This window comes from Pseudomonas sp. SIMBA_067, assembly GCF_046534675.1.
GTDB lineage: Bacteria > Pseudomonadota > Gammaproteobacteria > Pseudomonadales > Pseudomonadaceae > Aquipseudomonas > Aquipseudomonas putida.
Window position 1 is genome coordinate 684023 of record NZ_JAWRYH010000001.1, and the last position, 57421, is coordinate 741443.

The 57421-nt window shown below is 63.9% G+C and carries 50 protein-coding genes and 1 pseudogene (2 of these 51 cut by a window edge); 29 read left to right on the plus strand and 22 right to left on the minus strand.

The window, feature by feature from the left end; genetic code table 11:
- Together SB765_RS03200 and ctlX are read left to right on the plus strand one after the other, a co-directional pair.
- Nucleotides 1-405, plus strand: partial view of an ornithine cyclodeaminase gene (locus SB765_RS03200; RefSeq protein WP_410930923.1) — the final stretch only. The gene continues 648 nt to the left of window position 1, outside the view; only the last 405 of its 1053 coding nucleotides appear in the window; the start codon falls outside the window, past its left edge; it ends in the stop codon at nt 403-405.
- Between the two features lie 71 nt (nt 406-476).
- Nucleotides 477-1385: a citrulline utilization hydrolase CtlX gene (gene ctlX / locus SB765_RS03205; protein WP_341798685.1), complete on the plus strand. Its 909-nt coding sequence runs from the start codon at nt 477-479 to the stop codon at nt 1383-1385.
- A gap of 87 nt (nt 1386-1472) precedes the next feature.
- Here the strand turns inward: ctlX and SB765_RS03210 are convergent, their stop codons facing one another.
- A complete protein-coding gene (locus SB765_RS03210; protein ID WP_016487399.1) occupies nt 1473-2354 on the minus strand; it encodes a LysR substrate-binding domain-containing protein in 882 nt (293 codons plus the stop codon).
- 44 nt (nt 2355-2398) lie between these two features.
- Nucleotides 2399-4189, minus strand: coding sequence for a gamma-glutamyltransferase (gene ggt / locus SB765_RS03215; protein WP_410930924.1), 1791 nt, complete (start codon nt 4187-4189; stop codon nt 2399-2401).
- A 115-nt stretch (nt 4190-4304) separates the two neighbouring features.
- Here ggt and SB765_RS03220 point away from each other — a divergent pair, with 115 nt between their 5' ends.
- The gene (locus SB765_RS03220) at nt 4305-4955 is read left to right on the plus strand and encodes an ankyrin repeat domain-containing protein (protein ID WP_341798682.1); all 651 of its coding nucleotides are present in this window, start codon (nt 4305-4307) and stop codon (nt 4953-4955) included.
- A gap of 135 nt (nt 4956-5090) precedes the next feature.
- On the opposite strand, the gene pobA is transcribed toward SB765_RS03220, so the two are convergent.
- Nucleotides 5091-6278 (minus strand): 4-hydroxybenzoate 3-monooxygenase, encoded by a 1188-nt coding sequence (pobA, locus tag SB765_RS03225; protein ID WP_341798681.1) that lies wholly within the window; start codon nt 6276-6278, stop codon nt 5091-5093.
- A 172-nt stretch (nt 6279-6450) separates the two neighbouring features.
- Here pobA and SB765_RS03230 point away from each other — a divergent pair, with 172 nt between their 5' ends.
- The 3 genes from SB765_RS03230 (at nt 6451) to SB765_RS03240 (ending at nt 8748) form a co-directional block, all read left to right on the plus strand.
- A complete protein-coding gene (locus SB765_RS03230) occupies nt 6451-7329 on the plus strand; it encodes a helix-turn-helix domain-containing protein (RefSeq protein ID WP_341798680.1) in 879 nt (292 codons plus the stop codon).
- Nucleotides 7330-7430: 101 nt separating this feature from the next.
- Nucleotides 7431-7829 carry a MerR family transcriptional regulator gene (locus SB765_RS03235; protein WP_016487404.1) on the plus strand — a complete coding sequence of 133 codons (399 nt, stop codon included), beginning with the start codon at nt 7431-7433 and terminating at the stop codon, nt 7827-7829.
- A gap of 19 nt (nt 7830-7848) precedes the next feature.
- Entirely contained in the window at nt 7849-8748 is a 900-nt protein-coding gene (locus SB765_RS03240) for a hydroxymethylglutaryl-CoA lyase (RefSeq protein WP_341798679.1), read from the plus strand.
- A 529-nt stretch (nt 8749-9277) separates the two neighbouring features.
- On the opposite strand, the gene SB765_RS03245 is transcribed toward SB765_RS03240, so the two are convergent.
- Nucleotides 9278-9796 (minus strand): MgtC/SapB family protein, encoded by a 519-nt coding sequence (locus SB765_RS03245; RefSeq protein ID WP_410930925.1) that lies wholly within the window; start codon nt 9794-9796, stop codon nt 9278-9280.
- A gap of 153 nt (nt 9797-9949) precedes the next feature.
- On the opposite strand from SB765_RS03245, the gene SB765_RS03250 reads away from it, so the two are divergent.
- From SB765_RS03250 to SB765_RS03270, 5 genes are all read left to right on the plus strand, one after another.
- The gene (locus SB765_RS03250; protein WP_341798677.1) at nt 9950-10189 is read left to right on the plus strand and encodes a DUF3203 family protein; all 240 of its coding nucleotides are present in this window, start codon (nt 9950-9952) and stop codon (nt 10187-10189) included.
- A 121-nt stretch (nt 10190-10310) separates the two neighbouring features.
- Nucleotides 10311-11714, plus strand: a complete 1404-nt coding sequence (ccoG, locus tag SB765_RS03255; RefSeq protein ID WP_410930926.1) for a cytochrome c oxidase accessory protein CcoG — start codon at nt 10311-10313, stop codon at nt 11712-11714.
- Between the two features lie 50 nt (nt 11715-11764).
- A complete protein-coding gene (mapR, locus tag SB765_RS03260) occupies nt 11765-13174 on the plus strand; it encodes a GntR family transcriptional regulator MpaR (protein WP_016499368.1) in 1410 nt (469 codons plus the stop codon).
- Between the two features lie 57 nt (nt 13175-13231).
- Nucleotides 13232-14887, plus strand: a complete 1656-nt coding sequence (locus tag SB765_RS03265; RefSeq protein ID WP_341798676.1) for a PAS domain-containing sensor histidine kinase — start codon at nt 13232-13234, stop codon at nt 14885-14887.
- A 63-nt stretch (nt 14888-14950) separates the two neighbouring features.
- Nucleotides 14951-17017: a PAS domain-containing protein gene (locus tag SB765_RS03270; protein WP_410910332.1), complete on the plus strand. Its 2067-nt coding sequence runs from the start codon at nt 14951-14953 to the stop codon at nt 17015-17017.
- Between the two features lie 9 nt (nt 17018-17026).
- Here the strand turns inward: SB765_RS03270 and SB765_RS03275 are convergent, their stop codons facing one another.
- The 6 genes from SB765_RS03275 to SB765_RS03300 all read right to left on the minus strand — a co-directional run bounded on the left by SB765_RS03275 (nt 17027) and on the right by SB765_RS03300 (nt 23399).
- Nucleotides 17027-17773, minus strand: a complete 747-nt coding sequence (locus SB765_RS03275; protein WP_341798674.1) for an SDR family oxidoreductase — start codon at nt 17771-17773, stop codon at nt 17027-17029.
- 104 nt (nt 17774-17877) lie between these two features.
- Nucleotides 17878-19413 (minus strand): DHA2 family efflux MFS transporter permease subunit, encoded by a 1536-nt coding sequence (locus SB765_RS03280; protein ID WP_341798673.1) that lies wholly within the window; start codon nt 19411-19413, stop codon nt 17878-17880.
- On the minus strand, nt 19410-20603 hold the full coding sequence (locus tag SB765_RS03285) for an HlyD family efflux transporter periplasmic adaptor subunit (RefSeq protein ID WP_341798672.1): 1194 nt from the start codon (nt 20601-20603) through the stop codon (nt 19410-19412). Before SB765_RS03285 ends, SB765_RS03280 begins: the two co-directional genes overlap by 4 nt.
- A gap of 30 nt (nt 20604-20633) precedes the next feature.
- Nucleotides 20634-21107 (minus strand): MarR family winged helix-turn-helix transcriptional regulator, encoded by a 474-nt coding sequence (locus SB765_RS03290; RefSeq protein ID WP_016499362.1) that lies wholly within the window; start codon nt 21105-21107, stop codon nt 20634-20636.
- A gap of 244 nt (nt 21108-21351) precedes the next feature.
- Nucleotides 21352-21984 carry a response regulator transcription factor gene (locus SB765_RS03295; RefSeq protein WP_041168009.1) on the minus strand — a complete coding sequence of 211 codons (633 nt, stop codon included), beginning with the start codon at nt 21982-21984 and terminating at the stop codon, nt 21352-21354.
- 8 nt (nt 21985-21992) lie between these two features.
- On the minus strand, nt 21993-23399 hold the full coding sequence (locus tag SB765_RS03300) for a sensor histidine kinase (protein WP_410930927.1): 1407 nt from the start codon (nt 23397-23399) through the stop codon (nt 21993-21995).
- A 194-nt stretch (nt 23400-23593) separates the two neighbouring features.
- Between SB765_RS03300 and SB765_RS03305 the strand changes: the two genes are divergently transcribed.
- The 3 genes from SB765_RS03305 (at nt 23594) to SB765_RS03315 (ending at nt 28525) form a co-directional block, all read left to right on the plus strand.
- Nucleotides 23594-25216: an acyl-CoA synthetase gene (locus tag SB765_RS03305; protein ID WP_410930928.1), complete on the plus strand. Its 1623-nt coding sequence runs from the start codon at nt 23594-23596 to the stop codon at nt 25214-25216.
- Between the two features lie 167 nt (nt 25217-25383).
- Entirely contained in the window at nt 25384-27153 is a 1770-nt protein-coding gene (locus SB765_RS03310; protein ID WP_410930929.1) for an acyl-CoA dehydrogenase C-terminal domain-containing protein, read from the plus strand.
- Nucleotides 27154-27517: 364 nt separating this feature from the next.
- Nucleotides 27518-28525 carry a FecR family protein gene (locus SB765_RS03315; protein WP_410930930.1) on the plus strand — a complete coding sequence of 336 codons (1008 nt, stop codon included), beginning with the start codon at nt 27518-27520 and terminating at the stop codon, nt 28523-28525.
- A 12-nt stretch (nt 28526-28537) separates the two neighbouring features.
- Here the strand turns inward: SB765_RS03315 and SB765_RS03320 are convergent, their stop codons facing one another.
- Nucleotides 28538-29857, minus strand: a complete 1320-nt coding sequence (locus SB765_RS03320) for a Na+/H+ antiporter family protein (protein WP_341798667.1) — start codon at nt 29855-29857, stop codon at nt 28538-28540.
- Between the two features lie 541 nt (nt 29858-30398).
- On the opposite strand from SB765_RS03320, the pseudogene SB765_RS03325 reads away from it, so the two are divergent.
- From SB765_RS03325 to SB765_RS03360, 8 genes and pseudogenes are all read left to right on the plus strand, one after another.
- Nucleotides 30399-31364, plus strand: a pseudogene (locus SB765_RS03325) (HAMP domain-containing protein); the annotation flags it as partial.
- 102 nt (nt 31365-31466) lie between these two features.
- The gene (locus SB765_RS03330) at nt 31467-32222 is read left to right on the plus strand and encodes a methyl-accepting chemotaxis protein (RefSeq protein ID WP_410931056.1); all 756 of its coding nucleotides are present in this window, start codon (nt 31467-31469) and stop codon (nt 32220-32222) included.
- A 97-nt stretch (nt 32223-32319) separates the two neighbouring features.
- On the plus strand, nt 32320-33336 hold the full coding sequence (locus SB765_RS03335) for an ABC transporter substrate-binding protein (RefSeq protein ID WP_410910327.1): 1017 nt from the start codon (nt 32320-32322) through the stop codon (nt 33334-33336).
- Nucleotides 33333-34181 carry an ABC transporter permease gene (locus SB765_RS03340; protein ID WP_410930931.1) on the plus strand — a complete coding sequence of 283 codons (849 nt, stop codon included), beginning with the start codon at nt 33333-33335 and terminating at the stop codon, nt 34179-34181. Before SB765_RS03335 ends, SB765_RS03340 begins: the two co-directional genes overlap by 4 nt.
- A gap of 70 nt (nt 34182-34251) precedes the next feature.
- Nucleotides 34252-35115, plus strand: a complete 864-nt coding sequence (locus SB765_RS03345) for a LysR family transcriptional regulator (RefSeq protein WP_410910326.1) — start codon at nt 34252-34254, stop codon at nt 35113-35115.
- A gap of 178 nt (nt 35116-35293) precedes the next feature.
- Nucleotides 35294-36211: an AEC family transporter gene (locus tag SB765_RS03350; RefSeq protein ID WP_341798662.1), complete on the plus strand. Its 918-nt coding sequence runs from the start codon at nt 35294-35296 to the stop codon at nt 36209-36211.
- 33 nt (nt 36212-36244) lie between these two features.
- Nucleotides 36245-36856, plus strand: coding sequence for a cell wall hydrolase (locus SB765_RS03355; protein ID WP_341798661.1), 612 nt, complete (start codon nt 36245-36247; stop codon nt 36854-36856).
- 206 nt (nt 36857-37062) lie between these two features.
- Nucleotides 37063-37914, plus strand: a complete 852-nt coding sequence (locus SB765_RS03360; RefSeq protein WP_016499348.1) for a CAP domain-containing protein — start codon at nt 37063-37065, stop codon at nt 37912-37914.
- A 13-nt stretch (nt 37915-37927) separates the two neighbouring features.
- Here the strand turns inward: SB765_RS03360 and SB765_RS03365 are convergent, their stop codons facing one another.
- A complete protein-coding gene (locus SB765_RS03365; protein WP_410930932.1) occupies nt 37928-38902 on the minus strand; it encodes a GlxA family transcriptional regulator in 975 nt (324 codons plus the stop codon).
- 103 nt (nt 38903-39005) lie between these two features.
- Here SB765_RS03365 and SB765_RS03370 point away from each other — a divergent pair, with 103 nt between their 5' ends.
- Complete coding sequence (locus tag SB765_RS03370) at nt 39006-39617, plus strand: LysE family translocator (RefSeq protein WP_410930933.1); 612 nt, start codon at nt 39006-39008, stop codon at nt 39615-39617.
- 45 nt (nt 39618-39662) lie between these two features.
- Here the strand turns inward: SB765_RS03370 and SB765_RS03375 are convergent, their stop codons facing one another.
- The 3 genes from SB765_RS03375 to SB765_RS03385 all read right to left on the minus strand — a co-directional run bounded on the left by SB765_RS03375 (nt 39663) and on the right by SB765_RS03385 (nt 42355).
- A complete protein-coding gene (locus tag SB765_RS03375; RefSeq protein WP_341798658.1) occupies nt 39663-39833 on the minus strand; it encodes a hypothetical protein in 171 nt (56 codons plus the stop codon).
- A gap of 311 nt (nt 39834-40144) precedes the next feature.
- Nucleotides 40145-41344 (minus strand): MFS transporter, encoded by a 1200-nt coding sequence (locus SB765_RS03380; protein ID WP_410930934.1) that lies wholly within the window; start codon nt 41342-41344, stop codon nt 40145-40147.
- Nucleotides 41345-41449: 105 nt separating this feature from the next.
- Nucleotides 41450-42355: a LysR family transcriptional regulator gene (locus SB765_RS03385; protein ID WP_341798656.1), complete on the minus strand. Its 906-nt coding sequence runs from the start codon at nt 42353-42355 to the stop codon at nt 41450-41452.
- 116 nt (nt 42356-42471) lie between these two features.
- Here SB765_RS03385 and SB765_RS03390 point away from each other — a divergent pair, with 116 nt between their 5' ends.
- The 3 genes from SB765_RS03390 to SB765_RS03400 all read left to right on the plus strand — a co-directional run bounded on the left by SB765_RS03390 (nt 42472) and on the right by SB765_RS03400 (nt 46838).
- On the plus strand, nt 42472-42822 hold the full coding sequence (locus tag SB765_RS03390) for a hypothetical protein (RefSeq protein ID WP_016499343.1): 351 nt from the start codon (nt 42472-42474) through the stop codon (nt 42820-42822).
- Between the two features lie 220 nt (nt 42823-43042).
- A complete protein-coding gene (locus SB765_RS03395) occupies nt 43043-45460 on the plus strand; it encodes a glucose/quinate/shikimate family membrane-bound PQQ-dependent dehydrogenase (RefSeq protein ID WP_341798655.1) in 2418 nt (805 codons plus the stop codon).
- Nucleotides 45461-45569: 109 nt separating this feature from the next.
- Nucleotides 45570-46838: a carbohydrate porin gene (locus tag SB765_RS03400; protein ID WP_016499341.1), complete on the plus strand. Its 1269-nt coding sequence runs from the start codon at nt 45570-45572 to the stop codon at nt 46836-46838.
- Between the two features lie 66 nt (nt 46839-46904).
- Here SB765_RS03400 and argE read toward each other — a convergent pair whose 3' ends face one another.
- Nucleotides 46905-48071 carry an acetylornithine deacetylase gene (argE, locus tag SB765_RS03405; RefSeq protein WP_410930935.1) on the minus strand — a complete coding sequence of 389 codons (1167 nt, stop codon included), beginning with the start codon at nt 48069-48071 and terminating at the stop codon, nt 46905-46907.
- The gene (locus SB765_RS03410; RefSeq protein ID WP_341798653.1) at nt 48064-48741 is read right to left on the minus strand and encodes a DUF1028 domain-containing protein; all 678 of its coding nucleotides are present in this window, start codon (nt 48739-48741) and stop codon (nt 48064-48066) included. The genes argE and SB765_RS03410 overlap by 8 nt, the downstream gene beginning before the upstream one ends.
- A 341-nt stretch (nt 48742-49082) precedes the next feature.
- Here SB765_RS03410 and SB765_RS03415 point away from each other — a divergent pair, with 341 nt between their 5' ends.
- Both SB765_RS03415 and SB765_RS03420 read left to right on the plus strand, forming a co-directional pair.
- A complete protein-coding gene (locus SB765_RS03415; RefSeq protein WP_410930936.1) occupies nt 49083-50402 on the plus strand; it encodes a flavin-containing monooxygenase in 1320 nt (439 codons plus the stop codon).
- Nucleotides 50402-50818 carry a RidA family protein gene (locus SB765_RS03420; protein ID WP_341798651.1) on the plus strand — a complete coding sequence of 139 codons (417 nt, stop codon included), beginning with the start codon at nt 50402-50404 and terminating at the stop codon, nt 50816-50818. Before SB765_RS03415 ends, SB765_RS03420 begins: the two co-directional genes overlap by 1 nt.
- Here the strand turns inward: SB765_RS03420 and SB765_RS03425 are convergent.
- From SB765_RS03425 to SB765_RS03440, 4 genes are read right to left on the minus strand one after another with little or no spacing between them, the layout of a single operon-like run.
- Nucleotides 50809-51639, minus strand: coding sequence for a sugar phosphate isomerase/epimerase family protein (locus tag SB765_RS03425; protein WP_410930937.1), 831 nt, complete (start codon nt 51637-51639; stop codon nt 50809-50811). The genes SB765_RS03420 and SB765_RS03425 overlap by 10 nt on opposite strands.
- Nucleotides 51636-52376, minus strand: a complete 741-nt coding sequence (locus SB765_RS03430) for an SDR family NAD(P)-dependent oxidoreductase (RefSeq protein ID WP_341798649.1) — start codon at nt 52374-52376, stop codon at nt 51636-51638. Before SB765_RS03430 ends, SB765_RS03425 begins: the two co-directional genes overlap by 4 nt.
- Complete coding sequence (locus SB765_RS03435; protein ID WP_410930938.1) at nt 52373-53722, minus strand: MFS transporter; 1350 nt, start codon at nt 53720-53722, stop codon at nt 52373-52375. The genes SB765_RS03430 and SB765_RS03435 overlap by 4 nt, the downstream gene beginning before the upstream one ends.
- 40 nt (nt 53723-53762) lie before the next feature.
- Entirely contained in the window at nt 53763-54590 is an 828-nt protein-coding gene (locus SB765_RS03440) for an amidohydrolase family protein (RefSeq protein ID WP_410930939.1), read from the minus strand.
- A 146-nt stretch (nt 54591-54736) separates the two neighbouring features.
- Here SB765_RS03440 and SB765_RS03445 point away from each other — a divergent pair, with 146 nt between their 5' ends.
- Nucleotides 54737-55666, plus strand: coding sequence for a LysR family transcriptional regulator (locus tag SB765_RS03445; RefSeq protein ID WP_341798647.1), 930 nt, complete (start codon nt 54737-54739; stop codon nt 55664-55666).
- 42 nt (nt 55667-55708) lie between these two features.
- On the opposite strand, the gene SB765_RS03450 is transcribed toward SB765_RS03445, so the two are convergent.
- Nucleotides 55709-57421, minus strand: the 3' portion of a protein-coding gene (locus SB765_RS03450) for a TonB-dependent receptor (protein ID WP_341798646.1). The gene runs 693 nt beyond the window's last position; 1713 of the gene's 2406 nt are visible here — the last part of the coding sequence; its start codon lies off the right edge, out of view; its stop codon occupies nt 55709-55711.

The following is a 57421-nucleotide window of genomic DNA, read 5'->3' on the forward strand; positions in this document are numbered from 1 at the left end:
GAACCCGGCATGCACCTGAATGCCGTGGGGGGTGACTGCCCGGGCAAGACCGAACTGCACGCCGATGTGCTGCGCAACGCCCGGGTGTTCGTCGAGTACGAGCCGCAAACCCGTATCGAAGGTGACATCCAGCAGCTGCCCGCTGACTTCCCGGTGGTTGACCTGTGGCGTGTGCTGCGCGGCGAGACCGAGGGGCGCCAGAGCGACAACCAGGTCACCGTATTCGACTCGGTGGGCTTCGCCCTGGAGGACTACACCGTACTACGTTACGTACTACAGCAGGCCGAAAAGCGCGGCATGGGCACGAAGATCGACCTGGTGCCATGGGTGGAAGACGACCCGAAAGACCTGTTCAGCCACACCCGCGGCCGCGCTGCCAAAAGCCGCATCCGACGCGTTGCCTAACCCCGCTTCCTACCCGGTACTTCCAGATGGCATTCCCAGCGCGTTCGATTCAAGCACCTGCAGCAGTGGTCATGGTCAGGCCACATGCATTCACCCCCAACCCGGAAACCGCAGCCGACAACTCATTTCAGCGCAGCAACCCCAGCCTCGCCGCACAGGCGCTCGCAGAGGTTGCCCGTGATGAAGTCACCCAGGCCGTCGGCCGCCTCGAGGCCGAAGGCGTGCGCGTACACCTGTTCGACGATTTTGGCGAGCACAACACCCCGGACTCGGTGTTCCCCAACAACTGGTTCTCGACCCACCCCGGAGGACATATCGCGATCTACTCGATGTACTCGCGCAACCGCCGCCGCGAGCGGCGCGCCGATGTGATCGAGATGCTCAAGCATGAGTACCGCGTGCAGGATGTAATCGATTATTCAGGGCTGGAGCAGGACGAGCTGTTCCTCGAAGGGACCGGCGCCATGGTATTCGACCACCTGTCGCGGGTGGCTTACACCGCGCGCTCCAACCGTGCCGACCCGATTGCCCTGGAGCGCTTCAGCACGCACTTCAACTTCGAGCCGATGGTATTCGACACTGCCGACGAGCAAGGCACGCCGATCTACCACACCAACGTACTGATGTGCGTGGCGACCGAGTTTGCACTGGTGGGTTTTGGCACGTTCACCAACAAGGCGCGGGCCGAGGAAGTGCGCATGCGCCTGATCGAATCGGGCCGCGATGTGATTGACCTGAGCAACCAGCAGATCAGCCAGTTTGCCGGCAATGCCATCGAACTGTCCGGGCGTGACGGGCGTATTCTGGCGCTGTCACGCAAGGCCTTCGACAGCCTGACCAGCGAGCAACGCCGGCGCATCGAGCGTTCGGCGCGGCTGGTGCCACTGGACGTGCCGACCATTGAGATGGCCGGCGGCTCGGTGCGCTGCATGATTGCCGGCATTCACCTGTCGCCACGCCTGGCGGCGGCTTGCGCCTGACCATCCACCCTCGGCCGACTCGATCTCCTGTGAGAGCGGCCCTGCCGGGGCGCCCCCACAAAGACCGCGTCAGTTCGTAAGGCCGTGTCAGATCCCGCCGCCCGCCAGCAGTTGCGTCATGACCTCGGCCAACGCCTTGACCATCACATCCGCCGTCGGCCGGTGGACGATGACGATTTCATAGCTGTCGACCTCCGGTAGCCCCTGCCCGGCCCCCAGCACCCGGTGCTCACCCGTGGCCGCCCTTGGTGGCAGCAGGCTGATGCCCATGCCATCGGCAACTGCCGCCTGGATACCGCTGAGGCTGGAACTGGTGAAACTGATGCGCCAGCGCCGGCCCATGCTTTCGATAGCGTTGATCATGTCCTCGCGGTACAAGCCGCGCGGCGGGAAGGTAACCAGCGGGATCGGGTCCAGCTCAAAGGCGGGGGTGCGCGCACTGTCGATCCATTGCAGGCGCTCGGGCCAGCAAGCCACGCCCTCCCGGGTGTTGCGCCGCTGCTTGAGCAGCACCAGGTCGAGTTCACCGTTGTCGTAGGCCTGGCTGAGGTCGCGGCACAGGCCGCTGGTTACTTCCAGTTTCACTTGCGGGTGCAGCCGGCTGAACGCCGACAGCGCATTGGTGGTGCGCCCGCCAACGAAGTCCTCGGGCACGCCCAGGCGTACAGTGGTGCCAACCATCGCCCCGGCCAGGGCTTCGAGCATCTGGTCATTCAGCGCCAGCATGTGCCGCGCGTAGCCGAGCAAGGTCTGCCCGGCGTCGGTCGGTAGCACATCGCGGTTACCCCGCACCAACAGGCGATGGCCGACCATGTCTTCCAGGCGGCGTACCTTCTGGCTGATGGTCGACTGGGTCGAGTGCAGGCGCGCCGCCGCCGTGGTGAAGCTACCGCAATCGGCCACCACCACAATGGCGCGTAGCAGGTCGAGGTCGAACAGGGCTCTATTCGATTTCACGCTGATGGACATCTTGGTATTCAACTACTGAATGGCAAGACTGCGTTCTATCACGGCTAGTCGCCAAGGGCCACACCTTCACGCCGAGGGTCGGCGCCACCGGACCAGCCATCGCCGCTGCGCTGGATGATCTGCATGCCACTGGTCATGGTCATCGGCGTGACCTCATGGCCCCAGGCTGCCAATTGGCGGATCAGCGACGGGCTGGCCAGCCCGGCTTCCACTTCGGTGCCGGCATTGCGGCTGCCGAAGTTGGGCAGGCCGGCCGCCTGCTGCGGGTCGAGCTGCCAATCCAGCAAGCCGATCAGCGCCTTGTTCACGTAGCCAATGATCTGCGAGCCCCCTGGCGAACCAAGGCTGGCCACAAACTCGCCAGAGGCTCGCGAAAACACCAGCGTCGGCGCCATCGCTGACAGTGGCCGCTTGCCCGGCTGCACCCGATTGGCCACAGGCTTGCCGTGCTCCCGGGGGATGAACGAGAAGTCCGTCAGATGGTTGTTGAGCAGGAAGCCCTTGACCATCAGGTGCGAACCGAACGCGGCCTCCACCGAGGTGGTCATGGCCAGTGCCTGACCATTGTCATCCACTGCGCTGAGGTGCGAAGTGGAAATGCGCAAAGGCGAGCGATCGGGTGCCAGGGCCAGGTCGGCGCCTTGCGGCTGGCCAGGGCGAGCGCGCTTCATGCTGTGCTCGCCGATCTGCGCTGCTCGGCGGGCCAGGTAGGCGGGGTCGGTCAGGGCCTTGACCGGGACCGGCACGTAATCGCTGTCGGCCAGGTACTGCGCGCGGTCGGCGTAGGCCAGGCGCTCGGCCTCGGCGATCAGGTGCACGGCCAGCGGCGGTGCCTCCAGGCCTGCCAGGGATGCGCTCGCCAGCGGCCGCAGCGCCGCCAGGTCGCGTTGTGGCGTGGCGCGCTGCACGGCTTCAAGCATGCCCAGCGTCTGCAATACCGTCACCCCACCCGACGATGGCGGCGGCATGCCGCAGATACGCCAGGCTTTGTAGGTGCCGCACACCGGCTCGCGCTCTTTGGCGGTGTACTGCTCAAGGTCCTGCAACGACAGGTAACCGGCATTGGTATGGCTGCGCACCTTGGCCACGATGGCCCCGGCGATTTCACCGGTGTAGAACGCCTGGGGCCCGTGCGCGGCAATCTGCTCGAACGTTTGCGCAAGTTCGGGGTTGCGCAACCTCGTGCCCACGGGCAGCGGCTTGCCGTTTTTATCCAGGAAGTAGCGCGCCATGGCTGGTGACCGGGCGATATACGGGTCGCCCGCCACCAGGGTGTGGAGGCGTTCGGAAACGGGGAAACCGTTACGTGCCAACGCGATGGCCGGGGCAAAGAGTTGCTGCCAAGGCAGCTTGCCGTGCTGCTCGTGAGCCAGTTTCAGCGCGCGCAGTACCCCCGGCACACCCACTGAGCGCCCGCCGATCTGCGCCGACCTGAACGGCATCGGTGATCCATTGGCTTGCAAGAACAGTTGTTCCGTTACCTGCGCCGGGGCTGCCTCGCGGCCGTCGAAAGCCTGAACACGTTTGCCGTCCCAGTAGAGGATAAAAGCCCCACCACCGATGCCGCTGGATTGCGGCTCTACCAAGGTCAGCACCATTTGCATGGCGATGGCCGCGTCGATGGCGCTGCCACCGTCACGCAGCATCGCCCGCCCCGCTTCGGTGGCCAGCGGGTTGGCAGCGGCGGCCATATGCCGGCTGGCGTGCACCGGCTGCAGGCCAGAGCGGTAACCGGAGGCCAGTTCGGGTGGCGCGGGCAACACTTGCTCGGCACAGGCCCACCCACTCGCGATCCCCAGGCACAGCGCGCTCATCAGCGGTGTGGAGAACTTCATCGTTTTGCTTCCTGCTTTGTCTATTCAGCAGACCACTGTCGGTCATGCGCAAACTTAACTTCAAGACTTTGTGCGTTTTTTCTAGGATGCAGGCAGGTCAATCAGGAGCCACCCCATGTGTAGATCACTCACAACCATGCTGTTCGCCCTGCTCACCAGCCTTGCCGCCCACGCCGAGAACACCACCATGGACAACCGCCTGCACAACGCCGCCCGCCAGGACGACGTGCGCACCCTGCAACAGTTGCTGGCAGAAGGGGCCCGGCTGGAAAGCCGTGATGAGCAAGGGCGCACTGCCCTGCTGGTGGCCACCCACGGCAACCAGGTGGCGGCGGCGCAAGCACTGATCCAGGCCGGTGCCGACGTGAACGCCAAAGACAATATCGATGACAGCCCTTATCTGTATGCCGGCGCCCGAGGCCTGAACGATATCCTGCGGCTGACCCTGAGCCACGGTGCCAACCTCAGGAGCACCAACCGCTACGGGGGGACTGCGTTGATCCCGGCGGCCGAGCGTGGGCATGTCGAGACCGTGCAGATGCTGATCGATGCCGGGGTGGACGTGAACCACCTGAACCGCCTGCACTGGACCGCGCTTATGGAGGCAGTGATCCTGGGGGATGGCGGACCGCGGCATGTGGAGATTGTGCGCCGGCTGCTGGCGGCGGGGGCGGACCGGCAGATTGCCGACAAGGATGGGGTCACCGCGCTGGAGCACGCGCGCCAGCGAGGGTATCGGGAGATGGAGGCGTTGCTGGCCCAGTAGGCAAGGTTTGCATGACACGGGCTTCGCCCGTGATCGCCGGCAAGCCACACATTGGCCGCATCGTATTCAAGTCATGTGCAGTGCCTGTGGGACCTGGCTTGCCGGCGATGGGGCCAGGCCAGGCAGCACAGAACCTCAGCCCACTTCTTCGTACGGCAGCCCCACATAGTTCTCGGCAATGTTCAGCAAGCCCGCCGGGGAGTTCAGGAAGTACTCGCGGTCAGCCTCCTGCATCTTCTGGTCCCAGGCATCCTTATGGCTACCGAAGTCATGCAGCAGCTGGGTCATGAACCAGCTGAAACGCTCGCCTTTCCATACCCGGCGCAGGGCCAGCGGCGAATATTGCTGAAGCAGGTCGGTACGACCTTCGCGGTACACCTTGACCAGAATGCGGTAGAGATAGTTGACGTCCGAGGCTGCCAGGTTCAGGCCTTTGGCACCGGTGGGTGGGACGATGTGCGCAGCGTCACCCACCAGGAACAGGTGGCCATACTGCATGGGTTCGACCACCAGGCTGCGCAGCGGCGCAATGCTTTTTTCCAGCGCTGGGCCAGTCACCAGATCGGCCGCTACTTCAGCGGGCAAGCGGGCTTTGAGTTCGTCCCAGAAACGCTCGTCAGACCACGCCTCGACGCGGTCCTGCAAAGGTACCTGCAGGTAGTAGCGGCTGCGTGTCTGCGAACGTTGGCTGCACAACGCGAAGCCTCGTTCGTGGTGGGCATAGATCAGCTCGTGATTGACCGGCGGTGTGTCCGACAGCAGGCCCAGCCAGCCAAATGGATAAACCCGCTCGTACTGCTTCAGCACGCCCTCGGGGATGCTCTGTCGCGAAACGCCATGGAAGCCGTCACAGCCAGCGATATAGTCGCAGTCCACCCGGTGCACGCGGCCATCTTTTTCGAAGGTCAGATACGGCTTCTCGCCCTTAAGCTCATGCGGCTGGACATTGCCGGCGGAATAGATGATCGGTGCACCTGTGGCTTCACGGGCCTGCATCAGGTCACGGGTGACTTCGGTCTGGCCGTACACCATCACCGTCTTGCCACCCGTCAGGGCTTTGAGATCCAGGCGTTGACGGCGCCCGCCAACCAGCAGCTCGACACCTTCGTGCACAAGGCCTTCACGATCCATACGCTCGGCTACACCTGCTTCGCGCAGCAGATCGACCGTGCCTTGCTCCAGCACACCGGCGCGGATGCGGCCAAGTACATACTCGGGCGTCTGGCGCTCTACGATGACGTTATCGATACCGGCCTTGTGCAGCAGTTGGCCCAGCAGCAGGCCAGATGGGCCTGCGCCAATAATTGCAACCTGAGTTTTCATTGTTGTTGTCTCTGTTCGGACGATGCCGGCCCTGGACTGGCAGTGGGGCGGCATCTGCTGTTAGGGTTTGCCCCTGCATTTTTACTGGCAAAAAATGCCCATTAAGTGTGCTATTCCATGAATAACCTGCACTTTTACAAAAATCGTTCGATTAACGGACAGGCTTGCCCGCATGAAATCCACCCTCCCCGGCGTCCCGTTGTTCAAGCTGTATGGTGAAAACACGGCCTGGCCCGGCACCGACCTGCTGCACTGCGAGTCCATCCCGGCGCGTAGCCGTTTGCACCACTGGGAAATCAAGCCGCATCAGCATGCCGAACTGTTCCAGCTCCTTTACGTACAGCGCGGCCAGGCCCAGGTTGAGGTCGAAGGCGTGCGCAGTGCCCTCGGCGAGGCGGCGATCCAGGTGGTGCCGCCGATGACCGTGCATGGCTTTCGCTTCAGTGCCGATATCCAGGGGTATGTGCTGACCTTTGGCACCGCACTGGTGGCGAACCTGGAACAGCGCCTGGGCGCGCCCCTGACGGTGCTTGCGAAACCGGCGTGTTACCCGCTGGGCCAGGACCGCGTGCACCTGCGCAGCCTGATCAGCACCTTGCAGCAGGAATACCAGGGCAATGCCCCCGCGCGGGCGGCCATGCTCGAAGCGCTGGTGACCGCGCTGATGGTGTGGATCACCCGCCGCCAGCAGCTGGGGCAAGCGCCGCGAAATCGGGATGAGCGTGACCGCCAGTTGTTGGGGCAGTACCTGCGACTGGTCGAAGCGCATTACCGCGAGCACCTGTCGATGGAGGACTTCGCCGCGCGGCTGAATATTCCGAGCCTGCAACTGAACCAGTTGTGCCGGGCGCTGAGTGGGCAGACTGCGCTGCAGGTGCTGCACCAGCGTTTGTTGCTGGAGGCGCGGCGCAACCTGATTTACACGCGGATGAGTATCGGGCAGCTGTCGGACAGCCTGGGGTTCACCGACCCGACGTACTTTGCCCGGTGGTTCAAGCGCTTGAGTGGGCAGACGCCCAATGGCTATCGTCGGGCGGTGCAGCCGGAATGAAATGTGGTTACCTGCACCGGCAACACGCATCTTCAGCCCCTGCTTGACGTATACGTCAACCTGCAGTCAGGATAACCGCATACCCCACGCCGAGCCCCAGCATGAGCACCCAGACCTACAGCATCTCCGACCTGTCCCGCGAGCTGGACATCACCACCCGTGCCATCCGTTTCTATGAGGAGCAGGGCCTGCTGAGCCCCGAACGCCGAGGCCTGGAACGTATCTACACGGCGCGCGACAAGGTCAGCCTGAAGCTCATCCTGCGCGGCAAGCGCATCGGCTTTTCGCTGGCCGAGTGCCGCGAGCTTATCGAGCTGTACGACCCCACCAGCGGCAACCTCAAACAGCTCAACAGCATGCTGGCGAAAATCGCCGAACGGCGCGCCCAGCTGGAACAGCAGATGCTCGACATCCACCAGATGCAGCTGGAACTGGACACCGCCCAGGAGCGCTGTGAACAAGCCCTGGCCGCCACCCTGAACAACAAAGACAACCGCTGAACGCCACAGGAAACCCGCCATGCCCTTGCCCAAAGAAGTCCGTCTGGTCGAAGTAGGCCCCCGCGACGGTTTGCAGAACGAAGCCCAGCCCATCAGCGTTGCCGACAAAGTGCGCCTGGTAGACGACCTCACCGCAGCGGGCCTGGCCTACATCGAGGTGGGGAGTTTCGTCTCGCCCAAGTGGGTGCCACAGATGGCCGGTTCCGCCGAGGTGTTCGCCGGTATCCAGCAGCGCCCCGGTGTGACGTATGCGGCGCTGGCGCCAAACCTGCGCGGCTTCGAGGACGCGCTGGCTGCAGGGGTGAAGGAAGTGGCGGTGTTCGCAGCTGCCTCTGAAGCGTTCTCGCAGCGCAACATCAACTGCTCGATCAGCGACAGCCTCAAGCGCTTCGAACCGATCATGAATGCCGCGCGCAGCCATGGCGTACGCGTGCGCGGCTATGTGTCGTGCGTACTCGGCTGCCCCTATGAAGGCAAGGTCAGCGCCGAACAGGTGGCCCCGGTGGCCCGCGCCCTGCATGACATGGGCTGTTACGAGGTCTCGCTGGGCGACACCATTGGTACAGGTACCGCCGGCGATACCCGGCGCCTCTTCGAGGTGGTTTCGGCCCTGGTACCGCGCGAGCAACTGGCCGGGCACTTCCATGATACCTATGGCCAGGCATTGGCCAACGTCTATGCCAGCCTCCTCGAAGGTATCAATGTGTTCGACAGCTCGGTGGCCGGGCTGGGTGGCTGCCCTTATGCCAAAGGCGCTACCGGCAACATCGCCACGGAAGATGTGGTGTACCTGCTCCAGGGGCTGGGCATTGCTACCGGTATCGACCTGGACCGGCTGATTGCCGCCGGCCAACGCATCAGCGATGTGCTCGGCCGCGGCAATGGGTCGCGGGTAGCGCGGGCGCGCAACGCGCAGTAAGTCATACGGGTGTCACATACGTGTGGGTGAAGTGTTACCGGCCCCACGTTTCACAGCAAAAAATCGGGTAACAGGGAAACAAATCGACAGAATCTCAGGCTGGCTGGCTGGGACCAAAATCGTTAAGCGCCTGTTTTTAAAGGATTTTAAAAAGTTGGCACGCACCCTGCTATATCTTTCGTACAAGAACAAAAAAAATGTGACACCCAATAAAAACAACAGGTAACGGCTCTGACATAACAAGAACAACACGGCAGAGGCGTAGCAAGCAGATCTTTTTGGAGTCGACACGCTTTTCAGGGGTACGCCCCGCGGTCTGGCACAGAACAATAAAACTACCTCAAGGTAGCTACAGCCAGGTTCGGATCAATGATGAAAGCAGGTCAGCGCTCAAAAAAATACGTTTGCTCTTGACCCCGCATGGGGGTCGCTCGCAACACCAAGGCAGGCTGACAAAAACAACAAAAAGCCGGTCTCAATAATAAGAAAAGAGCAAGCAGCAACGCTTTGGGGGGAGCTTAGGCTCCCCTTAGTGCTTCCTGCCCTCCTCCTCTTCCTGCTTTTCCTCACTCTGACCTTCGACCTTCTCTACCAGCAACGGCATCGTCCCCAGCACCAGCAGGGCCAGTACCGTGCTGATCAGCGCCGTGGCTTCGCGGCCCATCCCGGCAGCCGTGCCGATAGCAGCAGTCATCCATAGCCCTGCAGCGGTCGTCAGGCCTTTCACATGGCTGGGGTCCTTGCCGTTACCTTTGAGGATGGTACCCGCACCCAGAAAGCCGATACCGGCAACGATACCCTGGATTACCCTGCTTAGCGCCTGTTCGTCAGCCCCGGCCGTGCTAGGCGCCAGCACAAACAGGGCCGCACCCAGCGAGACCAGCATGTGGGTGCGCACCCCGGCAGACTTGCCTTTGTGTTCACGTTCAAAGCCCAACACAGCGCCAAGTACGGCTGCCATCAGCAGGCGCACGAGAATGCGCGTGACTTCGCGCTCATCGGTAACATCGGCGAATTCAGCCTGGATTGCTTGCCAGATGACGTCCATTACAGTTGCCCCCTGCTGAGCTTTGTTTGGCCAGCGCCGGCCTATGCAAGGGTTGACCGCTGTACACAGGGCAAAGTGCCGCTCAGCCTGTTGATGCAGCAACCAGCCCCTCACTGTGGTCCACCCTGTAACCACCAGCAGGAGCACCACACCATGCCCATTGAAATCGACGAAGCCACCCAGCGCTGCACCTTGATCGGCGAAGACCTGCGCATCGAGGGTGATGGCCCCGATGTCGAAATCATCACCGACGAACAACTGCACATGTCGGTGGCCTTGCTCGCAGGCCAACGCGTGCCCATCACCGAAGCCGAGGCCGATGCACTGACCGTGGTGGGTGCGGTGGATAGCCGCAGGCACCTGAAGGCCAGTGTGCCAGGCTCGGTGATCTAAGGCCTGGCGGGGCCAACCGGGTAATCTGATACGGTTTTTATCGCAAAATCTGAGCCTGTGCTGATAACAGCCTCAGGGCCATAGTGCTCATGCCTGATCGAGGCCTGATGAGCACCGAACCATGAATAACAGAATCCCTTTTACAGAGATCGCCGCCGCCCCAGCCAGCCAACAACCGCGACGCATCGACAGCGGCATTCACACCCGCAGCTTTGCCGGGCTGTACCGTAGCCTGCGCATTGGTTTTGCCGGGGCCCTGTTCGTGCTGTTTTTTGGCACCGCCTGGCTGAACTGGAACGGCCGCCAAGCCGTGCTGTGGGACTTGGGTGAAAGCAAATTCCACATCTTTGGCGCCACCTTCTGGCCACAGGATTTCATCCTGCTGTCGGCGCTGCTGATCATTTGCGCCTTCGGCCTGTTTGCCATCACCGTGTACGCCGGCCGCGTGTGGTGCGGCTACAGCTGCCCACAAAGCACCTGGACCTGGCTGTTCATGTGGTGCGAAAAGGTCATAGAAGGTGACCGCAACCAGCGCATCAAGCTTGCCGCCGCGCCCTGGAGCCTGAACAAACTGGCGCGCCGCACCCTGAAACACAGCCTGTGGCTGGCCATCGGTGTAGTCACCGGGCTGACCTTTGTCGGCTACTTCACGCCAATCCGCCCACTGGCCGCAGAGCTGTTCACGTTGCAACTGGGCGGCGTGGCGCTGTTCTGGGTACTGTTCTTCACCGCTGCCACCTACATAAACGCAGGCCTGCTGCGCGAAGCGGTGTGCCTGCACATGTGCCCGTATGCGCGCTTCCAGGCTGTGATGTTCGACAAGGACACCCTGGCGGTTGCCTATGACCCGCGCCGTGGTGAAGCCCGTGGCCCGCGCAAGAAAGGCAGTGACGTTGGCGCGCAAGGCCTGGGCGACTGCATCGACTGCACGCTATGCGTGCAAGTGTGCCCTACCGGCATCGATATCCGCGATGGTTTGCAAATGGCCTGTATCGGATGCGCGGCGTGCATCGACGCCTGCGACGGGGTGATGGACAAGATGGGTTACGCCCGCGGCTTGATCGGTTACAAGTCCGAACACAGTTTGCAGGGCGGCGCCACCCACTGGCTGCGCCCGCGCCTGCTGGGCTACGTCGCTGCGCTCGGGGTGATGATCGCAGCACTGGTGGTGGCCTTGCAGATGCGCCCGATGGTTTCGCTGGATGTGATCAAGGACCGCGGCCTGTTCCGGGAAAACGCCCAGGGCCAGATCGAGAACATCTACCTGCTCAAGGTCATCAACAAGACCGAGCGCACCCAGCACTATGCGCTGCGCCTGCTGGACGCTGACGGTTTCACCTTGCAGGGCACCACCGCATTGGTGATCCCGGCCGGCGAAATGAGCGAACTGCCGGTATCGGTCGCGATGCTGGCCGAGCGCCCGGCCAGCAGCTCGCAAACGCTGAGCTTCGAAATCAGCGAGCGCGACGACCCAGCCATTCGCAGCGTGGCCCAAAGCCGCTTCGTCGCACCGATGAACCGCTGATCCCTTACACTGACTCCACCTTGCCTGCCAGGCTTCGACAGAAGGCCAGAATGAAACGCTACGAACGCTTCGCCGACGACATTGCCGAACTGATCCGCTCCGGGGTCCTGGGCCCCGGCCAACGCGTGCCTTCGGTACGCTACGCCAGCCAGACCCACGGGGTCAGCCCGTCCACCGTGTTCCAGGCCTACTACCTGCTGGAGCGGCGCGGGCTGATCCGTGCCCGGCCGCGCTCGGGTTATTTCGTCAACGCCCACGCCCCGCGCCAGTTCAGCGAGCCGCAGGCATTGCAGCCGGTCAGTGAGTCGACGGACGTGGACGTCAGCGGCCTGGTGTTCTCGATCCTCGACTCGATCAAGGACCCCAACACCATACCGTTCGGCTCAGCCTTCCCCAGCCCCGAACTGTTTCCGCTGCAGCGCCTGTCGCGCTCGCTGGCCAGCGCCAGCCGCAGCATGGACCCACGCATGGTGGTGACCGACCTGTCGCCCGGCAACCCGCAGCTGCGCCGGCAGATTGCCCTGCGCTACATGGTCGGTGGGCTGATGCTGCCGATGGAAGAGCTGCTGATCACCAACGGTGCACTGGAAGCCTTGAACCTGTGCCTGCAGGCAGTTACCCAACCGGGCGACCTGGTGGCCATCGAGGCCCCCGCCTTCTATGCCTGCCTGCAAGTGCTGGAGCGGCTCAAGCTCAAGGCTGTGGAAATCCCCGTGCACCCGCGCGAAGGTATGGACCTGGGGGTACTGGCACAGACGCTGGAAAAGCACCCGGTAAAGGCCGTGTGGTGCATGACCAATTTCCAGAACCCGGTAGGCGCCAGCATGCCGGAGGCCAAGAAGCAGGCGCTGGTGGAACTGCTGGCGCGTCACCAGGTGCCGTTGATCGAAGACGACGTGTACGCCGAGCTGTACTACTCGCAGCAGGCGCCCAAACCGGCCAAGGCCTTCGACACCCAAGGCCTGGTCATGCACTGCGGCTCGTTCGCCAAAAGCCTGGCACCCGGTTACCGCATCGGCTGGGTGGCGGCCGGGCGCTTTGCGCAGAAGATCGAGCGGCTGAAACTGATGACTTCGCTGTGTGCCTCGATGCCGGCCCAGGCAGCGATAGCCGACTACCTGCAACACGGTGGCTATGACCGCCACCTGCGCAAACTACGCTACGCCCTTGAAGGCCAGCAGGCCAACATGCTGGCCGCCATCGCCCGCCACTTCCCGGCGCAGACACGGGTCAGCCAGCCCTCGGGTGGCTACTTCCTGTGGTTGGAACTGCCCGAGCAGATGGATGCCCTCAAGCTGTTCCACATGGCCCTGGCCCAGGGCATCAGCATCGCCCCGGGGCCGATCTTTTCGCCCACCCGCCGCTTCGGCAACTGCATCCGCCTCAACTACGGCAGCCCCTGGCATGACGGTGCCGAACGGGCCATGGAGACGCTCGGGCGAATCATTCGCTCGTTCTGATCGCTACAAGCCTGAAGGGCGACTATAGTTGCCCGATCCGTTCATGGGGCTTGGGTCATGCAGCCAGATTCGCGTCCATCGATCACCCAACTGCAGGCGCGCGTCGCAGAACTTGAAGCATGCCTGGCAGAACGCGAAGACAGCGCCCATGCACACAACAAGCTGCTCGGTGAACTGCTCGACAACAGCCTCGCCAACGTGTTTGCCGCCGACCGCAAGATGCGTCTGGTGGCCATCAACCGAACGGCTCGCGAAACCTTCCAGCGCCACCGCGGCTTCTTGCCGCAGATCGGCGATTACGTCCCGCAGTTCCTGACCAATCAGCCCGATATCATGAACCGGTTGGCCCCGGTTTGGCCGCGTGTGCTGGCCGGCGAAGCGTTCGTCGATACCGTCACCTTCGGTCCGCCTGATGCGCCGCGCCATTACGAAATCCGCTACCACCCGTTGCGCGATGCGCAGCAGCGGATCCAGGGCGGATACATGTTTGCCTATGACATCACCGAGCGCATCGCCGAACAGCAACGCCTGCACCAGGCCGAGGAGGCTCTGCGCCAGTCGCAGAAAATGGAAGCGGTCGGTCAGTTGACCGGCGGCATCGCCCACGACTTCAACAACCTGCTGGGCAGCCTGCTCGGCGCAGTGGAAATGGCCGAACAGCGCCTGGACCAACAACGCCATGCCGACACCGCCCGCATGCTCGAACTCTGCCGCAGTACTGCCTTGCGCGCCGCTGCGCTGGTAAAGCGCCTGCTGGCCTTCTCGCGCCAGCAGACGCTGTTGCCGCAACCGGTTGACGTGCAATGCCTGGTAGCGGGCATGCAAGACCTGATCGTCAGCTCTATAGGCCAGCACATTGACTTTCACGACCGAACACTGGCCGGGCAATGGTCAATTCACGTCGACCCGCAGCAGCTGGAAAATGCTCTGCTGAACCTGTGCATCAATGCCCGCGATGCCATGCCCCTGGGCGGTACGCTCAGCATCGCTTGTGCAAACAGCGACCTCGCCGTAGCTGAGGCCGGTCACTTGGGCCTGCCTGCGGGGCGGTACTTGCACATTCGCGTTGCCGATACCGGCATGGGTATGTCCAGCACGGTGCGCCAGCGCGCCCTGGACCCTTTCTTCACCACCAAGCCACTCGGTCAAGGTACCGGCTTGGGGTTATCCATGGTCTATGGCTTTGTCCGCCAGTCCGGCGGGCAGTTGCAGATCGAAAGCGTGCCCGGGCAAGGCACCTGCGTTCACCTGTACTTCCCTCTCGAGGAAAGCATCGCTGCCTGCAGCCAGCCTGTGCCACTCACCACCGGCGTCGAGCTTTCTGCCCCCCGCGTGCAGCGAATCATGCTGGTGGAAGACCAGCCAGCCATGCGCCTTGTGCTTGTCGAAGTACTGACTGAACTGGGCCATGAAGTACAGGCTTTCGACCGTGGCCGCCCGGCGCTTGAGGCTATGCATGCGGGCGTACCTCCGGACTTGCTGATCACGAATGTCGGCCTGCCCGGTGGAATCGACGGATATCAGCTGGCAGAAGCGTTTCAAACGCTTGTGGCCAAAGCGCCCGTTCTGCTGCTTACCGGCTATGACACTGCCGACATCCCGATCAGTGGCCGCCCGGACAGGCGCACCGAGGTGCTGTGCAAACCGTTCAACCTGCAGAGCCTTGGCCAGCGAATTGACCGCCTGCTGGGGATTGCCCCGCCGCAACGTTGACCGCCTATCCGCCTGCGGGTGAACACGTTAAAGTCTGCGCATCCTTTTTCGTCGGACGTCGGCATGCCATTCCGCGACCCGCTCACACTGCGTCAACAAGTCGAAGCCCTGCAACGGCGCAATGCGCTGCTGGAAGCACAGCTCGCCAGCTATCAAGACCAGGATCAGGACTTTTACCGGTCGTTGTTCGACACCATGGACGAAGGCTTTTGCATCATCGAGTTCTTTGACGGCCCACATGGCCCGCTGAGTGACTATGTGCATGTGCTAGCCAATGCGGCCTATGCCAAGCACGCCGGCATCCCCGACGTGGCCGGGCAGAAACTGCGCGAAATGGTGCCTGATGAGGCCGATGACTGGGTGGCCCGCTATGGCGCTGTGCTTCGCACAGGGGAACCGCTGCACTTCGAGCAGGAGCTGGTCGCCACCGGCCATGTGCTGTCGGTGACCACGTTTCGCGTAGAGCCTGCAGAGAAACGCCAGGTAGCCGTGCTGTTCAAGGATGTCACCGAACGCCGGCGTGCAGAGCAGGCCCTGCAGCGCCTCAACGAAGAACTGGAACAACGGGTAAATGCCGCACTGGCGGAGCGACGCTTGTTTGCCGAATTGGTCGATCACAGCGTGGTCAATGTGCATGTGGTGGACAAGGGCCTGCGCTGGCTGGCTGTGAACCGCCAGGCCAAGCATGACTTCCACCTGCTGTACGGAAGGACACCGGAAATCGGCGACTACCTGCCCGGGCTGTTTGAAGACGGAGGCGCTGGCCAGACACCTATTCTGCCAATGTGGCAGCGCGCCCTGGCTGGCGAGCAGTTCATCGAAACTGGCACCTTCGGCAAGCCTCCCATGCTGCGCCATTACGAATTGCGCTTCAACGCCTTGCGCGACTCAAAAGGCGAGATACAAGGCGCGTTTCTGTTTGCTTATGACATCAGTGAACGGGTGCAAGAGCAGGAACGCCTGACCAAGGCCGAAGAAGCGCTGCGTCAGGCACAGAAGATGGAGGCCGTAGGCCAGCTCAGTGGCGGCATTGCCCACGACTTCAATAATCTGCTGGGCGTCATCCTTGGCGCCCAGGAACTGATGCGGCAACGCCTGGACCAGTCTCGCTTCGACGCCCTGGAACCCTTGCTGGAGCTGTCCAGCGGCTCGGCGCAGCGGGCCTCTTCGCTGGTGCACCGGCTGCTGGCGTTCTCTCGCCAGCAAACTCTGCAACCCTGCTCCACACAAGTGGCCACGTTGGTTGCCGGCATGGAGGACCTTCTGCGGCGCACCATCGGCCCTGCCATTAGCCTGAGCAGCCGTTTCGCCAGCCAGCTGTGGCCGACCTTCATCGACCCGCCTCAACTGGAAAGCGCCCTGCTCAACATCTGCATCAACGCCCGCGATGCCATGCCTGCGGATGGTGTGATCGAGATCATTGGCGATAACCTGGTGCTTGACGACGAGCAGGCCCTGGCAGGGGGGCTGCCAGGCGGCGAGTATGTGCGGCTGAGTATCGTCGACAACGGCAAGGGCATGTCGGCTGAAGTGGCCGAGCGCGCAGTCGACCCTTTCTTCACCACCAAACCGATGGGCCAGGGAACCGGGCTGGGTCTGTCCATGACCTACGGCTTCGTGCGTCAGTCGGGTGGGCAATTACGCGTGCTGTCGGTGCTTGGCGAAGGCACCCGCATCGAGCTGCTGCTGCCCCGCCACGACGAGCAACCCAAGGCCCCTGCCGGTAAACCGCAGCGCACGCCTTTGCAAAGAAGCAGCACGGCTGCGAAGCGCATTCTGTTGATCGAAGACCAGACCGCCTTGCGCCTGGTGGTGGGCGAAGTGCTGGAAGAGCTGGGCTATCGGGTGGACGCCTTCGAGAATGGCCCGACCGCCCTCGCCCACCTGCAAAGCGGCGAGCGGCCAGACCTGCTGCTGAGCGATATCGGGCTGCCGGGTGGCCTAAATGGCCGCCAGGTGGCCGAGCGCTGCCGTGTGCGCTACCCAGACCTCAAGGTGCTGTTCATCACCGGTTACGATGAGAGCGCGGCGCTCAGCGACGGCCAGCTGTTGCAGGGTAGCTCGGTGCTGACCAAGCCGTTTGAACTGGACACACTCGCCGAGCGGGTACGTGAGCTGCTGGGGGATTGACGGGCGCGCTCAGCGCCCGCCGCTCAGGTCAATGAAACTGCCGGTGGAATAGGACGCTTTGTCCGAGAGCAGCCAGAGAATGGCTTCGGCCACTTCCTCGGGGCGCCCGCCGCGCCCCATGGGCAAACCGGGCTCAAGCTTGCTGACCCGGTCGGGGTCGCCGGACAAGGCATGGAACCCTGTGTGGATGTAGCCCGGGCGTACGCCATTGACCCGCACGCCCTCGCCTGCCACTTCTTTTGCCAGGCCGATGGTGAAGGTGTCGAGCGCGCCCTTGGAGGCGGCATAGTCGACATATTCGTTGGGCGAGCCCAGGCGCGCAGCCATCGATGACACGTTGACAATGGCCCCGCCGTGCCCACCATGCCGATGCGCCATGCGCAACAAGGCGTGCCTGGCGCAGAGCATGGGGCCGACGACATTGGTTTTCATGATCTTCAGCAGGCGGAACTCGGACATTTCCTCGACACGGCTCTGCTGGCCGATGGTGCCGGCGTTGTTGACCAGTGCGGTGACCGGGCCGAGCTCTTCGTCGACGCGCCGAAACAGGTGGATGATCTCATCCTCGACGCTGACGTCGGCGCGCACGGCGATAGCCTCGGCGCCCAGGGCGCGGACCTGGCCGAGGAGGGTTTCGGCGGCCTGGTCGTCGGCGTGGTAGTTGATGCAGATGCGGTAGCCCTCGCGGGCCGCCAACAGCGCCGTGGCGGCACCGATACCGCGGCTGCCGCCGGTGATGACGATGACGTTCTCCATGATTATGCCAATCGCTTGGGAAAGGGAGGATCGACAATAGGCGAAAAGGCTACAGATGGGAATGACCGAGGTCAGCTCACACAACCGTGACCGTGTGATTTAGCTCAATGCCCCGCCGATGCCGGCCCGGCCTTGGCAGTGAACGGTGGCTTGGCGAACCACACCAGCAGGATCAACCCGGCAAACACCCAGGTCATCAGGGTGAAGTAGTCCACTGTCGACATCATGTAAGCCTGCCCGTTGAGTATCTGCTCCAGCTGCGCATAACTCTGCGGGCTGGCCCCGCCCAACTGCTCAAGCGTATGCCGCGTCGCCGGGTCGAACTGGCTGATGTTTTCGCTGAGATAAGCATGATGCTGGTCCGCCCGGCGAATCCAGATCCACGTCGTCAACGACGCCGCAAAACTCCCGCCCAAGGTACGCAGGAAGGTCGCAAGCCCCGAACCGTCGGCAATCTGGTGCGGCGGCAGGTCGGACAGCAGGATGCTCAAGGTCGGCATGAAGAACAACGCCACGCCAATGCCCATGAACAGCTGCACCAAGGCCACATGCTGGAAGTCCACCTCGCTGGTGAACCCGGCACGCATGTAGCAACTGGTGCCGATCGCCAGGAACGCCAGGCCCGCCAGCACACGCAGATCGAAGCGGTGCGCGTACTTGCCCACGAACGGCGACATGATCACCGGCAGCAAGCCAATCGGCGCCACCGCCAAGCCCGCCCAGGTGGCGGTGTAGCCCATCTGCGTCTGCAACCATTGCGGCAGGATCAGGTTGATACCGAAGAACCCCGCATAACCGCCGACCAGCACGATGGTGCCGACGCGGAAGTTGCGGTGCACGAACAGGCGCAGGTTGACCACCGGGTGGCGGTCGGTCAGTTCCCAGATCACGAACACCGCCAGGAACACCACCGAAATCAGGCTACCGATAATGATGAACGACGACTCGAACCAGTCCAGGTCGTTGCCTTTGTCGAGCACGACCTGCAACGCCCCGACACCGACAATCAGCGTCAGCAAGCCGATGTAGTCCATCGGCTGGCGGCTGGTGACCACAGGCCGGGTACGCATCTGCTGGCGCACCACAGCGGCGGCAAACAGGCCAATGGGCACGTTGATGAAGAAGATCCACGGCCAACTGTAACTGTCGGTGATCCAGCCCCCCAGGATCGGCCCGGCAATGGGCGCCACCACCGTGACCATCGCCAGCAGCGCCAGGGCCATCCCCCGCTTGGCCGGGGGATAGACGGCAATCAGCAAGGTCTGGGTCATCGGGTACAACGGCCCGGCGACCACGCCCTGCAATATGCGGAAACCTACCAGTTCGGGCATCGACTGGGCGATACCGCACAGGAACGACGCCAGCACGAACAACAACGTGGCCCAGATGAACAGTTTCACTTCGCCAAACCGCCGGCTGAGCCAGCCAGTCAACGGCAAGGCGATGGCATTGCTCACCGCGAACGAGGTAATGACCCAGGTGCCCTGCTCGTAACTCACCCCCAGGTTGCCGGAAATGGTCGGCAATGCCACGTTGGCGATGGTGGTGTCGAGCACCTGCATGAACGTCGCCAGCGACAGCCCGATGGTGGTCAGCAGCAGGCTCGGCGGCGTGAACTGGGCAGCGGCGTTGTCGCTCATCGCTGGGCCGTCTTGCCGGTTGCGCTGTTGTCGTGGATCAACCGGGCGATCAGGTTGTCGGCCTCGACCAACTGACGGTCATACACCTGGGTGGTGTAGCTGGCCTGCTGTGGGGGCTGCTGGGCCAGGGCCGGGCCGCTCTGGTCATGCAGGTCGACTTCTACTACGGTGGACAGGCCAATACGCAGTGGGTGGTCCTTGAGCTGATCGGGGCTCAGGTGAATACGCACGGGGACGCGCTGGACGATCTTGATCCAGTTGCCGGTGGCATTCTGTGCCGGCAACAGGGCGAAGGCACTGCCGGTACCAGCACCAAGGCTGTCGACCGTGCCGCTGTACTTGACCTCGCTGCCGTAGAGGTCGGCGCTGATCTGCACCGGCTGGCCGATGCGCATCTCACGCAGCTGGGTTTCCTTGAAGTTGGCGTCGATCCACACCTGGTCCAACGGGATCACCGCCATGGTCGCGGTGCCTGGCTGCAGGCGCTGGCCCAGTTGCACAGTACGTTTGGCAACGTAACCGGTAACCGGTGCCACCAAGGTGGTGCGAGCGTGGTCGAGGTAAGCCTGGCGCAGGTCGGCGGCGGCGGCCATGACCTCGGGGTGCGAGGAAACCACGGTGTCGTCGACCAGCGCGCTGCTGGTACTGAGCTGCTGACGTGCGCTGTTGACAGCGGCCTGGGCGACACTCAGGTCATCGCGGGCGTGGGACAGCTCTTCTGCAGCAATCGCCCCGCTATCGGCCAGCACCTTGCGCCGGTTGAAGTCCTGCTGGGCTTTGCGCAGTTCGGCCTGGCGGGTTTCCAGCTGGGCCTTGAGCGAGTCGACATTGCTGTACAGCCCGCGCACCTGACGCACGCTGCGTGCCAGCTTGGCTTCGGCAGACTGCAAGGCCACCTCGCTGTCGGCCGGGTCGAATTGCAGCAACACCTGGCCGGCATGGACCAGGTCGCCGTCATCGGCACCGATGCTGGTGACGGTGCCGGTCACTAGCGGGGTGATCTCCACCACGTTGCCGTTGACGTAGGCATCGTCGGTGCTTTCGTGCCAGCGCCCCACCAGGCTGTACCAGGCCCAGGTGCATGCACCGGCAAGTACCAGCAACAGCAGCAGGCCAAGCAGCCAGGCCTTGCGCTTGCGCGACGGCTCGGGCGCGGCGGAGGGAGTCGGGGTATCTGCGGAGGTAGCCATGACAATACCTTGGATAATTCGTGACAGGGTTCAACGGTCGCCAAAGCGGCGGATCGTCAACGGGTCGCCAGCACCGAGCAGGACCTTGGCCAGCAGGCCTTCCAGGGCCTTGAGCTCATCAGGCGCCAGCACGCCGCACAACTCGTTCATGGCGGCAGCGCCAATTTCCGGGAGGCGGTCGGCCAGGCGCTGGCCATCGGCGGTGAGCGCCAGGCGCACCAGGCGGCGGTCGTCGGCGCAGCGGTTGCGCACAATCAGCTCCTTCTGCTCTAGCCGGTCCAGCATGCGGGTCATCGAACCGCTGTCCAGGCCCAGGTAGCGGCACAGCTCGGCCGGGGTATCCACCTGGTACTGGGTGACGATGATCAGCACCTTGAACTGCGCGGCGGTGACGCCCTCTGATTCGAGGTGCCAGTCGAGAATGCGGTCCTTCAGGATCGCCGCACGGCCAAGGAGCATGCCGATGGCGCAGGTCTGGAAGTTTTCGGGGGAGAAGTGGGCCATCGGAGGCTGCTCGGGCAATTGTGTGAAAATATTACTGCCTAGGCAGTGAATGTCAAAGCTTTGATTAGCTAGCTATGGAAAATTTCATGCTTTATGCCTGAAATGCGGCCCTTTGTAGGAGTGGCCTTGTGCCGCGATGGGGCGCGAAGCGGCCCCAGTTTTGTGCCAGGGCAGCAATTTTTGGGGCCGCCTTGCGGCCCATCGCGGCACAAGGCCGCTCCTACAAGGGCCTGCGTCAGGGCGGTTATTGCGCCCGCAGGCCCAGCGCCTCAACCGCCCCGCAGGCAATCGCCATGCCCACCAGCTCTGCCAGGCTGCCCGCCTGCAGCCGCTTCATCACCCGGCCGCGGTAAAGGTCGACGGTCTTCACACTGATGCCCAGTTGCTCAGCAATCTCGCGGTTGCTCAACCCTTGGGCCAACGGCACGAAAACGTCGCGCTCACGCGGCGTCAGGCCGTCGATACGCACTTGCACCAAGGCCAGCGCCTGGTCGCCCTGCCGCGCCCGCCCGGCGTGCTCCAGCGCCGCCTGCACGCTGTCGAGCAGCAACTGGTCGTTGTAGGGCTTTTCGATGAAATCACAGGCGCCAGCCTTGAATGCCCGCACCACGATCGGCACATCGGCATGGCCGCTGACGAAGATCACCGGCAGCGCCAGGCCGCGCTCGCGCATCGCCTGCTGCACGGCCAACCCGCCCAGCCCCGGCATACGCACATCCAGCAGCACACAGGCGGGCCCATCGTCGACGCATGCATCGAGAAACGCTTGCCCGCTGGCGAACGGCAAGGCTTGCAGGCCCACCGACTGTAACAGCCAGACTGTCGAGTCGCGCATACCCTGGTCGTCATCAACCACATACACTTTTGCTTGCACCACCGCCCCCTTTACGCCCTGCTGACTGCCAGCCGGCAGCACAGTACCAAACCGCCGTTATCACCCGCGCGCGCCCACAGGCTGCCGCCAAAGCCTTCGATCAGGCTGCGGCTCATGCTTAAACCCAGGCCCAGGCCATCGGCCTTGCTGGTGGTGAACGGTGTGAAGATTTCATCCAGGCGCTCGGGCGCTACACCCGGGCCCTGGTCGGCCACCTCGACCAGCACACCATCGCCGTCCCGCGCGGCGCCGAGCAGGATACGTGACGGCTGGTCGCCGTGCAGCTCACGGTTGGCATCGATGGCATTGCGCAGCAGGTTAAGCAGCACCTGTTCCAGCAATACCCGGTCGGCATACACCGAAGGCAGCTGCGCACTGACGCGCAGCTCGACCAGCACCTGGTCGCGCGCGGCCTCCCAGGCGCACAGCCGCATGGCTTCGCCGGCCACTTCGGCCACGTCCAGCGCCTGCAGGCGCCGTGGCCCTTTGCGCAGGAAGGCGCGCAGGCGGCGGATCACTTCAGCGGCGTGGGTGGCCTGCTCGCGGATACGCAGCAGGCCCTGCCCTACCCGCTCGCGGGCCTGGGGATCACCCTCCAGGCCCTGCAGGTAACGCTGACTGGCGTTGGCGTAGTTGACCACCGCCGCCAGCGGCTGGTTGATCTCGTGGGCAATGCCTGAAGCCAGCTCGCCGAGGGTGGCCAACCGTGCACTGTGCGCCAGGCTTTCCTGGGCTTCGATGCGCAAGGTGATGTCGCGGGACACGCTGACCACCTCCACCACCGAGCCGGTGTAGGTCTCGCGGATGGCCCGGCTGGCAATTTCAAACCAGCGATAGCCGCCACAGGCCTGGCGCACCCGGCAGGTCATGGTGTGATAGCCATCCTGGTCCAGGGCAGCGGCCGCCTGGCGCAGCACCTGGCGGCGCTCACGCGGGTGCAGCAAAGTATGCACGGCTATGCCACGCAATTGCTCGGGCCACAGGCCGAGCAGGCGGAACGCTGCCGGCGAGGCATCCAGGAAACGGCCATCCGGGCTGTGCCGGGAGATCAGGTCGGTGGTGTTTTCAATGATCAGCCGGTACAGGCGCCGGGCGCGGCTGGCCTCGCGTGCACCACGGCGCTCTTCGCTGGCGTCACGACAGCGCCCGAGCACCTGTTGGCCCTGGTCATCCGGAATGAAAGACCACAGCACGGTGCGCTCCCCCACTTGCACCTCGACGTCGGCAATCGCCCGATGCTGGCGCAGGCACGCACGCACCAGCGCGGCGCAGTTGGCCGGCAGCCAGCTGGTCAGCGCCGGGCCTTCGTCAATCCACGCTTGCAGGGCCGCGTTGAGTGCCAGTGGCTTGGCGTCGGCTGCCAGCAAAAGGCTGGGTTGTGGGTCTTTGGCAAGCAAGGGGTAAGCAGTCTGGTCCACGGTAGGCGGCTCGTTGTTATAGTAGTTTTACTATATTGCTATAGTCGATATTCCTACTACCATAGCGACTCGCGTAAAACTGCGACAGAGGGAGCGGCCCACCGTCCGCGCCCCTGCACCCTGAACAGAGCTAACAATCAGCCATCGGGGGCCAAGCGCACAAGCTGCGCCTGCCTCCCTTACAGGATTACCGCATGTCGATCTATGCCCAGGGCCTGATGCCCGCTGCCGTCAACCATGTCGCCCTCACCCCGCTAAGTTTCATCGAACGCACCGCCGCCGTGTACGGCAACTACCCGGCGGTGATCCACGGTGCCATCCGCCGCAACTGGCAAGAAACCTACCAACGCTGCAGGCGCCTGGCCAGCGCCCTTGCGGGCCGTGGCATAGGGCGTGGCGACACGGTGGCGGTGATGCTGCCCAACACCCCGGCGATGCTCGAAGCGCACTTCGGTGTGCCCATGACCGGCGCCGTGCTCAACACCCTTAACGTGCGCCTGGACGCCGAGGCCATCGCCTTCATGCTGCAGCATGGTGAAGCCAAGGTGCTGATTACCGACCGCGAGTTCCATGCGGTGATCGAGGCCGCCCTGGCGTTGCTCGAACACCCGCCCCTGGTGGTGGATGTGGATGACCCGGAGTACGGCGAAGGCCGTGCGGTCAGCGCGCTGGACTATGAAGCCCTGCTCGCCGAAGGCGACCCGGAATTTGCCTGGGAATGGCCGGATGACGAGTGGCAGGCCATTTCGCTCAACTACACCTCCGGCACCACCGGCAACCCCAAGGGCGTGGTCTACCACCACCGCGGCGCCTACCTTAACGCCCTGGGCAACCAGATGACCTGGGCCATGGGCCACCGCCCGGTGTACCTGTGGACCTTGCCCATGTTCCACTGCAACGGCTGGTGCTACCCCTGGACCATCACCGCCCTGGCCGGCACGCACGTGTTCCTGCGCCGGGTCGACCCGCAGAAGATCCTGAACCTGATCCGCGAACACCGGGTCACCCACCTGTGCGGCGCCCCGATTGTGCTCAACGCCCTGGTCAACATGCCCGAGGCAGCCAAAGCCGCCATCGAGCACCCGGTACAGGCCATGGTCGCCGGCGCCGCGCCACCGGCCAAGGTCATTGGCGCCGTGGAAGAGATGGGCATCCACGTCACCCACACCTACGGCCTGACCGAAGTCTATGGCCCGGTGACCGTGTGTGCCTGGCATGACGAGTGGAACGAACTGTCGCTGGAAGAGCGTGCGCGAATCAAGTCACGTCAGGGCGTGCGCTACCCGACCCTGGACGGGTTGATGGTGGCCGACCCGCAGACACTCGAGCCGGTGGCACGCGATGGCAACACGCTGGGCGAGATCTTCATGCGCGGCAACACCGTGATGAAGGGCTACCTGAAAAACCCCGAAGCCACCGCCGAAGCGTTCCGTGGCGGCTGGTTCCACACCGGTGACCTGGCCGTGTGGCATGCCGACGGCTATGTCGAGATCAAGGACCGCCTCAAGGACATCATCATTTCCGGTGGCGAGAACATCTCCACCATTGAAGTCGAGGACGCCCTGTATAAACACCCGGCAGTACTTGAAGCCGCCGTGGTGGCGCGCCCGGATGAAAAGTGGGGAGAAACCCCGTGCGCGTTCGTTGCCCTGAAGCCAGGCCGGGAGGACACCCGCGAAGCCGACATCACCGGCTGGTGCCGCGAGCACCTGGCCGGGTTCAAGGTGCCGAAGACGGTGGTGTTTGGCGAGTTGCCCAAGACCTCCACCGGCAAGATCCAGAAGTACGTCCTGCGCGACCGGGCCAAGGCCCTCTGAAGCCGTAACGGCCTCGACGTTTCTCTGTAGGAGCAGCCTTGTGCTGCGAAGAGGCCCTCACCGGCGAAGACTACCTTCAGCCCTGCCGGCCCTTCGCAGCACAAGGCTGCTCCTACACGGGTACGGCGCAACCTTCACAGATATCCTCTTCACTTCAAGAGCCCCTGATGACCACTTACTCCGCCCCCCTGCGCGACATGCGCTTCGTCCTGCATGACGTGTTCAACGCCCCGGCCCTGTGGGCCCGCCTGCCCGCCCTGGCCGAGCGCATCGATGCCGACACCGCCGACGCGATCCTGGAAGAAGCAGCCAAAATCACTAGCCAGCTGATCGCCCCGCTCAGCCGTAACGGCGACGAGCAAGGTGTGCGCTTCGACGCCGGCCAGGTCACCACGCCAGACGGTTTTCGCGAAGCCTGGCAGACCTACCGCGAAGGCGGCTGGGTCGGCCTGGGCGGCAACCCGGCATTCGGCGGCATGGGCATGCCGAAAATGCTAGGGGTGTTGTTCGAAGAAATGCTCTACGCCGCCGACTGCAGCTTCAGCCTGTATTCGGCGTTGAGCGCCGGCAGTTGCCTGGCAATCGATGCCCACGCCAGCGAAACGCTCAAGGCAACTTACTTGCCGCCTCTGTACGAAGGCCGCTGGGCCGGCACCATGTGCCTGACCGAGCCACACGCCGGCACCGACCTGGGGCTGATCCGCAGCCGCGCCGAACCCCAGGCCGACGGCAGCTATCGCATCAGCGGCAGCAAGATTTTCATCACCGGCGGCGAGCAGGACCTGACCGAGAACATCATCCACCTGGTGCTGGCCAAGCTGCCGGATGCGCCCGCCGGCGCCAAAGGCATCTCGCTGTTCCTTGTGCCCAAATACCGGGTCGAGGCCGATGGCAGACTGGGCGCGCGCAATGCCGCCCACTGCGGCTCGATCGAGCACAAGATGGGCATCAAGGCTTCGGCCACCTGCGTGATGAACTTCGACGATGCCGAGGGTTACCTGGTGGGCGAGCCGAACAAGGGCCTGGCGGCCATGTTCACCATGATGAACTACGAGCGCCTGTCCATCGGCATCCAGGGCATCGGTTGTGCCGAGGCGTCCTACCAGAGCGCCGCCCGGTACGCCAACGAGCGTCTGCAGAGCCGCGCCGCCACTGGCCCACAGGCGCAGGACAAGGCTGCCGACCCGATCATCCACCACGGTGATGTACGGCGCATGCTGCTGACCATGCGCACCCTCACCGAAGGTGGCCGGGCGTTTGCCGCCTATGTCGGCCAGCAACTGGACCTGACGCGTTACGCCGAAGACGCCGGTGAACGTGAGCACGCCCAGCGCTTGGTGGCACTATTGACCCCAGTGGCCAAGGCCTTCTTCACCGACAACGGCCTGGAAAGCTGCGTGCTCGGCCAGCAGGTATACGGTGGCCATGGTTACATCCGCGAATGGGGGCAGGAGCAGCGGGTGCGCGATGTGCGCATTGCGCAAATCTATGAAGGTACCAACGGTATCCAGGCGCTCGACCTGCTGGGGCGCAAGGTACTGGGGGACGGTGGCCAGGCACTGGCCAGCTTCGCCGCCGAAGTACGTGCTTTCAGTGTGGATGCACCGCTGCACCGCGAGGCCTTGCAGGCGAGCCTGGCGCGGCTGGAGGCTACCAGCGCCTGGCTGCGGGCACGGGCAGGCGAGGATGCCAACCTGGTCAGTGCGGTGGCGGTGGAGTACCTGCAGCTGTTCGGGCTGACGGCGTATGCCTACATGTGGGCGCGGATGGCGGCGGTGGCCTTGGCCAGGCGTGAGGAAGATGACGCGTTTCATGGGGCCAAGCTTGCATGTGCGGCGTTCTTCTTCCAGCGTATGCTGCCGCGTGGTCTGGGGCTGGAAGCCAGTATCAGGGCAGGCAGCGGCAGCCTTTATGGGCTGGAGGCGGCGCAGTTCTGAAGCCTGCGCATTACCGGTGGGAGCGGGCATGCCCGCGAAGCAGACCACGCGGTGCATGGCACGGGCTTCGCCCGTGTTCGCGGGGCAAGCCCGCTCCCACAGTGATCGCGCAAGCTTTGTGATTTCGTACAAGACAGCTGCCCCACAAGAGGTACGCGATTACCTGTGGAGCGGCCTTGTGTCACGATGGGCTGCAAGGCAGCGCCAGGGATTTCAGCCTCCCTTGCCGCCCGCGAAGGGTTCTCAAACGCTGAAAAACCGTGCAAATCTGACGAAAAACAGCCACAACTGATAGTCATTCGCCATTACATCGGTTCTCGGGAGCCCTCCAGCAAGGGTAGAATACGCAAAATCCGGAGCCGCAATGAATCACGACCGCCTCAACACCAGCCCTGACGATGCCATCACCGACGCCGCCGCGCACTGGTGCATGCGCCTGCACGCCGATGATTGCACGGCGTCCGAGCGCGAGGCGTTTGCCCGCTGGCTGGCGGCGGACCCGCGGCATGCCGAGGAATACCAGGCAATGCTGGAGATCTGGCAAACCGCCGACCTGTTGCCACGCAACGCCATCGTCGTAGACTTCAACCCGGCCACCCGTCAATCTGCCCGCCCTCGCAACTGGCGCGCGCTGGCATATGCCGCCGCCATCGCCCTGGCCGTGCTGCCGCTGGCCGGCTGGCTGGGCTGGGAACAAGGCTGGCTGCCCAACCACTACCAGCATTTCGAAGCCGGCGACCGCATGCAGACCGTGGAGTTGAGCGACGGCAGCACGGTACAGCTCAACCTCCACACAGAGCTGACCTACCTCAACTACAAGGACCAGCGCCAGGTCACGCTCAAGCGCGGCGAGGCGTTCTTCAAGGTGCAGCACGACAGCAGCCACCCGTTCATCGTGCATGCAGGCCGTGGCCAGACCCGAGTCACTGGCACCCAATTCAACGTGTGGAAATACCAGGACCAGGTCAAGGTTACGCTGGTGGAAGGCTCGGTGCTGGTGTCCAGCGACGGCACCACCGGTGGCTACCGTCTGGGCCCTGGGATGCAGGCCAGTTATCACAAGGGCGACTTCGAGCCGCAGCTTGAACAGAGCGATGACTACGGCAACAGCCTGGCCTGGCGCAGCGGCAAGCTGGTGCTCGACAACCTGAGCCTGGAGCAGGCGCTGCCGGTGATCAACCGCTACCTCGATGCGCCGCTGCAACTGGCAGATGCCGGCACCGGCCGCATTCGCATCAGTGGTATCTACAACACCCGTGAGGTCGCGCGCCTGGTCAACAACCTGCCCAAGGTGCTGCCGATCTACCTCACCCGCAGCAAGGACGGCAGCACCGTGCTCAACCGCATCTCGCCGCCGCCCGACAAGGGCTGACCCCCTCGCCCCTTACAGCGTCATCGCCGCCACCCACCCAAACGCCAGCAATGGCAGGTTGTAGTGGATGAAGGTCGGTACCACGGTGTCCCAGATATGGTGGTGCTGGCCATCCACGTTCAGGCCCGAGGTCGGCCCCAGGGTCGAGTCCGAGGCCGGCGAGCCTGCGTCACCCAAGGCACCGGCAGTACCGACGATGCAAACGGTGGCCAGCGGGTCGAAGCCCAGCTGCACGCACAGTGGCACAAAAATCGCGGCCAGGATCGGCACGGTGGAGAACGACGAGCCGATGCCCATGGTCACCAGCAAACCCACCAGCAGCATCAGCAAGGCACCGATGCCCTTGCTGTGCTCGATCCACTGGGCCGAGGTTTCCACCAGGCTCTTCACCTCACCGGTCGCCTTCATCACGTCGGCAAAGCCCGAGGCGGCAATCATGATGAAGCCGATCATCGCCATCATCTTCATGCCCTCGGTGAACAGGCCGTCGGTGTCCTTCCACTTGACGATCCCTGACAGCGAGAAAATCAGGAAACCGACCATGGCGCCGATGATCATCGAGTCCAGCAACAACTGGACGATGAACGCTGCGGCAATTGCCAGCCCCGCCACCAGCAGCGTCAGCGGGTTGTACTGCACGCTCACCTGCTCCACCTGCTCGATGCGCGCCAGGTCGTAGTCACGCTTCTTGCGGTAGCTGATGAACACTGCCAGCAGCAAGCCGACCAACATGCCCGCAGCCGGTATGGCCATGGCGTGGGTGACGTTGACACCGCTCACTTCGACACCGGCACGGGCAACGTTGGCCAGCAGGATTTCGTTGAGGAAAATGTTGCCGAAGCCCACCGGCAGGAACATGTACGGGGTGATCAGGCCGAAGGTGATCACGCAGGCGATCAGCCGGCGGTCGATGCGCAGGCGGGTCAATACATACAGCAACGGCGGGACCAGAAGCGGAATGAAGGCAATGTGGATGGGCAGGATGTTCTGCGACGACACCGCCACCACCAGCATCAGGCCGATCATCAGCCATTTGACCTTGCCGCCATTGGCGTGGCCCTGGCGATCGATCATGGCCAATGCACGGTCAGCCAAGGCATGGGCCAGGCCGGACTTGGCAATGGCCACCGCAAAAGCGCCCAGCAGCGCATAGGACAAGGCAACCGTGGCGCCACCGCCCAGGCCACCGTTGAACGCCTTGAGCGTGCCTTCGATGCCCAGGCCGCCCACCAGCCCACCCACCAAGGCACCAATGATCAGGGCGATGACCACGTGCACGCGGGACAGGCTGAGTATCAGCATGATGCCGACCGCGGCGATCACTGCATTCATGGTTGGCTTACCTCATTACGACAGAAAAAAGCGCGCACTCTGAAGCAGTGCGCGGCAGATGTCAAAAGCGCCATGTTGCGGCGGATTTCACAGAAGGCCGGATTTAAATTGAATGTTTGAATAAAGAAAAAATTGACTGGGCCGATAAGCTGTTGGGCTCCCCGCCCAACCCAGCCCCAAAGCCATAACCCTTAGTGCCCAAAAAAAGGGATCCGCCCCCATGCCTTTGCGCCAACTTTCCATCCAGTGGAAGATCACCCTGCTCGCCGGCCTTTGCCTGGCTGGCATCGTCACCTTGCTCGTCGGCCTGTCGTTGTACCGGATGGACCATAGCTCGGACCTGGTCAAGGCCAGCAGCATGCAGATGCTGACCGAGGCGGCGCAATCACGCATCGAGTCGCAGGGTGAAGTGCAAGCGCTGAACATCCGTCGCCAGTTCATGGATGCTTACCAGTACGGCGCCGGCTTCGCCCGCCAGGTGCTATTCCTGCGCGAACAGGCAGAAAAGCGCTACCTCGACGCGTTTGACCTGCGTGAAGACATGACCCGCCAGGTGCGCACCGCCCTGCAGGCCAACCCCGACCTGCTCGGCCTGTCGCTGGTGTTCGAGCCCAACGCGCTGGACGCCAAGGACAGCCTGTTCGCCGGCAAGGCAGAGTTGGGCAGCAACGAAACCGGGCGCTTTGCCCTGTACTGGTCGCAGCCGCGCGCCGGCCAGCTGACCGCCATGGCGCTGCCTGAACACGACATGGCCAACACCGAGATCGGCCCCAGCGGCCAGCCGGCCAACACCTGGTGGGTGTGCCCGCGTACGACCGGCAAGGTGTGCGTGGTAGAGCCCTACTTCTATGACATCGATGGCCAGCAGGTGCTGATGACCAGCATCGTCTTCCCGCTGGCGGTCAACGGCAAGATCATTGCCACCCTGTCCATCGATATTAACCTCAACAGCCTGCAGGCCCTGAGCCAAGAGGCCAGCCGCAGCCTGTACGAGGGCCGCACCACGGTCGGTATCCTCAGCCCGGTCGGCCTGCTGGCCGGCTACAGCGCCGATGCCAGCAAGCTGGCCCAGCGCTTCGACCAGGTGGACTCGGCCAAGGGCGCCGAACTGGTAAGCAAGCTGGCCGATGGCAAGATGACCATCCTGCACGACCAGCAGCGTCTGAAGGTGCTGGCCGCGTTCCGGCCGATCCCCGACGCGCAACCCTGGGGCGTGCTGCTGGATGTGCCGGAAAATGCCCTGACCGGGCCTGCCGAAACACTGAAGCAGGAACTGGACGCGCTGAACACCAGTGGTACCCTCCTGGAGCTGGGCCTGGGCCTGGCGGCAGCCATTGCCGGCCTGCTGATGGTGTGGCTGATGGCCCGCGGCGTTACCCGGCCGATCCTCGGCGTGGCCGCCATGCTCAAGGACATTGCCAGCGGCGAAGGCGACCTGACCCGCCGCCTGACCTACCAGAAGCAGGACGAGCTGGGCGAGCTGGCCGGCTGGTTCAACCGCTTCCTCGACAAGTTGCAGCCGACCATCGCCGAGGTCAAACGCTCGGTGCAGGCTGCACGAGGCACCGCCGACCAGTCCTCGGCAATTGCCACGCAAACCAGCGCCGGCATGGAGCAGCAATACCGCCAGGTCGACCAGGTGGCCACGGCCTCGCACGAAATGAGCGCTACGGCCCAGGACGTGGCGCGCAGTGCTTCGCAGGCCGCCCAGGCCGCCCGTGATGCCGACCAGGCCACCCGCGAAGGCCTGGCAGTCATCGACCGCACCACCCAAAGCATCGATGCCCTGGCCGCCGACATGAGCAACGCCATGGCCGAAGTCGAAGGCCTGGCGCAGAACAGCGAAAAGATCGGTTCGGTGCTGGAAGTGATCCGCTCGATTGCCGAACAGACCAACCTGTTGGCGCTGAACGCCGCCATCGAGGCAGCCCGCGCGGGTGAAGCCGGCCGTGGCTTTGCCGTGGTTGCCGATGAAGTGCGCAACCTGGCCCGACGCACCCAGGAGTCGGTAGAAGAAACCCGCCAGGTGATCGAGGCCTTGCAGGACGGCACCCGCGAAGTGGTCGGTGCCATGGACAACAGCCACCGTCAGGCCCAGGGCGGTGTCGAACAGGTTGGCCAGGCCGTGACTGCGTTGCAGCGTATCGGCCAGGCGGTGACGGTGATCACCGACATGAACCTGCAGATCGCCTCGGCCGCCGAAGAGCAAAGCGCGGTGGCCGAAGAGATCAACAGCAACGTGGCAACCATCCGCGATGTCACCGAATCGCTGTCGGGGCAGGCCAACGAGTCGGCGCGAGTCAGCCAGTCCCTGAACAGCCTGGCCAACCAGCAGCAGGCGCTGATGGACCAGTTCCTCGTCTGAGGCAACCGGGGCCGCCCCGCGCGGCCCTGAGCCCCGCCAACACCTCGTCGTCTACACTTGCCCCCACCCCCAAGGCGCGGCAAACGACGAGGTCTGGATGAACAAGTTTTCAACGCTGCTGGCCGGCCTGATGCTAGCCGTAGGCCTGGCCAACACCCACAACGCTGTATCGGCAGAGCAACGCCCACCGATCCATTTCGGTGCCATCGGCTGGGAAAGCGGTGCCCTCACCACCGAAATCCTGCGGCTGATCGTGGAGCGCGGGTATGGCTACACCACCGATACCCTCCCCGGCAGCACCGTCAGTATGGAAGTGGCCCTGGCCCGCAACGACCTCCAGGTGATCGCCGAAGAGTGGGCCGGACGCAGCCCTGCCTGGGTCAAGGCCGAGCAGGCAGGCCAGGTATTCGCACTGGGCGACACGGTCAAGCATGCAGAAGAAGGCTGGTGGGTACCCGCGTACGTGATCGAAGGCGACGCTGCTCGCAAGTTGAAGCCTTTGGCGCCCGAACTGCGCAGCGTCGACGACCTCAAGCGCTACCCGCAGGTATTTCGCGACCCCGAGTCACCCGACAAGGGCCGTTTTCTGAACAGCCCCAGCGGCTGGACATCGGAAACGGTCAACAGCCAGAAACTCAAGGCGTATGGCCTGGATGAGCTGTACACCAACTTCCGCAGTGGCTCCGGTGCAGCGATGGATGCGGAAATCGGCTCGGCCATCCGCCGTGGCCAGCCGGTGCTGTTCTATTACTGGAACCCGACACCGTTGATGGGGCGATACAAACTCATCCGCCTGCAAGAGCCAGCGTTCGATGCCGAGGCGTGGGCCACGCTGACCGATGCCGGAAACCCCAGCCCGAAGGGTAGCCGCTCACTGCCCGCGAAGCTGTCGATTGGTGTATCGAAGGCCTTCCGTGATGGCTACCCGGACCTCGTCGCGGTGTTCGAGCAGGTCGACCTGCCGATCGATCGGCTCAACAAGGCGCTGGCCGTCATGAGCGAAAAGCGCACGCCACCGCGCGAGGCCGCCCTCACCTTCCTGCGTGACAACCCAGAGGTGTGGAAAGCCTGGCTGCCTGCCGAGGTTGCCACCAAGGTCGAGGGCAGCCTGTGAGCAACGGCTTTCCCCAAGCCCTGCAGTTTTCTTTCGCTGACAGCGTAAACAGGCTGGTCGACTGGCTGGTGCTGAATTACGGCGATCACTTGCGCGCGGTCTCTGACCAGCTGCTGCAACTACTGGTCGGCCTGGAGAACCTGCTGCGCCTGCTGCCCTGGTGGTTGCTGTTGCTACTGGTTGGCCTGCTTGCCTGGCACGCCAGCCGCAGCCTGCTGCGCAGCGCGGTGCTGGTAGCGCTGCTGGCCTTGATCGGGATGCTCGGGCTGTGGGACAAGCTGCTGCAAACCTTGGCCTTGGTGCTGGTGAGTACCGGCCTGTGCGTGCTGGTGGGCGTGCCGCTGGGCATACTACTGGCTTCCCGGCCACTGGCGAGGCGGCTGCTGTCACCGGTACTGGATGTGATGCAGACGCTGCCGGCCTTCGTTTACCTGATCCCGGTGCTGATGCTGTTCGGCCTGGGCAAGGTCCCCGCCGTGTTCGCCACGCTGATCTACGCCCTGCCGCCACTGGTGCGGTTGACCGAACTGGGCCTGAGCCAGATCGACCCTTCGTTGCTGCAGGCCGCACACGGCCTGGGGGCAACCCGCTGGCAGCGGCTGCGGCGCATTGCCCTGCCGCTGGCGCTGCCAAGCATCATGGCCGGGCTCAACCAGTCGGTAATGATGGCCTTGTCGATGGTGGTGGTTGCATCGATGATCGGTGCCCGCGGGTTGGGTGAGGATGTGCTGGCGGGGATCCAGACCTTGAATGTCGGCCAGGGTGTGGAGGCCGGGCTGGCGATCGTCGCCCTGGCCATGGTGATCGACCGGATCAGCCAGGCGTATGGGCGTAATGTGCGCTGAGCAGCCTTGTGCTGCGAAAGGACCGGGCCTGACAATGCAGCACTGACCGTTCAACCCTGGACCTGCCCGCGTGTCTCTCAAAGCCTTGCGTACCCTGGTAACCATCGCCCGCCACGGCACCTTTGCCCGCGCCGCCGATCTGCTCAGCCTCACCCCTTCGGCGGTGAGCCTGCACATCAAGACCCTTGAAGACGAGTTGCAGGCACCCCTGTTCGACCGCAGCCGCAGGCAGGTGGTGCTGACCGAAGCAGGCCAGTTGGCGGTGGCCCGCGCGGAGAGCATCCTGGCTGCCTACGACGAACTGGCCGACGCTGTGGCCAGCGGCCCGAGCCTGCGCGGCCGCCTGCGCCTGGGGGCGATCCATACCGTGCTGGCGCGGCGCTTGCCCAAGGCGCTGGTATGGATCAAGGCCAACCACCCACAGTTGCACATCAGCGTGGCCTCGGGCATGTCGGCGGAGCTGGCACGCCGCGTGGAGGACGGTGAGCTGGACGCGGCAATCACCACTGAGCCGGTCAGCCCATACCCACAAAGCCTGGATTTCACACCGCTGTTCGAGGACCGCTTCTGGGCCATCGCCAGCCCCGAACTGGCCGGGTACAGCGTACCGGAGCTGCTCGCCAGTCAACCGTTCCTGCGCTTCGACAAGCGTGCCTGGGCCGGGCGGCAGATCGAGCAGGAACTGCGCCGCCAGCATTTGCAAGTGAGCGAACAGATGGAACTGGACAGCCAGGAAGCGTTGGCAAGCATGGCCGTCATGGGCCTGGGTGTGGCGATCATCCCCATGGCAGACGACGACCTGAAACGCCTGCCGCCGGCCACCTGCCTGCCGTTTGGCGAACCGCAACTGACCCGCCGTGTGGTGTTGCTGGAGCATGAGAAAAGCCAACGGCGGCATTTGAGCGCGGTGTTGAAGACTGCGCTTGAGGCGTAGTTGCAATTACTGACTGTCCTGGCGGGATCTCTGTGGGAGCGGGCGCGCCCGCTCCCACAGAGACCGCCTAATGCCTAAACCATGCATTTTTTCTCAACAGTCAGTGCAGAAAACAACGTTTTTACAGATCAGTCCTCAGCAGTAGTCTTTGCGCGTACCCGACCACGGAACGTCGACCATGCTTCACTTGCTGCTGACCACCCTGCTACCGATCATCCTGCTGATTACCCTGGGTACTTTCCTGCGCCTGCGCGGCTTTCTGGCCGAGAGTTTCTGGCCCGGCGCCGAGCGCCTGAGCTACTACGTACTGCTACCTTCGCTGTTCTTGCACGGCCTGGCCACGGCCAACCTCGATGGCGTACCGGTGATGGGCATGGTCGGCGTGCTGATGCTCTCCACCCTGGCCGGCGCCGTGCTGCTGGTGCTGTACCAGGGCGCAATCAACCACGACGGCGCGGACTTCACCTCGGTCTTCCAGGGCGGTATCCGCTTCAACAACTACATCGGCGCTACCCTGGCCGCCGGCCTCTACGGCAGCGCCGGGATTGCCCTTGCAGCAGTGGCCAATGCCGCCATCGTGCCCTTGGTCAACCTGCTCTGCGTGCTGGTGTTCGCGCGTTTCACCGCCCGCCACAGCTCACCGGCCACGGTGCTGCGGGCAATCTTCGCCAACCCGTTGATCGTCGGCTGTGCCGGCGGCCTGCTGCTGCGGGTAACGGGGCTGGGCTTACCGCCGGGCATCGAACCCACGGTCAAGGCGCTGGGCCAGGCCGCCCTGCCAATGGGCCTGCTATGTGTGGGCGCAGCGCTGGGTGGGGCCAGCCTGGGCCAGCAGGTGCGCCCACTGATGGCGGCGTCGGCGTTCAAGTTCCTGGTCATGCCCCTGACCACATGGGGCCTGTGCCGCGTGCTGGGCCTGAGTGGCCAGGCAGCCGTGGTGGCGGTGCTGTTCCAGGCCCTGCCCACTGCTTCGTCCTCCTATGTAATGGCCAGGCAAATGGGTGGCAACGCCCCGCTGATGGCCACCATCATTGCCCTGCAGACCGTCGCGGCCGCCGCCACCCTGCCTTTGGTACTAATGCTTACGCTTGGCTAGACTGGCAATCAGCCCCCACTCGGATGCCTCGCCATGCGCCCTGTCTGGATAGTGATCGGCTTGACCTCGGCCCTGCTCGCAGGCCCCTTGCACGCAGCCGACACGGCCAAGGCCGCAGTGGCCGAAGACAAGGCCGAAGTACTGGAAAAAAAGGTGGTCAACGATGCCCCGCCGCCAAAAAAAACAGAAAAACTGACCTCAAGCGAAACGCAGGCAGTCGACCCGGCCGGCCAGGCGCCACTGGACGACAGCATCACCTGCCTGGCCCGCACCCTCTACTGGGAAGCCAAGGGTGCCGATGCCGAAGACATGGCGGCGGTGGCCAGCGTGGTGCTCAACCGCCTGGAGCATGATGGTTTCCCCGACACCATCTGCGGCGTGGTCAAGCAGGGCGTCGAGACCAAGGCCTGCCAGTTTTCCTGGTGGTGCGACGGGCGCCCGGACCAGGTCGAGGAAGCGCAACGCTACGATGTGGCCAAGGAGATCGCACGCAAGGCGCTCAACCAGCAATTAAAAGACCCCACCGGCGGTGCGCTGTACTTCCACGACCGTACGGTCCACCCCGACTGGGCCAAGGCCTACCGCAAGACTGCGCAGACCACGCACTTCCTGTTCTACAAGCCGAACCCGGCGGTGGCCCGTTGATGCCAAAACGGCTGAAAGCCCTGGCTCGATACGAATGATTAGCAACTCATCGCACTTTTCCAGCGACCAGTGGTCTACTCCCTCTTTTGCCGCCAGCAACGATTGCCGGCGTTTTCATTGCTTTGCACCCGCTAGGGCCAAAAGCCCCCGGCTTGTGTAGGATGAGCAGCGCATACCACGACGCTGCCAGTCATAGGGAGATCCACATGCGCGTCCTGTCATCCGTTGCCGCCTTGTCGCTGGGCCTGGTCGTCTCGACCGGGGCACTGGCTGTCACCGGCGAAGAGGCGCAACTGATCGATTCGATCAATGTCTACCGCAGCAAGGCCCAGCCCTGCGGTGGCGAAGCGTCGCTGGAGCTGCCGCCGCTCAACAGCGACACCCGCCTGGCACTGTCGCCAGAGGGCACCCGTGACCTGCAGCAGGCCATGACCCGCGCTGCCTACCCTATGGTCAACGTGCAGGCCATCAGCCTGTCGGGGCCACGCGATGCGCGCGCGGCCATGCATGCCATCGAAGAAAGCTTCTGCCAAGTGGTGCTAGACCCGCAGTTCGTCGATATCGGCGTCAGCCAGGAGGGCCGCGACTGGCGCATCGTGCTGGCCCGGCCGCTGCTCAGCGGCCGCCTGGGCGACTGGCAGGCCGAGGGGCAGAAGGTACTGCAAGAGATCAACGCTGCCCGCAAGGTGCCGCGCCAATGCGGCGGCCAGCCGTACGCCGCAGCCCCCGCACTGAGCTGGAGCACGGTACTGGCCGGGGCCGCCGCCAACCACACGCGGGCCATGGCCAACCAGAACTTCTTCGACCACATCGACAAGGATGGCCGCACCCCCGGCGACCGGGCGGAGCTGGCTGGCTACCTGTACCAGCAAGTCGGTGAAAACATCGCCGCCGGGCGTGACACCGCACACAAGGTGGTTGATGGCTGGCTGGAGAGCCCGGGGCATTGCGCCACGTTGATGAACCCGGATTTCCGTGAGCTGGGTGCCGCCTATGCCGTGGACCCGAAGAGTGACGCAGGGATTTACTGGACGGGGTTATTCGGGACGCCGCAGTAACTTTGCAGCGGCTTCAGGTTGGGGGGTTGCCTGCCCGCAACTCAAGGGCTGAACAACCAAACCGCCGCCGCACACATTTACCCAGGTAGCTGGCATCGCCCAGCCCCACCTCATCGGCAATCTGCGCCAGGCTGTGACTTGAGTTGAGCAAGCGCCAGCGCGCCTGCTGCAAGCGCATTTCCAGCCACCAGGCCTTGGCGCTCATGCCGTGGCTGGCGTGGAACTGCCGGTCCAGCTGGCGCCGGCTGATGCCCAGTTCAGCGGCCAGTTGCTCGACCGCCAGCGGGGAGCCCAGGTGGTGACGCATCAGGGCCTGTCCCCGCTGCACCTGGCGCCCCTGGCCGGCGCCCAGTTCCAGCGAGCGCAAGGCATGGCGGCTGTCGCGGGTTTCGTCCACCAGCATGTCGGCGAGCCCTTTGAGCGCCCGGCTCCGCCCACAGGCTTGTGACAACAGCGCCACCGCCAGGTCGATGGCCGCCGTGCCGCCAGCACAGGTGATACGGTTTGCGTCGATGCAATACAGTTGATCGCGCAGCACCTGCAACTGTGGGAACGCGGCGCGAAACTCGGCTTCGTGACGCCAGTGCACGACCACCTTGTGCCCCCGTAACAACCCGCACGCGGCCAACAGGAAGGCGCCATTGTCGACCCCCACCAGCTTGACCCCGGCTTTGCCGGCCTGCCTGAGCAAGGTTTGGTAGCGCGGCGCCAACGCAGCTGTAGCCATGGCATTGCGGCCGCCGAACACCACCAGGTAGTCGAAACTGGCCAGTTCCAGCTGGCCGGCCACCGCCTCGACCTGCACCACTGCACCGCTGCTCGACGGTACCGGGTCGAGCGTGAGCCCGGCCACAATCCAGCTGCAATAGCGCTGCTGGCTGTAGTCTTCGTCGTCGGCGCTGAAACGCAATTTGTCGAGAAAGCCGCCGAATGGCAGCAGGGCGAAATCCGGTAACGGCAAGATCAGCAGGCGGATATCAGGCAACATGGCATTGTGTCCAGAAACGACTATTCAATGTCCAGATCATACCCTTGCTGACTGGGCACTGCGCCCTAGACTGGCACCCTTGAAATCAACAAGGCGTTGCACCATGGCATTCGACACCTGGCTCATCTACCTGCTCGCCAGCATCGGCCTGTCGCTGACACCAGGCCCCAACAGCCTGCTGGCCCTGACCCACGGCGCCCTGTATGGCGCCCGCCGTACGTTGTTCACCATTGTGGGCGGCGTGTTTGGCTTCAGCGCGCTTATCGCCCTGGCCATGTTTGGCCTCAGCGCGTTGCTGCAAACCTCGGCTTCGGTGTTGAGCGTGCTCAAGTGGGTAGGCGGCGCTTACCTGGTCTGGCTGGGTATCCAGCTGTGGCGCAGCCCGGGCCTGCATCTGGAATTGACCGAGCGCAGTGCACGGCTCGGCAATGCGGGTTTGTTCCGCCAAGGCTTGTTGTCGGCCATCGCCAACCCCAAAGTACTGCTGTTCTATGGTGCCTTCCTGCCGCAATTCATCGACCCGCAACGCGGGCTGATGCTGCAGTTCGTGGTGATGGCGGCGACCTTTGCCAGTGTGGAGTTTCTGGTCGAGTATGTGCTGGCCCGCCTGGCGTTTCGCATCCGGCCGTGGCTGGCCAAGGGTGGCAAAGGTTTCAATCGCTGCTGCGGCAGCCTGTTTGCCTTGATTGGCGTGGCGCTGCCGCTTGGCCGATAGCACCTGGACAGATATGCACGGTCTTTGTAGATACTCTGTTGGCGGTCAAGCTTTTCTAAGGTACTCAGAGCTGAAAAGCTTGGCCGTATCAAATGGTTCACCGGTGCGGATATCACCCATGGCAATTTTGCCGGCAATGGCCCAATCGCTCAGGCGTGCCATGCCCTTGTAGGAGCAGCCTTGTGCTGCGAAGAGGCCGGCAAGGCAAAAGATCATCTTCGCCAGCTATGGCCTCTTCGCAGCACAAGGCTGCTCCTACACGTACTTTGCATGGCTTGAAACCAGTGCCTCCTTGGCGCGGTTCAGCGACTAGATCAGGTGATCGAGGATGGTCTGCTCACCGGTGCGGATATCACCCATGGCAATTTTGCGGCAATGGCTCAATCGCTCAGGCTTGCCATTTCCTTGTAGGTCAGGGGCAAACCCTGCCTTCAGGAGCGATCGGCCTCCCCGGAAGTGCTTCTATAGCCTGACGAGAATAACCTCTCTCATCAGGCTAGGCACAACATACAAGGAGCGCATACCGGTCAGGATCGGGAAGCTTTGGCCATAAAAGCGATCAATGCCAGGCCAGGCAGCCCTGCCCCCACCAGCGCCACTCCATGCCAGCCGAACTGGCTGAACAGCGCACTGGCCACTGCCGACCCCAGCGCCCCACCCAGAAAGATGCTGGTCATGTACACCGCGTTCAGCCGCCCGCGGCTGGCCGGGTCCAGTGCATACACTTCGCGCTGGCCAATGACCATGTTCATCTGCACTGCAAAGTCCAGCAGCACGCCGGTCAGGCCCAGGCCGATCACGCTGTAGCCCGGCGCCGTCAAGCCCAGCAACAAGGCCGCCGGGGCCAGCAGTAGCGCCAGCAGCGAGCCGGCCCGTGCGTGCCCGGCATCTGCCAGGCGGCCAGCCAAGGGCGCGGCAACGGCGCCCACCGCGCCCACCAGGGCGAACACGGCAATCTGGCTTTGCGACAGGCCGTGCTCACCCGCCAGCGCCATGGGCACCGCCGTCCAGTAAAGGCTGAACGCTGCGAACATCAGTGCCTGGTACAACGAGCGCTGGCGCAGCAGCGGATAGCGGCGCAACAGTGTGAGCAACGACAGCATCAACCCGGCATAGCTGGCCTTGTGTTCAGGCCGCCGCCGCGGCAGGGTCAGCGCCAGTAGCAGGATGATCGCCAGCATCACCCCGGCAGCGCCAATGAACACCGCGCGCCAGCCGAAGTGGTCGGCCACCAGGCTGGACAACGGCCGCGCCAGCAGGATCCCAAGCAGCAACCCGCCCATGATGTTACCCACCACCCGGCCACGCTGCTGCTCCGGCGCCAGGTGCGCCGCGAGCGGAATGAGCATCTGCACCGCCACCGAACTGAACCCGATCAATAGCGCATAGCCCAGGAACAACTGACCCTGGCCGCTGCTGCTGGTCCCTGCCAGCAGCAGGCTGACACACGCCAGCACTGCGGTGGCGACCATCAAGCGGCGGTTCTCCAGCAGGTCAGCCAGCGGCACCAGCAACAGCAGGCCCAGGGCATAACCCAGCTGGGTGAGTGAAACGATCAGGCTGGCATGCTCGGTGGACAACCCAAGGTCCGGGGCGATCAAACCGACGATGGGCTGGGCGTAGTAGATGTTGGCCACGATCGCGCCGCAGCAGAACGCCAGCAGCACGACCAGTGCCCGGCTCAGGCCGGTTGCTGCAGGTTGCGCGGCGGCAAGGGAGGGATTCATGCGAGGTTCCTCGACAAGGGGTGGAATATGCCGGCTACCTTAACCAGGCGCGTCAATGCCGGGAATCCAACCCTGGCGCAACGCGCCTTTGCGCACAGCGCAACGCTAGCCGTGCCGGTCTAACAAACCTTCGCAAAAATCGATAAACGCATTCACCCGCCGCGAACCACGGTGGTTGGGCAGGTACAGGGCGTTGATGCTGTCATTGGCCGTGCCAGGGCTGGCTCGCCAACCTGGGAACACCCGCAGCAGGCGCCCGGCCAGCACATCCTCGCGCACCAGCCAGTCGGCCAGCAGCGCGATGCCACTGCCCGCCAGTGCGGCTTCGCGCAACATGTCGGCATTGGCACTGCGCAGCGGCCCGCTTACGTTCAACTCCAGGCTTTCCTGGCCAAGCTCCAGGCGCCAGGGGCGCGCTTTCTGCCCGTAGCGAAAACGCAGGCAGGCGTGCTCCAGCAACTGCCGGGGGTGCTGCAGCGTATCTCGCCCGGCCAGGTAAGCCGGGCTGGCCACCAGCCAACGTTCGAAGCGGCCGAGCTGGCGACACACCAATTCGTCATTGGCCGACGGGTCGCCCAGGCGAATCGACAGGTCATAGCGCCCGTCCAGCAGGTCATCCAGGCGGTCGCTGAGGTCGATGTCCAGCTCCAGCGCCGGGTGCCGTGCCAGAAACGGCCCCAGATGCGGGGCGATGACCCGCCTGCCGAACTCCACCGGCAGGCACAGGCGCAACACGCCGACAGGCTCCTCGCCACGGTCGGCAACACTGGCATCGGCCTCATCCAGCGCCTCGAAAATGCCCCGCGCACGCTCATAGTAACGGGCGCCGGCTTCGGTCAGGCTGACCTGACGAGTCGAGCGGTTGAGCAACGTGGTGCCCAGCGCCGTTTCCAGCGCATCAACCAGGCGCGTTACCGACGAAGTCGCCAGCCCAAGCCTGCGCGCAGCGGCAGAAAAGCCTTGGGCATCGACAGTGGCCACGAACATCTTCATCGCCTGGAGTTTGTCCATTTGCTGCCCGTCATCCAAATCTCGGAAAGGTCTTACAAACAGCCGGGCGGGTCAAGAAGCGCGCTGCAGGGTATTTGCGTCCATAGTGGCAACACACCTTCAAAGCGAGGCTTTCCATGACACCGAATAACCTGCTGACTGCCCTGCCTCCCTGCGACCCCACCAGTGCCGAACGTGTCGACGAGCTGCTCAGCCGCCCTGGCGTGCGTGTGGAACGTATTGTCTCCAGCGGCCAGGCCAGCCCGCCCGGTTTCTGGTACGACCAGGCCGAAGGCGAGTGGATCGTGCTGCTCAGCGGTGCTGCTGGCCTGCGTTTCGAGCACGAGCACCACACCCGCTTGCTGGCGCCGGGCGATTGCCTGGACATCCCGCCCCACTCCCGCCACCGCGTGGAGTGGACCGCCCCCGGCACAGCCACCATCTGGCTGGCAGTGTTCTACACCAGCTCCACCCCGTGGCCAGCGTGATACCTGGCCACTTTTGTACTCGACCAAAGTATGAATGCATATTACATAACGCGCATGAACACCCCGTTTAATGCATTTTTGAGCGCCTGATCTACACTTTTAGCCACACCATCGCACGATCAGCCCTGCGACAATCAGCCTCATAAAATTATGTACCAACTTGTTAATTAGCAAGCTAAGGGCTTAGACTGCGCGCATTCCACCTGCTGAGATCCCTGGCATGAACGAAACACCGCGCGCTTCTGGCGCCACAAACATCATCCTGATCGGCCTGGGCGTGATCATCGCCCTGCTCGGCCTCCTCCTGGCTGCTGGCGGCATCAAGCTGGCCGGCCTGGGCGGTTCCTTGTACTTCCTGATCGGCGGCCTGGCCATGGCCATCGCCGGTGTCCTCATCGCCCGCCGCAAGAAGGCCGGTGCCTGGCTGTACGCAGCGTTCCTGGTCGGTACCGCGATCTGGGCGCTGATCGACACCGGCCTGGTGTTCTGGCCACTGTTCTCGCGCCTGTTCATGTTTGCTGCGATCGGCATGGTCGTGGCGCTGGTCTACCCGCTGCTGGCCCGTGCCAACGGTGCCAGTGCCGGCCGTGGTGCCTACGGTGTTGCCGGGGTGATGGCCGTTGCACTGGTGATCGCCGCCGGCAACATGTTCGTCGCCCACCCAAGCGTCGCCCCTACCGGCAAAGGCCCGGGCATGACCCCGGTCGAGGCTGGCAAAGAGCAGAAGGACTGGGCCCACTACGGCAACACCGAAGGTGGCAGCCGCTTCGCCGCGCTGGACCAGATCAACCGCGACAACGTCAACAAGCTGAAAGTAGCCTGGACCTATCACACCGGTGACGTGGCCATCAGCGACGGCAATGGTGCCGAGGACCAGCTGACCCCGTTGCAGATCGGCAACAAGGTGTTCATCTGCACCCCGCACAACAACCTGATCGCCCTCGATGCCGATACCGGCAAAGAGCTGTGGAAAAACGAAATCAACGCCCAGTCCAAGGTCTGGCAGCGTTGCCGTGGCATGGCCTATTTCGACGCCACTGCAGCCATCGCCCAGCCGACCCAGCCGAACAGCTCGCCGGTCGCCGGCGGTAGCGTGCCGGCCGGTGCCAACTGCCAGCGTCGTCTGCTGACCAACACCATCGATGGCCGCCTGATTGCCGTCGACGCCGACAATGGCGAGTTCTGCCAGGGCTTCGGCAACAACGGCCAGGTCAACCTGATGACCGGCCTGGGCAATGTGCCGGACTCCTATTACCAGCTCTCCTCCGCACCGCTGATGGCCGGTACCACCGTGGTGGTCGGCGGCCGTGTTGCCGACAACGTCCAGACCGACATGCCAGGCGGCGTGATCCGTGGTTTCGACGTGATCACCGGTGAAATGCGCTGGGCCTTCGACCCAGGCAACCCGGAAGACCGCCAGGCACCGCAGGGCGACAGCACCTACGTGCGCAGCACCCCGAACAGCTGGGCACCGATGTCCTACGACCCGGCAATGAACACCGTGTTCCTGCCGATGGGTTCGTCGTCCACCGACATCTACGGTGTAGAGCGCAGCAAGCTGGACCACACCTACGGCGCTTCGGTGCTGGCCCTGGACGCCACCACCGGCAACCAGAAGTGGGTGTTCCAGACCGTGCACAACGACCTGTGGGACTTCGACCTGCCGATGCAGCCGAGCCTGATCGACTTTACCAAGGACGACGGCCAGTCGGTTCCTGCGGTGGTGATCGGCACCAAGGCCGGGCAGATTTACGTGCTCGACCGCGCCACCGGCAAGCCGCTGACCCAGGTCGACGAAGTACCGGTCAAGCCAAGCAACATCCCGAACGAGCCGTACTCCCCAACCCAGCCGAAATCGGTGGGCATGCCGCAAATCGGCGCGCAAACCCTGACCGAGTCGGACATGTGGGGCGCCACCCCGTATGACCAGCTGCTGTGCCGCATCGACTTCAAGAAAATGCGCTACGACGGCCTGTACACCGCGCCGGGCACCGACCTGTCGCTGAGCTTCCCGGGTTCGCTGGGCGGCATGAACTGGGGCAGCATTTCCACCGACCCGGTTCATGGCTTCATCTTCGTCAACGACATGCGCCTGGGCCTGTGGATCCAGATGATTCCGTCGCAGAACAAAGGTGGTGCATCTTCCGGTGGCGAAGCGCTGAACACCGGCATGGGCGCAGTACCGCTCAAGGGCACCCCGTATGCGGTGAACAAGAACCGCTTCCTGTCGGTAGCCGGCATCCCGTGCCAGGCACCACCGTTCGGCACCCTCACCGCCATCGACATGAAGACCCGCCAGGTGGCCTGGCAAGTACCGGTGGGCACCGTTGAAGACACCGGGCCGCTCGGTATCCGCATGCACCTGCCGATCAAGATCGGCCTGCCAACCCTGGGCGGCACCCTGTCGACCCAAGGCGGCCTGGTGTTCATCGCCGGCACCCAGGACTTCTACCTGCGCGCCTACGACAGCAGCAACGGTAACGAAATCTGGAAGGCTCGCCTGCCAGTGGGCAGCCAGGGCGGCCCGATGACCTATGTTTCGCCGAAGACCGGCAAGCAGTACGTGGTCATCACTGCTGGCGGCGCCCGCCAGTCGACTGATCGCGGCGACTACGTGATTTCTTACGCCTTGCCGTAAGAGCGCGTCGCCCCCCTCGCGGGTGAACCCGCTCCCACAAGGTCAGCACTGGCCATGCGGGCGCGGGTTCATCCGTGAATGGCCCTGAATAACAACCCGAGACACAGCAATGCCATCCGCAATTCGCATTACCCCTACCCTGCTGCTGGCCTTGGCCAGCACCACCGCCCTGGCCGACGGCGACCTGATGACCCGCAGTACCCTGACCGGCGACTGGGGCGGCCTGCGCCACCAGCTTGAAGACGACGGCGTGAAGTTCACCGGCGACTACAGCGGCGAAACCGCCTACAACGCCCACGGCGGCCTGCACCGCTCGGCGCGCTATTCGCAGAACCTGAAGCTGGGCGTGCAGTTCGACCTGTCGAAACTGTATGGCCTGGACAACGGCGGCAAGGTCCAGCTGACCATCAACGACCGCCGTGGTAACAGTGCCTCGGAAGACCTGGTAGGCAACCGCCTGCCGATCCAGGAAAACTTCGGTGGCCTGTACACCCGCCTGACCGAGCTGAGCTACGAGCGCACCCTGTTCACCCCGGCGCTCAACGTCAAGCTGGGCTACATGGCCATGGGTAACGACCTGGGCGGCCTGGACAGCGGCATCCTGTGCAACTTCATGAACGCCGGCTTCTGCGGCCACCCGCTGAACATGTCCGGTGGCAGCGGCTGGACCAACTACCCCAACGCTCACCTGGGCGTGCGGGTGAAGTACGACCTGTCGCCCGCCTGGCAATTGCGCGTGGCGGCGTTCAACGTCGACCCCGAAAGCAATGGCAACTCCAGCCGCGCCTGGCACCTGGGCCCCAAGCACACCACCGGCACCGTGGTACCAGTGGAGCTGGTGTACAAGCTGCAGGGTGAACTGCCCGGCGAGTACAAGCTGGGCTATTACTACGACAGCTCCGACGTGAAACGCATCGGCAGCGATGACGAAGTATCCGGCCGTGGCGGCCACTACCTGCTTATCGACCAGGCCGTATGGAACGACCAAAGCTCGCCAGGCCGCAGCCTGCATGCCTTCGGCCAGTACTCGGCATCCAGCAAGGCCGCCTCGCCGTTCACCAAGTGGTATGGCGCCGGCGTGGTGCTGTACAAGCCGTTCGAAGGCCGCCCGAAAGATACGGTGGCGCTGGGTTACGGCCGTGCCGTGCCCAACCCGCGTAGCCGTGATGTGCTGGAAGACGCTGCCTTCAACGCTGGCCAGCAGTTCCCCGACATCGACAGCGCCGAGCAGTTGATCGAACTGAGCTATGGCTACCAGGCGACGCCATGGTTGAACCTGCGCCCGGATGTGCAGTACATCATCGAGCCGGGGGCGTTCTCGGGGAAGAAGATCGACAACGCGTTGGTGGTTGGCCTGCAGGTCAAGGCCAGCTTCTAATCTGAAGCAGACACCGATCCCTGCAGGAGCGACACAAGGTCGCTCCTGCATACGTTCTTTACCCTGTCAGACGGGAGCCTGCCGCAGGTAATCCACCAACCTCAGCAGCATGGCATCACACCCCCGTAACTGCTCGACACTGACGAATTCATCCGGCTTGTGCCCCTGGTCCATGCTGCCAGGCCCGCATACCACGGTCGGGATCCCGGCCTGGTCGAACAACCCGCCTTCGGTGCCAAATGCCACCGTACCGAATTCATCCGTGCCACTGAGCAGCGCCACCAGCCGCGCCGCCTCGCTGTCTGCCGATGTCGCAAGCCCAGGGTACGCACTCAACGGTTGCAGGCGAATGTCACTGGCGGCATCGACCTTGCGCATGCGCGGCAGCAGCTCGGCCTCTGCATAGGTCTGCAACTGGTCGGCCACTGCCTGCGCTTCGAACCCTGGCAGCGCGCGCACTTCGAAATCGAACTCACACTCTGCCGGCACGATATTCAGCGCCCTACCCCCTTTGATCACCCCGGTCTGCACCGTGGAGAACGGTGGGTCGAAGCGCGCGTCGTGATGCGCCGGCAATGCCAGCGCGTCACCGATGTCACCCAACTTGCCGATCAGCTTCGCCGCATACTCGATGGCATTCACCCCGTACGGCGCATACGCCGAATGGCAGGCCGCACCCTGCACCTGGCAGCGCATCGCCAGTTTGCCCTTGTGCCCCAGCACCGGCTTGAGCCCGGTAGGTTCGCCAATCAGGCACAGGCGTGGCTTGTGCGGGCGCTGTTCGAGCGCGGCCAGCATCGAGCGCACACCCAGGCAACCCACTTCCTCGTCATAGGAGAATGCCAGGTGCACCGGCGTGTGCAACGGCTGGGCAAGGAACGCGGGCACGGCTGCCAGCACCGAGGCGATGAAGCCTTTCATGTCAGCCGTGCCGCGGCCATACAGGCGCCCGTTACGTTCGCTCAGGGCAAACGGCTCGACGGTCCAGGCCTGGCCGTCCACCGGCACCACATCGGTGTGCCCCGACAGCACCACGCCGCCAACGCCCTGGGGGCCGATGGTGGCGAACAGGTTGGCTTTGGTGCGCTCCGGGTTGTGGAACAGTTCGCTTTCCACCCCCTGCTCGGCCAGGTAATCACGGATAAAGCCGATCAGCTCAAGGTTGGAGTCCCGGCTGACCGTGGCAAAGCCGACCAGCCGGGCCAGCAGCGCGCGGCTGGCAAAATCACTCATCGCCCGGCACCCCGTAGCTGGGCGCGGCCGTCGGGTTCAGCGCGCGGGTAACGTAATCCTGCATCTGCGGGCGGTACGCCTGCCACAGGCCATCAAGCACACCGATCGGGTCGGTATCGGCCCAGTCCACGCGCAGGTCCACCAATGGCCAGGTTAGCTCGCCAGCGATCTTCAACGCTGCCGAGTGCACCGGCCCGGCCTCGCCACCTGCGGCCATCGCCGCATGCATGGCAGCCAGCAAGCGGTCCGCCAGGTGCCCACTGGCCTCTTCAAAGGCCAGGACCATCGCTTCGATCACCCGGGTCGAGGACAACAGGTTACCCGCCGCCGCGCATTGCTCACCGGCCACGGCATTGTGCGTGCCCAATGCCTCGCGACCGGTGAACAGTGCCACCTGGCCTTGGCTGTCGATCACTGTGACCTGGCGGTACTCGCTCCAGCCATTGGCGCTCAGTACGCGGTCCAGCGCAGCCGCAGGCGGCAACTGGCCCTGCTCCAGGGCATCGAGAATCTGCGGGCCCAGTGCCGGCAAGGTGATGTTCTGGGTGGAAACAGCGCCAACACCCGCACGTACCCAAGGGCAACGGGCGCCCACGGCGATGCTCGACGAACTGATGGCGATGCCGACCTGGCCGGTTTCCTGGCAGCGGCCAATGATGGAGAAGGTCATGGTAATGCTCCTGTTGTCCTGTGCGATGCAGAGCATTCTGGGCGCAACCTTCTAGCCCACGAAACCAACATTTTCCGAGGGGTTAGGCAGGAAAAAAATATGTTCCGGCAGAGATCGAGCGCCGCGCGGGCGGCGCTCGATCTCTGCACCACCCCATTAACCAAGACATGCACTGGGCCAACACACACTACACACCACAAAATCCAAGGCCTTCGCCGTTTTATCGGCAAGCACCAGCTAAATACTATTTTCGCCATTCGTGCAGCATCCCTAGTCTGGCTCCAGGCAACGGCGGTCCTCCAAACCGACCTTACAAAAACCGCCTGAACAAGGGCTCGGACATGACACTGAACAACCTCGAAATCGACACGCTCGTCGTCGGCGCCGGCCAGGCCGGCGTGGCCATGAGCGAACACCTGAACAAGCTTGGAGTGCCGCACCTGGTGCTGGAGCGCAACCGCATCGCCGAGGCCTGGCGCACCGGCCGCTGGGACTCGCTGGTGGCCAACGGCCCGGTCTGGCACGACCGCTTCCCGGGCCTGGAATTCAACCTCGACGCCGACGCCTTCGCGGGCAAGGACCAAGTGGCCGACTACTTCGAGCAGTACGTACGCAAGTACAACCTGCCAGTACGCACCGGCATCGAAGTGAAGCGCGTGGTGCGCAACAGCGACCGCCCTGGCTTCACCATCGAAACCAATGAAGGGGTGATCCGCGCCAACCGCGTGGTCGCTGCCACCGGCCCGTTCCAGAAGCCGGTGATCCCGGCCATCGCACCGAAAGACAGCAACCTGCACCAGATCCACTCCGCCGCCTACTTCAACCCCGGGCAGTTGCCTGAGGGCGCAGTGCTGGTGGTGGGCGCAGGCTCCTCCGGCGTGCAGATTGCCGAAGAACTGATGCGCGCAGGCCGCCAGGTGTACCTGTCGGTCGGTGCCCACGACCGCCCGCCACGGGCCTACCGCAACCGCGATTTCTGCTGGTGGCTGGGTGTGCTGGGTGAGTGGGACGCAGAAATCGCCAAGCCCGGTCGCGAGCACGTCACCATCGCCGTCAGCGGCGCCCGTGGCGGCCACACCGTGGACTTCCGTGCCCTCGCCCATCAAGGCATGACCCTGGTCGGCCTTACCCAGTCGTTCGAGAACGGCGTGGCGCGTTTCCAGGACAACCTGGTGGAGAACATCAACCGCGGCGATGAAAACTACCTGGCCCTGCTGGATGCCGCCGACGCCTACATCGAAAGCAACGGCCTGGACTTGCCGGAAGAACCCGAGGCCCGCACACGCCTGCCAGACCCGGCCTGCATGAGCAACCCGCTGCGCGAGCTGGACCTGGCCAAGGCCGGCGTCACCAGCATCATCTGGGCCACCGGTTACGGCGTGGACTTCAGCTGGCTGCAGGTGGACACCTTCGACGCCAACGGCAAGCCCCAGCACCAGCGCGGCGTAGCCCGCGAGCCTGGCGTGTACTTCCTGGGCCTGCCGTGGTTGTCGCGCCGTGGTTCGTCGTTCATCTGGGGGGTGTGGCACGACGCCAAGCACGTCGCCGGCCACATCGCCACGCAACGCACCTACCTGGCCTACCGCGACCGCGAACAGCGCGAGGCGGATGAACAGCAAACCAACACGATCAGCAACGTCAGCACCCTCGGAGCCCACTGATGCCTACCCATACTCGCATCCGCATGTTCAACACCAAGGAAACCTACCCCAACCAGACCCTGGACAACGACCTGTGCCAGGCCGTGCGGGCCGGTAATACCATCTATGTGCGCGGCCAGGTCGGCACCGACTTCGAAGGCAAGCTGGTGGGCCTGGGTAACCCCCAGGCGCAGACCGAACAGGCGATGAAGAACGTCAAGCAACTGCTTGAAGAAGCGGGCTCCGACCTGTCGCACATCGTCAAGACCACCACCTATATCACCGACCCACGCTTCCGCGAGCCGGTGTACAAGGAAGTGGGCAAGTGGCTGAAGGGCGTGTTCCCGATCTCCACCGGGCTGGTGGTCGCCGGATTGGCTCAGGCCGAGTGGCTGATGGAGATCGACGTGATCGCCGTGGTCCCGGATCAGGCGTGACCGGCAACCTGCACAGCGGGTGACACAGGTCGCCTGCCGTGTAGCCAGGCGTGGGTTACCTGTGCCGCCGCTTGCAGCCGCTGCTCGGCGGGCAAGCCGGCGCACGGCACCTCCACACTGATGTCCACGTCCTCCGGCAACGCCGCCAGCAACGCTGCCAGCGGCAGCTGCCCTTCGCCCGGCAGCAAGCGGCCCTCGCGCGCTTCCGGGATAATCAGCGCTTCTGCAGGCGCCAGCATCGGTGCATCACACAGTTGCACCGCACGCAGCAAATGCGGGTCGACTGCGCCGATGTCGGCCACCTGGCCACCGGAGCGGAGCAGGTGCAAGGCATCGACCAGCACGCCACTGTTGGCCTGCCCCGCCCCCGTCACCACCGCGCAAGCCTGTTGCAAAGTGCCCACCGGCCGCCAGCGCATGAACTCCAGGTCCACACGCAGGCCATGGCCACGCGCCATTTCACACAGCGCTGCAAAGTTGTCGGTCAGCCGCGCAACATCCTCATCGTCGCCGGACACTGTCAGGCTCAACGCGCCCAGCTCGGCACCTGCAGCCAACAGCGCCTGGTAATCAGCCACCCGGGTTTGCGCCGTCAGCGAGACGAACTCGATGTCCGTCACCCGCACGCCTTCCCCATCCAGCACCGCCCGCAGCTCTCGCATTGCCTGGCTACCGGCCGCAACCGGGTAGGCCAGTGCACCCGCCATCACCGGGTGCAGGCGCAGCCCCACCGCACTGAACCCGGCGTGGCGCGCCTCGCGTACCAGCCTCGCCGGCGCCAGTTGCAGCGCTGTCAGGTGCGCCACGCCCAGGCCAGTCAATAGGTCGCCCTCCCACCACTGAGGTCGAAGACAAAGCCGGTGGTAAAGCTGCACTCGGGCCCGGCAATCCAGCTGACCATATTGGCGATCTCCTCGGCCTTGAGGAAGCGCCCCATGGGGATCTTGGCCTTGCTCGCGGCAATGTGTTCCGCTGTCATCTCGGCCATCAGCGGCGTCTCGACCATGGCCGGTGCCACGCAGTTGAGCAGCACACCGTCCTGCGCCAGCTCCTTGGCCGCCGCCTTGGTGAAGGCGATGACCCCGGCCTTGGCGGCCGAATACGCCGAGATGTACTGCACGCCATCCTTGCCGGCCATGGAGGCGATATTGACGATGCGCCCGTAGCCACGTTCACGCATGTGCGGGATGGCGGTGCGGCAGCAATAGAACACACCGTTCAGGTCGATGGCGATGACTTTGTCCCAGGCCTCTGGCGGGTAATCCCACGACGCCACCACCGGGCCGTTGATGCCGGCATTGTTGACCAGTATCTGTATTTGGCCCAAGCGCGCCAGCGTCTCGGCAAAAGCCGCCTCGACCGAGGCCAGCGACGACACATCGACCGCCTGGCGCAGCACCGGTTCAAAGCCGTTTTCCACGCTGTCCCAGCCGTCGACAGCGAGGTCCCAGATCACCACTTGGGCGCCGGCCGTATGCAGGCGCTGGGCGATTGCCAGGCCGATGCCACGCATGCCACCGGTCACGATTGCGGTCTGGCCTTGCAGGTACTGGCTCATTGTTTAGCTCCATTTTCGACAGAAGGAATTTCCGGCAAGCGACGCAGGTCGCTGACCATGAACAGGTAGCACAGCGCCCCCAGCACGGTGATCGACGACACGAACGCCAGGGCCCAGACGAACGAGCCAGTCATCGAAACGATGATACCGATGGTAAGGGGGGTAACGATGCCCGCCGCGTTGGCAAACAGGTTGAACAGGCCACCACTGAGGCCCAGCAAACCTTTGGGGGCGATATCGGACACGATCATCCAGGCCAGCGCCGACATGCCCTGGGCGAAATAGGCGATGCACAGGATGGTGATGACCAGCGCGTCGGACTCGACGTAGTTGGCCAGCACGATCACCGAAGCAGTAAGCAGCCCGGCAATTACCGGCAGCTTGCGCGCCACGTTCAGCGAATAGCTACGGCGCAGCAAGGCGTCAGACAGCCAGCCGCCGACCAGTGTGCCCAGCGAAGCGGCAATGAACGGCAGCACCGCCACCCAGCCGACCTTGAGCCAGGGCATATGCCGCTCGGTCACCAGGTAGGTGGGGAACCATGTGAGGAAGAACACGTTGGTAGAGTTGCAGGCGAACTGCCCCAGGCAGATGCCCAGCATGTTGCGGTGCTTGAGCAGCGCCGGGATCTGCGACCAACGGAACTGGGTGGCTTTCTGCCCGCCATCGACCACCCCGCCACCGGCGGCGATGTAGTCGAGTTCGGCCTGGTTGGCGGTGGTCGACTCGTGCGGCTCGTGGTACTTGCGCCACCACACCAGGCCATAGAGGATGCCCATCAGGCCCACGGCCAGCAGCAGAAAGCGCCAGCCATAGGCATGCAGCACCCAGAACAACAGCGGCGTCAGGAACGCCAGCCCGGTGTATTCGGCAAAGGTGTAGATACCGGTCGCCCTGGCCCGCTCACTCTGCGGGAACCAGGTAGCCACTACCCGGCTGTTGGTAGGGAAACACGGTGCTTCGGTCATGCCCACCAGAAAGCGCATGCCCAGCAACGACAGAAAGCCCTGAGCCAGCCCTTGCAGGCCGGTGAACAGCGACCACAACGTCAGTGCCAGCCAGTAGGTGAGCTTGGTGCCCAACCGGTCGATGAGGATGCCACCGGGGATCTGCGCGGCAGCGTAGGTCCACGAGAAGGCAGAAAAAATCACCCCCATCATCGCCGCGTTCAGGCCCAGGTCGGCACTGATGCTGGGCGCGGCAATGCCCATCACGCTGCGGTCGAGGTAGTTGATCATGGTGCCGCCCGATATCAGCGCCAGGATCATGAAGCGGGTGCGGGTGCGTTGCTGCGCGCGTGCCGGGGTGTCAAACACCCCGAGGCTGGCGTTCTGTTCAGTGTTCATGACGGTTGCTCTCTTGTTATTGGAATGGCAAAACGGGGTTCTAGGCGAACCCGAACAGACGTCGTGGGGTGTCCCACATCACTGCCTGGCGCAGCCGGGCATCCGGCATCAGGCGCTCGGCCAGTTTCAGCAACGGGCCGTAGTCCACCCGCGAGCGCTGGCGAATGAACGGCCAATCCGAGCCCCACACGCAGGCATCCGCGCCGAAGGCTTCGAGCAAGGCGTGCACGTAGGCACGGCTTTGCTCCAGCAACGCATCGGCCGCCGCGAACTTCTGCATGCCAGACAGCTTGACGCTGGCGCGGCCACTGTCAGCCAGTTGCAGTAGCGCCTGGAAGCCCGGCTGCTGCACGCCAGCCGCCACGTCCGGCCGGCCGCAATGGTCGATCAGCAAGCGTGCACGCGAGCCCTGAAGCAGGCTACGCAGTTCAAGCAGTTGGTCTTCGCACACCTGCACCTGGGCGAACAGGTCGAGCTCGACAAGCTTGCCCAACAGGCCGTCAACGTCCTTGAGGCTGGCTAACCCGTACAGCGCGGGATTGAAGGCGACACCGACCACCCCTTGCGCCTGCAGCGCAGCCAGCGCATCGAGCTGGATATCCACCTCGACCACCGCCACGCCCTTGAACCGCCCTTGCCCGGTGGCCAAGGCATGCAGCAGGCAGCGGTTGTCGGTGTGGTAGCCGCTGTTGGGGCCCACCAGCAAGGCATGTTGCACGCCATAGGTGTCCATCACCCGGGTGAACTGTTCCTGGGTGGCGACTTCCTGGCCGGAGGGGGCATAGGGTGCGTCGGGGTGGTAAGGGAAACGGGCGGGGTCAAACAAATGGTTATGGCAATCGATCTTCGGTTCGTCAAAGATGTTCACGCAGCACTCCCGGCAGCGCCACTGCGCTTGCCTTCAGATCTTGTTATTGTGCGCCGCAAGGGCAATTTGGCTGGGTTAACGATACTGCGTGGCCAGGTTTGGCGCTCATACCCAGATGGCAAAGACCATAACCGAAGGTAATAGATATGCTGCTTGGCAACGAAGGCGCAGACGCAAGCCCCATGGTGTTCAAGCTGCGGCACATGGAAGTGTTCCGTGCGGTGATGCTGACCGGCTCGATCAGCGCGGCGGCCAAGCTGCTGTACGTGTCGCAGCCGGCCGTCAGCAAGCTGATCCAGTACATCGAGGGGCGTTTGAGCTACCGCCTGTTCGAGCGCATCAACAACCGCCTGGTGCCCACGGCCGAGGCGCAGGTGCTGTTCCGCGAAGTCGAGCGGGTGTACCAGGCAGCGCTGGAGGTCAACGAATGCGCCCTGTCACTGGGCGCGGGCGGCCACCGCAAGCTGCGCATCTCGTGCAGCGCCTCGCTGTCGACGGTGGTGATCCCGATTGCCCTGGCCCAGCTCAAGCGTGAGGCGCCTTCGCTGAACATCGAGTGGCAAACCTCGCTGATGGGCGAGATGCCCAACCAGATCCTGTCGAAGAAGGTCGACCTGTCGATTGCCGCCCTGCCCGTGGTACACGATCACCTGCATTCGCAGGCCTTCATGCGCGGGCGCATGGTGGTGGTGATGCCACCCGAGCACGCGTTGGCCGGGCATACCTCGCTGACCTTGCAACAACTGGAAGGCCATCCGCTGCTGCTGTTCAGGCCCGACATGCCGTTTGGCAAGCTGCTTGCCGAGCACATCGAGCGCCACGGCGCGCAATTGCCGTCACTGTTGTCGTTCACCAATGCCAACGAGGCTGTGGCGCTGGTCAAGCAAGGCATGGGCATCAGCGTGATCGACGAATTCGTGGCGCAGGACAGCGGCCTGGCGGTGGTGCCGCTGACGGACGAAATTCACTTCGACATCAGCTTTGTCTATTCGCGCTTCGAGCCGCCATCGCATGCGGCGATGCACCTGATGCGTGTGTTGCAGGGCCAGGCGCAAAAGCTTGGGCGGGCGATGTAGGCTTGCCGGCGATGGGCCGCAAAGCGGCCCCGGCTGCTTGAGCTAGAAACCTACGGTTGCCGATAGGAGGTAGGTACGCGGCGTGGAAAGGGTCAGCCCCGGTTCACTGTCATCCGAGGCACCGGCCGAGCTCCAGTAGCGATCATCCAGCACGTTCTCGACACTGGCCCGCAAGGTAACCTCGGTAGCGTCCACGTTGAAGGCATAGCGCGCCCCCAGGTCGTAACGCTCCCAGCCATCGATCTGCTTGCTGTTGTTCTGGTCCAGGTATTGCGAGCTGGAGTGAATGCCCCGCGCCGTCAGGGTCAGGCCACTCACCCCCGGCACGTCCCATTCGGCGCCGAGGTTGACGTTGTACTCGGGCGTGGCCGGCGCGCGGTTGCCATCAACGGCGCCACCCACGGTATCGGTCAGCTCGCTGTCGATATACATCACCCCACCCAGCACCCGCACCCCTTGTACGGGCTCACCGAACACGCTCAGCTCGATACCACGGTTGTCGCGTTTGCCATTGGGGCCGAACACCCGCGAAGTGGCGTTGGTCTCGTAGGCCGGCTGGCGGATGCGGAAGGCACTGGCGGTAAAGGCGACCTGGCCCAGGTCGTACTTGGCCCCCACCTCGACTTGGCGGCTGGTGAACGGCGGGAAGATCTGGTCTTCGTTGACCGAGGTCGACGGTGCGATCTTGCCCTGGCTCAGGCCTTCCATGTAGTTGGCGTACAACGACAGCTGGTCGGTAACCTTGAACAACACGCCGCCAGAGGGCGAGACTTTTTCTTCGTCGTAGGCGGTGTCGCCTTTGACGCCGTCGCTCCAGTCATCCACTTGCACCCGCTGCCAGCGTGCCCCCAGGGTCAGCAACAGACGGTCATCGAAAAACCCGAGGGTGTCGGCCAAAGCCACGCCAGAGAAGCGGTTTTCCGTGTAGACCTCTGGGTCAATGCGGGTGGGCGAACCAGGCGTCGGTGTCGCTACCGGGTTGTAGAGGTTACTGGGCGCCGAAGCATAGCGCGCGCCGCCGTTGGTGAAGTCCATGTAGAAGTAGGTAGCGGCCAGGTTCAGCTCGTGGCTGACTGGCCCGGTGTGGAACCAGTTGCGCACACCCGCCATGGCGGTGCGCACCGTTTCATCGCGGGTAAAGTCGCGCGGCTGCACGGTGAAATCACCGGCATCGTTGGTGATGGACACGTTGTGCCGCAGGAAATCATGGTTGCTTTTGCGCGCGCCGACCGCGCCATAGGCCAGCAGCGACTCGCTGACGTCGTACTCGGCATGCAGTGCGCCAAAGGTATCGTTGGTGCGCGCCTTGCTCCAGGCCTGGGCATAGTTGTGGCGTACATCGTTGGCGTCCGGCACTTTGGCGTTGGCCCCAACCAGCACACGCTCTTGCGGCGCATCGGTGTCACGCTCGGTGTGGCCGAGGTCTGCCGACAACCGCAGGCGCTCGCCACGAAAATCCAGGCCCAGCACCGCCATTTCGCGCTCGACGCGCTGGTGGTCCCATTCGGTATCGCCCGCCTGCTTCACACCGTTGAAGCGCACGCCGAACTGCTGGCCTTCGCCAAAGCGCCGGCCTACGTCCACCGCGCCGCCTGCCTGGCCAGCCGACGCGTAGCTGCCGGTGAACTCGGTGAGCGGCTTGTCGCCAGCCCGCTTGGGCTGCACGTTGATACCGCCGCCCACGCTGCCTCGCGGCGAAATGCCGTTGATCAACTGGCTGGGGCCCTTGATGATGTCGACCCGGTCGGCCATTTC

What these genes read in the sequence shown, in the direction of transcription:
- SB765_RS03415 (WP_410930936.1), top strand. Translation starts at nt 49,083, where the DNA reads ATGACACTGAACAACCTCGAAATCGACACGCTCGTCGTCGGCGCCGGC.
- SB765_RS03285 (WP_341798672.1), bottom strand. Translation starts at nt 20,603, where the DNA reads ATGGCTACCTCCGCAGATACCCCGACTCCCTCCGCCGCGCCCGAGCCG.
- SB765_RS03445 (WP_341798647.1), top strand. Translation starts at nt 54,737, where the DNA reads ATGCTGCTTGGCAACGAAGGCGCAGACGCAAGCCCCATGGTGTTCAAG.
- argE (WP_410930935.1), bottom strand. Translation starts at nt 48,071, where the DNA reads ATGAGTGATTTTGCCAGCCGCGCGCTGCTGGCCCGGCTGGTCGGCTTT.
- SB765_RS03320 (WP_341798667.1), bottom strand. Translation starts at nt 29,857, where the DNA reads ATGAATGCAGTGATCGCCGCGGTCGGCATCATGCTGATACTCAGCCTG.
- SB765_RS03220 (WP_341798682.1), top strand. Translation starts at nt 4,305, where the DNA reads ATGTGTAGATCACTCACAACCATGCTGTTCGCCCTGCTCACCAGCCTT.
- SB765_RS03270 (WP_410910332.1), top strand. Translation starts at nt 14,951, where the DNA reads ATGCCATTCCGCGACCCGCTCACACTGCGTCAACAAGTCGAAGCCCTG.
- SB765_RS03230 (WP_341798680.1), top strand. Translation starts at nt 6,451, where the DNA reads ATGAAATCCACCCTCCCCGGCGTCCCGTTGTTCAAGCTGTATGGTGAA.
- SB765_RS03375 (WP_341798658.1), bottom strand. Translation starts at nt 39,833, where the DNA reads ATGATCTTTTGCCTTGCCGGCCTCTTCGCAGCACAAGGCTGCTCCTAC.
- SB765_RS03400 (WP_016499341.1), top strand. Translation starts at nt 45,570, where the DNA reads ATGCCATCCGCAATTCGCATTACCCCTACCCTGCTGCTGGCCTTGGCC.
- SB765_RS03395 (WP_341798655.1), top strand. Translation starts at nt 43,043, where the DNA reads ATGAACGAAACACCGCGCGCTTCTGGCGCCACAAACATCATCCTGATC.
- SB765_RS03210 (WP_016487399.1), bottom strand. Translation starts at nt 2,354, where the DNA reads ATGTCCATCAGCGTGAAATCGAATAGAGCCCTGTTCGACCTCGACCTG.
- SB765_RS03250 (WP_341798677.1), top strand. Translation starts at nt 9,950, where the DNA reads ATGCCCATTGAAATCGACGAAGCCACCCAGCGCTGCACCTTGATCGGC.
- SB765_RS03385 (WP_341798656.1), bottom strand. Translation starts at nt 42,355, where the DNA reads ATGGACAAACTCCAGGCGATGAAGATGTTCGTGGCCACTGTCGATGCC.
- SB765_RS03240 (WP_341798679.1), top strand. Translation starts at nt 7,849, where the DNA reads ATGCCCTTGCCCAAAGAAGTCCGTCTGGTCGAAGTAGGCCCCCGCGAC.
- SB765_RS03235 (WP_016487404.1), top strand. Translation starts at nt 7,431, where the DNA reads ATGAGCACCCAGACCTACAGCATCTCCGACCTGTCCCGCGAGCTGGAC.
- SB765_RS03420 (WP_341798651.1), top strand. Translation starts at nt 50,402, where the DNA reads ATGCCTACCCATACTCGCATCCGCATGTTCAACACCAAGGAAACCTAC.
- SB765_RS03430 (WP_341798649.1), bottom strand. Translation starts at nt 52,376, where the DNA reads ATGAGCCAGTACCTGCAAGGCCAGACCGCAATCGTGACCGGTGGCATG.
- SB765_RS03330 (WP_410931056.1), top strand. Translation starts at nt 31,467, where the DNA reads ATGGAGCAGCAATACCGCCAGGTCGACCAGGTGGCCACGGCCTCGCAC.
- pobA (WP_341798681.1), bottom strand. Translation starts at nt 6,278, where the DNA reads ATGAAAACTCAGGTTGCAATTATTGGCGCAGGCCCATCTGGCCTGCTG.
- SB765_RS03365 (WP_410930932.1), bottom strand. Translation starts at nt 38,902, where the DNA reads ATGTTGCCTGATATCCGCCTGCTGATCTTGCCGTTACCGGATTTCGCC.
- ggt (WP_410930924.1), bottom strand. Translation starts at nt 4,189, where the DNA reads ATGAAGTTCTCCACACCGCTGATGAGCGCGCTGTGCCTGGGGATCGCG.
- SB765_RS03380 (WP_410930934.1), bottom strand. Translation starts at nt 41,344, where the DNA reads ATGAATCCCTCCCTTGCCGCCGCGCAACCTGCAGCAACCGGCCTGAGC.
- SB765_RS03435 (WP_410930938.1), bottom strand. Translation starts at nt 53,722, where the DNA reads ATGAACACTGAACAGAACGCCAGCCTCGGGGTGTTTGACACCCCGGCA.
- SB765_RS03310 (WP_410930929.1), top strand. Translation starts at nt 25,384, where the DNA reads ATGACCACTTACTCCGCCCCCCTGCGCGACATGCGCTTCGTCCTGCAT.
- mapR (WP_016499368.1), top strand. Translation starts at nt 11,765, where the DNA reads ATGAAACGCTACGAACGCTTCGCCGACGACATTGCCGAACTGATCCGC.
- ctlX (WP_341798685.1), top strand. Translation starts at nt 477, where the DNA reads ATGGTCAGGCCACATGCATTCACCCCCAACCCGGAAACCGCAGCCGAC.
- SB765_RS03305 (WP_410930928.1), top strand. Translation starts at nt 23,594, where the DNA reads ATGTCGATCTATGCCCAGGGCCTGATGCCCGCTGCCGTCAACCATGTC.
- SB765_RS03245 (WP_410930925.1), bottom strand. Translation starts at nt 9,796, where the DNA reads ATGGACGTCATCTGGCAAGCAATCCAGGCTGAATTCGCCGATGTTACC.
- SB765_RS03360 (WP_016499348.1), top strand. Translation starts at nt 37,063, where the DNA reads ATGCGCGTCCTGTCATCCGTTGCCGCCTTGTCGCTGGGCCTGGTCGTC.
- SB765_RS03335 (WP_410910327.1), top strand. Translation starts at nt 32,320, where the DNA reads ATGAACAAGTTTTCAACGCTGCTGGCCGGCCTGATGCTAGCCGTAGGC.
- SB765_RS03370 (WP_410930933.1), top strand. Translation starts at nt 39,006, where the DNA reads ATGGCATTCGACACCTGGCTCATCTACCTGCTCGCCAGCATCGGCCTG.
- SB765_RS03410 (WP_341798653.1), bottom strand. Translation starts at nt 48,741, where the DNA reads ATGACCTTCTCCATCATTGGCCGCTGCCAGGAAACCGGCCAGGTCGGC.
- SB765_RS03275 (WP_341798674.1), bottom strand. Translation starts at nt 17,773, where the DNA reads ATGGAGAACGTCATCGTCATCACCGGCGGCAGCCGCGGTATCGGTGCC.
- SB765_RS03290 (WP_016499362.1), bottom strand. Translation starts at nt 21,107, where the DNA reads ATGGCCCACTTCTCCCCCGAAAACTTCCAGACCTGCGCCATCGGCATG.
- SB765_RS03355 (WP_341798661.1), top strand. Translation starts at nt 36,245, where the DNA reads ATGCGCCCTGTCTGGATAGTGATCGGCTTGACCTCGGCCCTGCTCGCA.
- SB765_RS03280 (WP_341798673.1), bottom strand. Translation starts at nt 19,413, where the DNA reads ATGAGCGACAACGCCGCTGCCCAGTTCACGCCGCCGAGCCTGCTGCTG.
- SB765_RS03265 (WP_341798676.1), top strand. Translation starts at nt 13,232, where the DNA reads ATGCAGCCAGATTCGCGTCCATCGATCACCCAACTGCAGGCGCGCGTC.
- SB765_RS03390 (WP_016499343.1), top strand. Translation starts at nt 42,472, where the DNA reads ATGACACCGAATAACCTGCTGACTGCCCTGCCTCCCTGCGACCCCACC.
- ccoG (WP_410930926.1), top strand. Translation starts at nt 10,311, where the DNA reads ATGAATAACAGAATCCCTTTTACAGAGATCGCCGCCGCCCCAGCCAGC.
- SB765_RS03315 (WP_410930930.1), top strand. Translation starts at nt 27,518, where the DNA reads ATGAATCACGACCGCCTCAACACCAGCCCTGACGATGCCATCACCGAC.
- SB765_RS03350 (WP_341798662.1), top strand. Translation starts at nt 35,294, where the DNA reads ATGCTTCACTTGCTGCTGACCACCCTGCTACCGATCATCCTGCTGATT.